The organism is Nocardiopsis sp. EMB25 (assembly GCF_026797795.1).
In the GTDB taxonomy this organism is placed as follows: domain Bacteria; phylum Actinomycetota; class Actinomycetes; order Streptosporangiales; family Streptosporangiaceae; genus Nocardiopsis; species Nocardiopsis lucentensis.
The window spans coordinates 3,624,867-3,682,537 of sequence record NZ_JAMTDN010000001.1; the positions used below are offsets into that span (position 1 = coordinate 3,624,867).

Below are 57,671 nucleotides of genomic sequence, written 5' to 3' on the forward strand. Positions count from 1 at the left end.
GGGGTGGACCGTGCCATCGGCAGGGCCCCTGGGACCGGTGATGAACGAACAGCGCGCGGGAACCCGGCACCGGACGGCCGCCGTCCGGACGGGAACCGCGCTGCGGGCGAAGGACACGGGGCGGGTCACCGCGGCCGGACCTTCGAGGTCGCGCCGGACTCGGCTGAGGACTTCGGCCGCGTCCTCGACGACCTCGGAAAACGCTCCGGCGCCCTGACCGGGATCGTCCACCTGTGGAACCTGGACGCCCCGCCGTTCGACCGGGCCGACGACACCGAGGCCGACGCCTTCCACTCCACCGGCTCCTACTCCCTGGTCGCACTCGCCCAGGCGCTGCGCGGACACGGGGTCGGCGGCGCCCTGCACGTCGTGACCCGCCGGGCGCAGGGGGTGCTCCCCGGTGAGGAGGTCGAGCCCCTGGGCGCGCCCGCCTGGGGCGTGGGCCGCGTCCTGTGGCAGCAGGAACTCACCGACCGCCGGGGCACCCTGCTCGACCTCGGCTCCGCCCCGCACGGCGACCGCTCCTGCGACCGCCTTCGCGCCGAGGCGGCGGGCCTGCTCGCGGAGCTGACCCGCCAAACCGGTGACGACGAGGTCGCCCTGCGCGGCGCCGACCGGTACGTCAGCCGCCTCCTACCGGTCACCGACCTGCCCCGCCCGCTGCCACTGCGACTGCGGGCCGACGGCGCCTACCTGGTCACGGGCGCCTTCGGGGCGCTCGGCCGCCTGGTGTGCCGCACCCTGGTCCGCCGGGGGGCGCGCCGCCTGATCCTGGTCGGCCGCACCCCGCTGCCCGAACGCTCCCGGTGGCGCGCGACCGACCCCGCCACCCGCGCGGGCCGCGACGTCGGGTTGGTCCGCGAACTGGAGGGCCTGGGCGCCCACGTCGAACCGGTCAGCCTGGACCTGACCGACGCCGACGCCCTCGCCGCGTGGCTCGACGCCCGCCGGACACAGGACCCGCCGCCGCTGCGCGGGCTCTTCCACCTGGCCGGTCACGTCGACGACACCCTCCTGCCGGCCATGGACCGGTCCGCGTTCGACGCGGTGTACGCGCCCAAGGCGGCGGGGGCCCGCCTGCTGCACCGCCTCCTGGCCGACGAACCGCTGGAGCACTTCGTCCTGTTCTCCTCCGTCGCCGGTCTGCTGACGACGGCGGGACAGACCAACTACGCGGCGGGCAACGCCTTCCTGGACGCCCTGGCCCACCACCGCCGGGCGCGCGGTCTGCCCGCGATCAGCCTGGACTGGGGCCCGTGGGCGACCGGGATGATCGAGGAACTCGGGCTCGTCGAGCATTACCGCACCGCGCGCGGGATGGGTTCGCTCTCCCCCGAGGCGGGGATGGCCGTGCTCGAACGCGTCATCGAGCAGGACCGCGCGCAGCTGCTGGTCTGCCCGGTCGTCGACTGGCCGGCCTTCCTGGCCTGGTACTCCCCTCCGCCGCCCCTGGTGTCCCGGCTGGCCGAGGCGGGCACGGCCCGGACCGGCGACGGCCCGGACCGCGCGGCCGGCTTTCCCGAGACCTTCGCCGCGGCCCCCGCCGAGGATCGCCCCGGCCTGCTCACACACCGGCTCACGGAGGTCGTCGCCCGGATCCTGCGCGTGGCCGGCGACCGGGTGGACCCGTCGGCGAGCCTGTACTCGCTGGGGATGGACTCACTGCTGGCGATGGAGCTGCGGGCGGCGGTCCTGGCCGAGGTGGGCGTGGCCGTTCCCGTGGTCACCCTGCTCGGCGGCGGGTCGATCGGGGATCTGGTGGGGGAGCTGCACGAACGGCTGTCGGAGCTGGTGGCCGACGGCGCGGTCGGCGGGGCGGGCTCGGGCTCGGCCGAGGTGTTCACCGACCCCGGGGAGTACCCGCTGACCCAGAACCAGAAGGCCCTGTGGTTCCTCGAACAGCTCAACCCGGACGGGTTCGCCTACAACATCGGCGGCGCCGTCCAGATCCGGGCCGAACTCGATCCCGACACCATGTTCGCGGCCTTCCGCGCCGTGGTGGACCGGCACCCGTGTCTGCGCACCAACGTCCTCACGCGCGACGGCCGGGCGGTGCAGCGCGTCCACCCCGCCGGGGAGGCCACGACCGACCACGCCCTCGTCGACGTCGGGGGGCGGCCGTGGGAGGAGATCCACGCGCTCATCGTGGACGCCTACCGCGCGCCCTACGACCTGGAACGCGACCCGTTGGTGCGGTTCCGGCTCTACCGCCGGGCGGACGACCACTGGGTGATCGTGAAGGCGGTGCACCACATCGTCTCGGACGCGATCTCCACGTTCACCTTCATCGAGGAGCTGTTCGCGGTCTACGAGGGGCTGCGCGCCGGACGGCCGGTCGCGCCGCCCGCCCCCGAGGCCACCTACCTGGACTTCCTCAACCACCAGAACCGGTTCCTCGCCGGTCCGGACGCGGCGCGGATGCGGGAGTACTGGATCGGCCGCCTGCCGGACGAGGTGCCCGCCCTCGACCTGCCGACGGACCGCCCGCGTCCGCTGGTGCAGACCAACAACGGGGCCTCGGAGTTCTTCACGCTCGACGCCGACCTCAGCGAACGCGTGCGCGCGCTGGCCGAGGAGCGCGGCGTCACGGTGTTCGTGGTGCTGCTGAGCGCCTACTACCTGTTCCTCCAGCGTTACTCCGGCCAGGACGATCTCGTCGTCGGCAGTCCGGTGACCGGCCGCACCAGCCCCGAGTTCGGGTCGGTGTACGGGTACTTCGTGAATCCGCTGCCGCTGCACACCGACCTGTCGGGCGACCCGTCGGTGGCCGAGTTGCTCGACCGGGTGCGCGCGACCGTACTGGGCGGCCTCGACCACCAGGAGTACCCGTTCGTCCTGCTGGTGGAGGAGCTCGGGCCGCAACACGACCCCAGCCGCTCCGCCGTCTTCCAGGCGATGTTCATCCTGCTCACGCACAACGTGTCCACGGAGCGCCACGGGTACCGGTTGGAGTACGTCGAGCTGCCCGAGGAGGAGGGCCAGTTCGATCTGACGCTCTCCGCCTACGAGGAGCGGGCCGACGGGCTCTTCCACTGCGTGTTCAAGTACAACACCGACCTGTTCGACCCGGACACGGTACGGCGGATGCTGTCGCACTACGTCAACCTGCTCCAGGGGATGACGCGGGGACCGTCCGACCGGCCGGTGTCGCGGATCACGATGCTCGGGGCCGCCGAGCGGAGGCTGATCCTCGACGACTGGAGCGGACGCCGGGCGGCCGCGCCGCCGACGGAGCCCGTGCACGTGCTGTTCGGCCGCGCGGCGAAGGCCGCTCCGGACGCGGTCGCGGTGTCGGCGCCGACCGAGTCGGGTGACACGCGCCGGGTCACGTACGGGGAGCTCGACGAACGGTCGGCACGGCTCGCCGCCGCGCTGCGCGTGCGAGCTGTGGGCCGGGGGGCGGTCGTGGCGCTGTGCCTGACGACGTCACCGGACCTGGTGGCCCTGGTGATGGCGGTGCTGCGCGCGGGTGCGGCCTACCTTCCGTTGGACCCCGCCCATCCGGTGGACCGACTGGCGGCCCTGACGGAGGCGGCGGGGGCGCGGCTGGTCGTGACCGACGACCGGGGCGCCGAACGGCTGTCCGGGGCTTCGGTGGAGGTCGTGTCGGTGGCGGAGCTGAACCGGGAGGCCGCACGGGTGCCGACCGGCGCTCTCCGGACCGCTGGAACCGACGACGCCGTGGACGCGGAGGCGACCGCCTACCTGGTGTCCACGTCCGGGTCGACGGGGCGGCCGAAGCTGGTCCGGGTCGGCCACGGCAACCTGGCCGCGGCCTACGCGGGCTGGCGTGACGCCTATCGGCTGGAGGAGGACGCGCGCGTCCACCTCCAGATGGCGAACCCGGCCTTCGACGTGTTCACCGGCGACCTGGTTCGGGCGCTGTGCTCGGGCGGAACCCTGGTGTTGGCCGCCCGGGAACTGCTGCTCAACTCGGCGCTGCTGTACGACACGATGGTCCGCGAACGCGTGGACTGCGGGGAGTTCGTCCCCTCGGTGGTGCGCGGCCTCATGGCGCACTGCGAGCGCGACGGCCGCTCCCTGGGGTTCCTGCGGCTGCTGGTGGTCGGCTCCGACGTGTGGAGGAACGAGGAGTACCTGCGGCTGCGGGCGCTGTGCGGACGCGACACGCGGGTGGTCAACTCCTACGGTCTGAGCGAGGCCACCATCGACACCACCTGGTTCGAGGGGTCGGTGGACGCCGCCGACCCGGGTCGGACGGTGCCGATCGGCCGGCCCTTCCCCGGCGGCACCGTCCACGTCCTGGACGCGGGCGGCGAACCCGTGCCGCCCGGGGTGATCGGGGAGCTGTGGGTCGGCGGAACCGGGGTCGCCCAGGGGTACGTGGGCGACCCCGAACAGACCGCCGCGTGCTTCGTCACCCGGACGGTGGACCACGGGGACACGGAGCGCACCGTGCGCCTGTACCGGACCGGCGACCTCGTCCACTGGGACGCGACGGGCGTCCTGCACCTGGTCGGCCGCGCCGACAGCCGGGTGAAGGTGCGCGGGCACCGGGTCGAGATCGGGGAGATCGAATCCCGGCTGGCGGCCTGGCCCACCCTGGAGCAGGCGGTGGTGACCGTGCGTCCCGACGCGTCCGGGAACGCCGACCTGTGCGCGTACTGCGTCCCGACGCCGGGGACCGTCCTCGACGTCCGGGGGCTGCGCCGCCACCTGGCCGAGGCCCTGCCCACCTTCATGATCCCGTCGGCGTTCGTCGAGATGGCGCAGCTGCCGGTCACCACCAACGGCAAGGTGGACACGGCGGCGCTGCCCGTGCCGCGACCGGAGAGCCGGGACCGCGTGCACGAACCACCCGTCACGCTCTACGAGGCGCGGATGGCGGAGCACTGGCGGGATCTGCTGCGCACCGGTGAGGTCGGGCTGCGGGACGACTTCTTCGAGCTCGGCGGCGGGTCGGTCCTGCTGATCGAGCTGGTCCACCGGCTCCAGCACGAGTTCAACGCGACGATCCTGGTCAGCCACCTGTTCCGGGCCACGACCCTGCACGGAATGGCGGCCACCCTGGAGGGGGTGGTGACGGGCCGGATCAGCGGGGCGGGCCCCTACCTGGAGTTCAACCGCGGCGGCGCGCGGCCGCACGTGTTCTGCTTCCCGCCCGCCGGGGGCCACGGGCTGGCCTACCGGAAACTGGCCGGGTACCTGTGCGACCACCACCTGGTGGCCTTCAACCACCTGGCGGGCGACGATAAGGTTGCCCGCTACGCCGACCTGGTCGAGTCCGTCCGGGTGGAGGGCCCCTACCGGCTGTTCGGGTACTCGCTCGGCGGCAACCTGGCCTTCGAGGTGGCCAAGGAGCTGGAGGGGCGCGGTCACCGGGTGCGGGACGTGGTCGCCATGGACGCCTACCGGGTCCGCGAGGAGTTCGAGTTCGGCCCCGAGCACCTGGCGGTGTTCGAGCGCGAACTGTCCGAGCACATGCGCGGGCACACCGGGTCGGAGACGGTGGCGGCCGAGACGCTGGAGCAGGCACGCGAGTACATCGGGTTCTGCGCCCGCAGGCCCAACACCGGCACGGTGGCCGCGCGGATCACGGTCGTGGCCGACGAGAAGAAGGCGGACCTGTTCGCGGAGGGCGAGGAGGGGTCCTGGTACGGCTCCTCGTCCACGGCCACGGTGGTGCTGGCCGGATCAGGCGAGCACGCCGACATGCTCGACGACGAGAACGCCGGGTTCAACGCCGCGCTGGTGCGCGAGGCCCTGGGCGGGGAGGCCGACCATGGGGACCGCTGAGACCACGTCCGGATCCGTGACCGCCGGCTGGGCCCGCCGTGAACGGGAACCGGGCACGCCGCCCCGGGTCCTCATCGTCGGCGGCGGCATGAGCGGCCTGTCCACCGGCTGCTACTCCCGGATGAGCGGGGCTCGGACCCTGGTCCTGGAGAAGCACGTCCTGCCCGGCGGCTGCTGCACGGCCTGGTCCCGTGAGGGCTACGTCTTCGACTACACGATCGAGTGGCTGACCGGCAGCGGGCGGAACAACGACGCGGCACGGGTATGGCGTGAGCTCGGGGCCCTGGACGGCAAGACCGTCACGGACTTCGAGTTCTTCAACCGGATCGTGGACGAGAACGGCCGGGAAGTGGTCTTCTACAACGACCCGGACCGGTTGGAGGCGCACCTGCTGGAGGTGTCCCCGCAGGACGCGCGCCCGATCCGCGGGTTCTGCCGCGACCTGCGCGGGTTCGTCCGGCTCAATCACTACCCGTTCCTCACGCCACCGGTCCTGCGCACGCCCCAGGAGCGGCTGAGGGCGGCCCGGGAGATCCTGCCGGGGTTCCGGCTGATGTGGCGGACCGCCACCACGTCGATGGAGGACTTCGCGGCGCGCTTCCAGGACCCGTTGCTGCGCAGGGCGCTGCCCAACGTGTTCTTCCAGGACCACGAGGTGTTCCCGGTGCTGCCGTACCTGTTCAACCTGGCCAGCGCCCACCACCGCAACGCCGGGTTCCCGCAGGGCGGATCGCTGGGTCTGGCCCGGTCGGTGGCCGGGCGGTACACCTCGCTGGGTGGAGAGATCGCCTACCGCGCCCGGGTCACGCGGGTGCTGGTGGAGGGCGGACGCGCGGTGGGCGTCGAACTGAGGGACGGCCGGCGCCTCTTCGGTGAGCACGTCGTGTGCGCGTGCGACGGGGTGACGGTCCTGAAGACGCTGCTCGGCGGCGAGCACACCAGCCCGACGCTGGACGCCCTGTTCGAGCGGCTGCTGCACCGGCCCGAGGTGGTCTACCCGGGGGTGGTGTCGGCGTTCGTCGGCTTCGAGGGCGACCTGCCGCCCGGCACCCCGCACAGCACCACCTACCTGCTGCCGGGCCACGAGGCCGCGCGGCTGCCGTCCTGCTCACAGAACAGCCTGGTGGTGCAGCTGCGCTCCCGGTACGCGGACGGGTTCGCCCCTCCGGGGAGGTCGGTCATCCACTGCACCTACTTCAGCGACTACGGGTACTGGAAGGAGCTGCGCACGACCGACCGGCGCGCGTACCGGGCGCGCAAGGCCGCGGTCGCCGACTTCGTGCGGGCCCTCCTGGACGACCGGTACCCGGGTCTGGGCGCGCGGATCGAGCTGGTGGACGTGGCCACCCCGGTCACGACCGAGCGCTACACCGGCAACCGGCACGGCAGCATCCTGGGCTGGAAGTCCTTCACCGAGGCCGACGACCTGCTGTCGAGGCTGGTCAACAAGGACCGGATGGGCATCCCGGGGTTGGCCGGGCTGACCCTGGCCGGGCAGTGGTTCGGCGGCGGCGGCCTCATCCTCGCCGCCTCCTCCGGCCGGTTCGCGACGCAGTTCCTCTGCCGTGACCTGGGGCTGCGTTTCCGGGCGTGGGAGAGCGAGGGCGGCGAGCCCTGGCATCCGGGCAAGTGGGGGGACCTGCCCCGGTTGGACGCGTGGGACGAGCGATGGGCGGAGACACGATGAGCGGACGAGGTGGCCGTACCGACGGCGGACCGGCCGCGCGGCCCCGGAAGTCGATGATCATCGTCGGCGGCGGGCTCGGCGGGCTGTCCACCGGCTGCTACGCGCGGATGAACGGGTACCGGACGCGGATCTTCGAGATGCACGAGATCCCCGGGGGGTGCTGCACCGCCTGGGACAAGGGCGACTTCACCTTCGACTGGTGTGTGAGCTGGTTGCTCGGCAACGGACCGGGCAGCGAGATGCACCGGATCTGGCTGGAGCTGGGGGCGATCCAGGGCAAGGAGATGCGCCACTTCGACGTGTTCAACGTCGTGCGGGGGCGGGACGGGCGGAAGGTGTACTTCTACTCCGACCCGGACCGGTTGGAGGCGCACCTGCTCGACCTGTCCCCCACCGACGCCCGGGTGATCGGCGACTTCTGCGGGGGCCTGCGGAAGTTCATCCGATGCCTGCGCGTGTACCCGTTCCTCAAACCGGTGGGGCTGATGGGGCCGGTGGAGCGGATGCGGATGATGTCGCGGTTCATCCCGTACTTCAACGTCATCCGCCGGTCGATCACGGTGCTGATGCGCGACTACTCCGAACGCTTCCGCGAGCCGCTGCTGCGGGAGGCGTTCAACCACATCCTGTACGAGAAGCATCCCAACTTCCCGGTGCTGCCGTTCTACTTCCAGCTCGCCGCGCACGCCGACGGCGCGGCGGGGGTCCCGGAGGGCGGCTCGCTGGGGTTGGCGCGCTCGATCGAGGAGCGGTACCGGCGGCTGGGCGGGAAGATCCGCTACAACGCCCGGGTCGAGGAGATCCTCGTCGAGGACGACCGGGCGGTCGGAGTTCGGCTCAGCGACGGGAGCGAGCACCTCGCGGACATCGTGGTGGCGGCGTGCGACGGCTACACGACCATGCACGACCTGCTGAAGGGCCGTTACCTCAACGCGGAGTACCACCGGCTCTACACGAAGACCGTCCACGAGCCGGAGATGGTGTTCCCGGGGTACCTCTCGCTCTTCCTCGGCCTGCGCGAGGATTTCCCCGACGCCGACCCGTGCACGACGTACCTGCTCACCGAGGAGGAGGCGGACGCGCTCCTCGGGATCCGGCACCCGAGCGTCAACGTCCAGTTCCGCAGCACCCACTATCCGGAGTTGTCGCCTCCGGGGACGGCCGTGGTGTACGCGACGTACTTCTGCGACATCGCCCCGTGGCGCGAGCTGAGCACCGGCCCCGAGCGGTCGAGCCGGATGTACCGGGGCGGGGAGGTGCACACGCTGCCGGTACGGCGCGGGCGGGAGTACGTCCGCGCCAAGCGCCGGGTGGCCGACGCCCTGATCGGGATCATCGACCGCCGCCACCCCGGCGTGCGGGAGGCGGTCAAGGTACGCGACGTCGCCACGCCGCTCACCCAGGTGCGCTACACCGGCAACCTGGACGGGACCGTGCTCGGCTGGCAGCCGTTCGTGGAGGGCGGCGAGACGCTGGAGGAGCTGGTCAAGAAGTACGGGCCCGGGCTGCCAGGGCTGGAGGACTTCTACATGTCCGGGGTGTGGGCGACCACGGGCGGACTGATCCGCGCCGCGGCGGCGGGTCGGCACGTCGTGCAGTTCGTGTGCCGTGACGACGGGAGGGAGTTCCGGTCCGAGGTGGACGAGAGCGCGCCCGCGCCCACCCACCGGCTCATCCCGGTCGGCCCGCCGCCGGCCTCCGGTGCGCGGACCGGCGTCGCGTCCGGCCCGCACGCGTAGGGCGTCCCCGTGCGGCACGGATCCCGGCCGTGCCGCGCTCTCCGTGCCGTCGTCCCCCAGCCGGGTCAACGGCGCGGAGGACGGCCACGCGGTGTGTCGGCGTGGGAACCGCGCCGCCTCACCACGGCGCCGGAGGTGGCACCCCGCTCACCTGATCGGCACACCGCCGGGGTCGTCCCTCACCAGGTGACGGGCAGTGCGGCCACGCCTCCGGACAGGGTGCCGTTCATGACGTCCGGTGCGGCTTCCAGTTCACCGGGGTCCACGGCCAACCTGAGGCCGGGGAAGCGTTCCAGCAGGCGGGTGAGCAGGACGCGCAGCTCCATCCGGGCGAGCGGGGCCCCGACGCAGTAGCGGGCGCCGTGGCCGAAGGCGAGGTGCTGACCGGCGGGGTGGGCGACGTCGAAGCCGTCGGGCGCGTCGAACACGCGGGGGTCGTGGTTGGCGGCGCCGACGTCGAGCAGGACGAGGTCTCCGGCCCCGATCACGTGCCCGGCCACCTCGATGTCGGACCGCGCGTAGCGGACCAGCCCGCCTCCGCCCCGGCCCATCGTGCGCACGATCTCCTCCACCGCGTCCGGGATCCGCCCGGGGTCCGCGCGCAGCCGCTCCCACTGGTCGCGGTGGGCCATCAGCTGGGCGACGCCGGTGGTCATCGCTACCTTGGTGGTCTCCTCCCCGGCGAAGAAGAGCACCATGGCCAGACGGACGACCGCCTCGTCGGTGTTGCTCCCCTCGCCCCGCAGGGCGGAGACCACGTCCTCCCCCGGCTCCGGCCCGCTCCGCGCCACCAGGCGGTGGATGTGGCCGAGGAGTTCGGCCATGCCCTCCGCCGCCCGGGCGGGGTCCACCGCGGCCCCGGCGAGCGCGACGAACTCCGCGTGCTCCTCGGCCGGGACACCGAGGAGCTCGGCGATGGCACGGGTGGGGACGACGGCGGCCACGTGGCGCCTGAGGTCGGCGGGTGGTCCGGCCTTCTCCAGGTCGTCCAGGCAGGAGACGGTGATGGCGTCGATCCAGCCCTCCAGGGCGCGCATCCGCCGGGGTGAGAAGCAGGGGCGCAGGGTGTCGCGCATCCACCGGTGTTCGTCGGGTTCGGTGACGTGGTCGCCCTGGGGGCCGCCGAAGAGGACGTGGTCGGCGGTGCGTGCGGCCCGCTCCGGCTCGGGGTGGGAGCGGCCCAGGCGCTGGTCGGCCAGGAGCGTGCGGACGGTGGCGTGATCGACCACCAGCCAGGCGGGGTCACCGGTGCCGGTGCGCACACGGTGGAGGGGGCCCTCCTCCTGGAGCCGACGCAGGTCGGGGGTGAGTCGGAGGAGGTCGGGCTGGGCGAACGGGAGTCGGGGCGCGTCCGTGTGGACGGGCGTGCTGCTCACGGGGGCGTGTCCCACCTTCGTGATCGGTCAGCCTCCCCGGCGTCCGCACTCCGGGCGGCCGGGGGTACTCGAACCCCTTTATCGTAGCCGAGCGACCACCGAGGGTGATTGTTTTTCACGGGCCCGTCCCGGTGCGCCCGCGCCAGCCCGTCGGACCGGCTGACCGCGCGGGCGACCGACCGGCTCCGCCGTCAGTGCCGCCGCGGGCCGAACCGGTCGGCGCGGAAGGGCTCCAGGACGGCGGGGCGGACCCCCTCGACCAGGAAGGAGGCCAGCGCCTCGGCCGCCGGTGCGGACAGGGTCAGCCCGAGCATGGAGTACCCGGTGGCCACGTAGGCGTTGGCGTATCCGGGGAGGCGGTCGACGACGGGCAGGCCGTCGGGGGTGAGGGGCCGCTCCCCCGCCCAGGCGTGCCGCCGGTCCGTCCAGTCCGCGCCGACGATCATCGGCGCCGCTCCGCGCGTGATGGCGTCGATCCGGACGGGATCGGGCCGGGTGGGGCCGTGGCCGAAATCCATGCCGCCCGACACGCGCAGCCGCCCGACCATGGGCGCGCACGCCACGTGCGCGTCGAGCAGGAGGGTGGACGCCCGGGGGAGCCGCTCGACGGACACGTCGAAGCTGTACCCCCGGCCGCCGACGACCGGGACGCGCCGCCCCAGCCGGGTGGTGAGCGCGGCGGCCTTGGCGCCGGTCGCGATCACGAGCGCGCCGACCCCGCGTTCCCCCGCCGTCGTGCGCACCGCGTCGACCACCCCGCCGCGCGTCCTGACGTCGGTCACGGCCACCCCCTCCTCGACCGGGACGCCGCCCGCGCGCAGATGCGCGGTCAGCCCGGCGACGAGACTGGCCGGCTCGGTCTGGACGTGGTGGCGCAGGAGCGCCCCCGCGCGCACGCGGTCGGACAGGGCCGGTTCGACGTCGCGCAGCTCGTCCCCGTCCAGGGCCGTGGTGGGCAGGTCGAAGCCCGCCTCGCGCAGGGGTTCGAGGGAGCCGAGGTAGGCCTGGACCGCGTCCGGGTCCTGGGCGACCGCGAGGAAGTCGGTCCGGGTGCGGGTGAACTCGACCCCGTCCTCGGCGAGCTGATCCAGGAGGGGGAAGGTACGGCCGCCCAGCGCGGCGAGCGCGCGGGCGCCGCGGGCGTGACGAGCGGGGGTGCAGTTGCGCAGGAACCGCAGGAACCAGGGGGAGAGGAGGGGTAGGGCGTCGGGTGCGATCCGCAGCGGGGCGTCGGGGTCGCGGAAGGCGCGGAGCGCGTCCCCGAGCAGGACGGGGTCGGGGACGGGCCCGGCCTGGGCCGGGTTGACCCAGCCCGCGTTGCCGTGGGAGGCGCCCGCGCCGGGGTGGCGGGACTCCACGACCGCGACGTCGACCCCCCGTCGGCGCAGCTGGTGGGCGACGTTGAGCCCGGCGACGCCCGCGCCGACGACGAGCACACTCGCACCTGCGGTCATGGTTCGGCTCCTCTCGGTCACGAAGGTCCGTGGTGTTGCACTGCCCGCGTGGGCGGTCGGGAAACGGGCCTCCGGGGTGCCGCGGACCACCTACTGAACGGTAGGAATGGAGGCTGTCCGCACCCGACCGCTCCTCGAGGAGACTCCCCATGGCCACCACCCCCTCCAGAACCGCGCTCGTGACGGGCGCGTCGTCCGGGATCGGCGCGGCCGTCGCCGCCGCCCTGGCCCGGCGCGGATACCGCGTGTACGGCACCAGCCGCACACCCGAAGCGGTCACCGCCCCGGTCCCCGGTGTCGAGTACCTGGCGCTGGACCTGACCGACGACGCGTCGATCGAGGCGTGTGCGGCCGCCGCGGGTCCGGTGGACGTGCTGGTCAACAATGCCGGAGAGAGTCAGAGCGGCCCGCTGGAGGAGTTGCCGATGGAGGCCCTGGAGCGGGTGTTTCGGACCAATGTGTTCGGGGCGGTGCGCCTGACCCAGCTCGTGCTGCCCGGGATGCGGGAGCGGCGGAACGGGCGTGTGGTGATGGTGGGGTCGATGTTGGCGAGCTTCCCACTGGCCTTCCGGTCGTCGTACGTGGCGACCAAGGCGGCGCTCAAGGGGTTCGCCGACGCGCTGCGCCGCGAGGTGTCGCCGTACGGGATCGGTGTGACGACGGTGGAGCCGGGGTCGATCAACACGGGCATCAGCGAGCGGCGGACGCAGTACGTGGGTGCGGCCTCGCCGTTCGCCGACGAGTACCGGACGATGCTGAGCGCCCTCAACGCCAACGAGGCGCGGGGGATCTCGGCGGACACGGTCGCCCGGACCGTCGTGCGCGCGATCGAGGCGGACCGTCCGCGCCCGCTGTACGCGGTGGGCAGCAACGCCCCGGTGGTGTTCGCCCTGCGCAGGTTGTTCCCACGTTCGGTGGTGCTGCGGATGGTCTCACGCAAGCACGGACTGTGACACGGCCGCGGAGTGCGCGGCGGTGGCGGCGGCCTCCGGCAGGATGTGGTGGGCGGCCCGCACCGACCCAGGGAGTCCACCGTGAAGCAGCAGGTCCACTTCATCACTCTCGCCACCGCCGACCTCGACGCCGCCCGGTCCTTCTACTGCGAGGGGCTCGGCTGGCAGCGGCTCCTGGACGTGCCCGGCGAGATCATCTTCTTCCAGATCGCACCGGGCGTGGTCCTGGGGCTGTTCGACGCCGAGAAGTTCGACCGCGACCTCGGCGGAGCGGCGGGCGTCACCGGAACGGCCGGCGCGTCGGGGGTGACGCTGGCGCACAACGTCGACAGCCCCGAGGAGGTCGAGGAGACCGTCGCGCTGATGATGGCGGCGGGCGGGTCGGTGCTCAAGCGCCCGCAGCCGGGTGAGTTCGGCGGGATCTTCCACGCCCACGTGCAGGATCCGAACGGCGTGGTGTGGGAGATCGCGCACAATCCGGGGTGGCGGATCGACGAGAACGGCGACGTCGTCTTCGGCTGATCCGCCTGGGGTGCGAGAGCGCCCGCCGGGGAACTGGCCTAGGTTTGGGGCCGTACCGAACAACGTGGAGGATGCGCATGAGCGTCGTCAAGTTCAACGTCCTGACCGTCCCCGAGGGCGCGGGGGCCACCCTGGAGGAGCGTTTCGCCAAGCGGGCGGGGCTGGTGGAGAACCAGCCGGGGTTCGAGGAGTTCCAGCTGCTCCGCCCCGTCGAGGGCACCGACCGGTACCTGGTCTACACCCGGTGGCGCTCCGAGGAGGACTTCCAGAGCTGGGTGAACAGCCAGGACTTCAAGCACGGGCACGCCCAGGCCGCCCGGGAGTCCGGGCGGACCGGCCACGGTCACGGTCACGGCGGTGAGGGAGCGGCCAAGCCGGCCGCGACCGGAAGTGAGCTGTGGGGCTTCGAGGTGGTCCAGCGGGTCTCCGGCGAGGCTTAGCCCGGCGCTCCGTCACGTGAGGGGGCCGAACCCGGTCGGGTCCGGCCCCGGTCGGGCACAGCGCTCAGCCCTTGATCTCCCGCTTCCGGCTCCCTCCGCCGGTGATGCTGATCCGGCGCGGCTTGGCCCTCTCGGCCACGGGGATGGTCACCGTGAGTACGCCGTCGGCGTACTCGGCGGACAGGTGGTCGGTGTCCAACTCCTCGCCGAGGTAGAGCTGCCGGGAGAACTTCCCCGAGGGCCGCTCGGCCACGACCGCGTCGCTCCCCTCGGGAACCGTCAACCGACGCTCCGCCTTGCAGGTGAGAACGTTCCGCTCGATCTCCAGGTCGATGGAGTCGGCCCGGACCCCGGGCAGGTCGAAGTGCACGACGAACTCGTCGCCTTCGCGGTAGGCGTCGATCGGCATGACGACCGGGTGGATCGCGTCGCCGAGGAGCCGCTGGGTGATCCGATCGAACTCCTGGAACGGGTCTGTACGCATGAGCATCATGGCGACCTCCAGGTTCATGAATTGAACCGAGATACCCTCATATTCGCTTCATTCCAGAGACGCCCCGCGGATAAACCGCGTCGCCGCCTCCGGGAGGGGAGTCGGAGGCGTTCGGGTGTCAGGCGGTGGCGATGATCCGGCCGACCTCGGCCACCGCCGCCGCCAGGTCCTGGGGGTCGGCGGTCATCCCCGCGACGACGAGGTCGACCTCCTCCAGCCCGGCCCGGGACAGGAGGGTCTTGTCGTTGGTGACCCACTCGCCCCGGGCGGCGAGGACGGCGTGCGCGGCCTGCGACGCCGCTTGGGCGACCAGGCCGGCGCACTGGGCCACCCGGCCGTACGGAGCGTGGTCGCGCTCGGCGTGGGCGAGCGTCGCGGCTGCCAGGCCCCGCCACACCGGGGGCGCGCTCGCCCGCAGCGCCTCAGGGTAGTCGGGGCGGGGCAGGTCGCCGACCAGGACCCGGCCGAGGGCGAGTTCGGCGACGACCAGGTACGTCGGTATCCCGGCGAGGTGGAACACGAGGGGCTCGATCCCGAACCGCCCCCGCCGCGCCTCGGCCAACCGGTACTCCACGTCGGCCAGGTCCCGGTAGTGCACGTCCACACGGCGCCCGTCGATCCGCAGTCGGGCACCGCCGTTGAACACGCCGCCGCCCCAGCCGCCGATCTCGGACACCTCTCCCTCCCAGCCGACGTCGCGCAGGGTCTGGGGATCGAAGGCGCCCCGGTAGTAGACCGCCAGGTCCCAGTCGCTGTCGGGCCGGTGGGAGCCCTGGGCCCGGGAGCCGCCGAGGCTCACCGCGCTGACGGCGGGGAGGACGGCGAGCCGGTCGGCGACCGAGGACGGGAAGCGTTCGTCGGTGGTCATGGGGCCATCATGGCGCACCCCTGCCCTCGGAACCCCCTCGTCGCCGGACCGACAGCGGGCGCACCCGGGCCGGTCCGGCCACCGTCTCCCGCCTCAGGGAGCGCAGGAGGGCCGCCATCATGATGAAGGCGATGACGAAGAACGGCAGGCCGAACACGATGATCGTCTGTTGGAGGGCGTCCAGCCCGCCGACGCCGGAGGCGGTGAGCACCGTGGCGGCGACCGCTCCCTCGGCCACACCCCAGAAGACCCGCTGCCGCGTGGGGTTCCTCGCCTCACCCGAACACAGCATGTCCACCACCAGGGACGCCGAGTCCGAGGAGGTGGTGAAGAAGATGACGACGATGAGGATCGAGATCACCGACATGAGGGTGGTCAGCGGGTAGTGGTCCAGGAACGCGAACAGCGCTCCGGGCAGGTCCTCCTCCACCACGACCGCCTGGACGAGCCCTCCCCCGCCGTACATCTGGATGTCGAAGGACGACAGTCCGAACACGCTGAACCACACGATGCTGAACGCGGTCGGGATGAACAGGACCCCGATCACGAACTCGCGGATGGTGCGGCCCTTGGAGACGCGGGCGATGAAGATGCCCACGAACGGTGACCAGGTGATCGTCCAGGCCCAGTAGAAGACGGTCCACGAGCCCTGCCAGCCGGTGTTGTCGAAGGTGTCGTTCCAGAACGACAGCGGGATGAGCGACTCCAGGTACGTGCCCGTGGACTCGATGATCCCGCGGGCGAGGAAGACCGGCGACCCCAGCACGAACACGTAGACGAGCAGCCCCACGGCCATGACGATGTTGATGGTCGACAGCCACTTGATGCCGACGTCCAGCCCGGAGGCGACCGAGGCCACCGCGATGCACGTGACGATGGCGATGAGCGCGAGCTGGGTCACCCGGTTCTCGGAGACTCCGAACAGCTCGTTGAGGCCGCTGTTGATCTGCATCGTGCCGAGGCCGATGGTGACCGCCACCCCGAACAGGGTGCCCAGAACGGCGATGATGTCGACGGTCCGCCCGATGGGCCCGCTGATCCGGTCACCGATGAACGGGTGGAGGACGGAGCTGACCCGGAAGGGCAGCCCCCTGCGGTACACGAAGTAGGCGAAGGCGAGAGCGGGCAGGCAGAAGATCGTCCAGGTGTGCAGGCCGAAGTGGTAGAGCGTGAACCCCATGGCCTGCCGGGCCGCCTCCACCGACTCCGGTTCCACGTCCGCCCGGGGCGGGTCGGCGTAGTGGCTGATCGGCTCGGCCACCCCCCAGAACATGAGGATGCTCCCGATCCCGGCGGCGAACAGCATGCAGAACCAGATGAAGTCGTTGTACTCCGGTTTGCTGTCCTGCGGCCCGAGCCGGACGTGGCCGTAGCGGCTCAGGGCGATTCCGATGAGGAAGACGAGGAACGTGGTGACGCCGAGGATGTAGAGCCACCCGAGGTTGGTGAGAATCCATCCGGACACGGCTCCGAAGGCGGTGTCGACGGCCTCGGTGAAGACGATGGCGCTCACCACGAAGACGATGGCCAGCGCGGCGGAAACGGAGAAGATGACCGGATCCGTCCGAAGTCCCAGCCGTTGTGTGATTCTGTCGAGCATCCCGTGTGCTTTCTGGTGTCCGTGGCCCGCTCCACCGCGCCGGAGCGGCTCCTGGCGGCGACTCCGGCCTCGCACGATACAGCGGACGGGGGAAGGGGGAACGGCACCGCCCCGAAGCTTTCGCGAGCGTCGCGTGTGTTCTCCCCGAAAACCTCGCGAGGCACACGGAAGAATCCTCGAAGATTTTCCCAGGAGGGATCGGTTCAGAATGATCCACCCTTTTTATAGGTGGAATATCATGACATTTCAGATCATAGGTGGCGCGATCGTCGTCCTATCGTCACCCGGTTCTCCACGGGTCCGTCCCTGAGGCCGTCGACGAACGGCCCGCGGCGGACGACGGGCTCCAGGAGCATGTCGGACCCCCTCCGCGAAGAGGGCGCGCCGCGGGCGTGCGCGCCCTCCGGGCCTGCGGGGTCGTCAGGCGTGGTTGAACGTCGACGGATCCGGTCCGATCCGGCCGTCGCGGTCGAGCGCGGAGATCGCCGCCATGTCACCGCCGTCGAGCTCGAAGTCGAAGACGTCGATGTTCTCGCGGATCCGCGCCGGGGTCACGGACTTGGGGATGACGATGGTGCCGAGCTGGAGGTGCCAGCGCAGCACGACCTGTGCGGGGCTCTTGCCGTGCTTGGCGGCCAGCTCGGTCAGCCCCGGGTCCTCCAGCAGGCCCTTGCCCTGGCCGAGCGGGCTCCACGCCTCGGTGCGGACGCCGTGCGCGTCGTCGGCGGCGCGCATGGCCTCCTGGGACAGGTACGGGTGCAGCTCGATCTGGTTGACCGCCGGGACGGTCCCGGTCTCGGCGACCAGCCGGTCCAGGTGCTCGGCGGTGAAGTTGGAGACGCCGATCGAGCGGGCGCGGCCCTCGTCGCGGATCCGCTCCAGGGCTCGCCAGGTCTCGACGTACAGGTCCCGCGCCGGGGTCGGCCAGTGAATCAGGTACAGGTCGACGTAGTCCGTGCCGAGGCGGTCGAGGCTGGCGTCGAAGGCCTTCAGCGTGCGGTCGAAGCCCTGGTCGTCGTTCCACAGCTTCGTGGTGAGGAACAGGTCCTCCCTGGGCAGGGCTGACTGCGCGACGGCCCTGCCCACACCCGCCTCGTTGGCGTACAGCTTGGCGGTGTCGATGGACCGGTAGCCGGCTTCCAGGGCGGTGGTGACGGCCCTCTGGGCCTCGTCGTCGGAGACCTGCCAGACGCCGAAGCCCAGTTGCGGCATGGTGCGGCCGTCGTTCAACGTGACGTGCAGCATGGGTGCCTCTCCGGTAGGGGTGGGGGCTGATGCTCGGTGGCGCCGGGGCCCGCGCCGCGAAGTCCGCGGCGCGGGCCCCGGCCGGGCTCTCAGGATCCCAGACGCACCAGCATCTTGCCGGTGTTGGCTCCGCGCATCATGTCGAGGAAGGCGTCGACCGCGTGGTCGATCCCGCCGACGACGGTCTGCTCCGCCCTCAGGGAACCCTCGGCCAGCCAGGTCGCGGCGCGCTGGGCGTACTCCCCGAACAGGTCGAAGTGGTCGCCGACGATGAACCCGCGCAGGGTGAGCCGCTTGCCCACCGCGAGGAAGAGGTTGTCCGGTCCGGGCACCGGCTCGGTCGCGTTGTACATGGAGATGGCCCCGCACAGCGCGATCCGCCCGTGGGTGCGCATCGCGCCGATCGCCGCGCGCAGGTGGTCCCCGCCGACGTTGTCGAAGTAGACGTCGATCCCGTCCGGGGCCGCCTCGGCGAGCTGGCCCTCCAGGTCGCCCTCGCGGTAGTCGATCGCCGCGTCGTAGCCGAACTCCTCCAGCAGGCGGCGCCCCTTCTCCGGGCCGCCCGCCGAGCCGATGACCCTGGAGGCGCCGAGCTGGCGCGCGATCTGACCGGCGAGGCTGCCGACCGCGCCCGCCGCGCCCGAGACGAACACGACGTCGCCCTCCTTGACCGGGGCGATCCGGGTCAGGCCCGCGTAGGCGGTGAGGCCGACCATGCCCAGAACGCCCAGGTAGGCCTCCGCGGGCGCCTGGTCGGCGTCGACCACGCGCACCGCGTCCGCGTCCAGCAGCGCGTACTCGCGCCAGCCGCCCATGTGCAGGACGGTGGCGCCGACCGGGACGGCGTCGCTGCCCGAGGCCGCCACGGTACCGACGGCCCCGCCCTCCATCACCTCGCCGAGCCGGAAGGGCGACACGTAGGACTCGGTGTCGTTCATCCGGCCGCGCATGTACGGGTCGACGGACATCCAGTCGTTGCGGACCAGGACCTGACCGGGGCCGGGGTCGGCGACGGAGCTCTCGACCAGGGCGAAGTCCCCGGGCTTCGGCTCTCCGACGGGACGCGCGACGAGGTGGACTTCCCTGCTGGTGACGGACATGGTGCTTCCTCTTACCTGTGGCCGGGTGGTGCGTGGCACGCGATCAGCGCGCGCACCCGCACACAGTAGACCTGGCGATCATCGCGCTACCAATAGAAATGCCCAAGGTGGGCATAGATTTTCCTATGGGAGCGCCGGCCGGCGGGCGGAACCGACGCTCAGGGCGGGGGTCCGGTCGCGGCGTGCCGCGGACCACGTGACCGGAGACACCGCACGCGGCCCGCGGCGGTGCGGACGCGAACCATCGACCGCGTCCCGTGGTCCCATGGGCGAGAACGTTTCCCGGGGGCGCGGAGGGGGTCGGGCCGATGATCGGCTGGAGGGCGCGGAGTGCGGAGCCGGACCGCGCGCGCGAGCATACGGGCCGACGACGGAACCCGGCCGTGACCGTGGTCGTCTGGGCGGCGGTGACCGCCTTCGCCCTGTTCGCGCTCGTCAGGGCATTCGGCTGGGAGCGGGGCTACCCGCTGGTGCCCCTGATGGCCTTCACCCCGTACGTGCTGGTGGTCGGGGCCGCGGCCGAGCTCGTCGTCGGACTGCTCCGCCGGTGGGTCCCGCTGGCGGTGCTGGCCACGGCCGTGCTCGTACTGGCGGTGTCGGTGCTGCCGCGCGCGGTCGACTTCGGGGTCAGCTCGTCGGGCGACACGACGGTACGACTCCTGACGCTGAACGTCCTGGGCGGTGGCGTGGCCGCGGCCGACGTGGTGGAACTCGTCCGCGACCGCGAGGTGGACGTCCTGGCCCTCCAGGAGGTCACCCCGGAGATGGTGGACGGTCTGGAGGCGGCGGGTCTGGACACGGCGCTGCCGTACGCGGTCGACCACTCCGCCCCCGGCCCGTACGGCAGCAGCGTCCACTCGGCCTTTCCGCTGACCGACCGGGGTGACCCGGGCCGGGAGGTCGGCGGGTTCCACATGGCGCACGTGAGCTTCGAGGTGCCCGAGTACGTGGAGAAGGAAGCGAGGTATGGCTCGAGGCCGCCCCCGGTGGAGGTGGTGTCGGTGCACCCGGTGCCACCGCACTCGGCGGAGAGCCTCCCCCTCTGGCGGGCGGGCCTGGCCTCGCTCCCGGACAACGACGCCGAGGCGCTCAGGATCCTGGCTGGGGACTTCAACGCCACCCTCGACCACGCTCCGATGCGCGCGGTCCTGGACTCGGGCTACGCCGACGCCGCGCGGGTCCACGGAGAGGGCCTGACCGGAACCTGGCCCGCCGACGGGCCACTGCCGCGGGTCGCCATCGACCACGTGCTGGTGGACACGATGATCGGAGTCCGTGCGTTCGAGGTGCTCGATGTGGACGGCAGCGATCATCGGGGCGTCCTCACCGAGCTGACGCTGCCCTCCTGGCGGTAGCGTGCGGCGGGAACACACCGACCGATCGGGGGCACAGTGAGCGACTACGCCGAGGCGACCGTCCTGTTCGACCTGGACGGGGTCCTGGCCGACTCCGGGAAGAGCATCGTCCGGGGCCTCACCGCCTGGGCCGGGGAGCGTGGTCTGGACGTGGACGAAGTCCTGCGGTACCACGCGGGCCGCACCGACCTCGATCTCGTCCGCCTCGTCGCCCCGCATCTGGACCCGGAGTCGGAGGCGCACCGAATCCAGGCCCACGAGGTGGCGCGGGCGGAGGACGTCAGCGCGATGCCGCACGCCCGCGAGCTGATCGCCGCGCTCGACGAACGGCGCCGCCCCTGGGCGATCGTGACCTCCGGCGGCGACCTGATCGCGCACGCCCGCCTGGAGGCGGCCGGGCTGCCGTTCCCCGAGGTCATGGTGACCGCCGACCACGTGACGGAGGGCAAGCCGCACCCGGCCCCGTACCTGCTGGGGGCCGAGCGGACGGGGACCGCGCCCGAGCGCTGCGTGGTGGTGGAGGACTCCCCGTCGGGTGTGCGGGCGGGCCGGAGCGCGGGGATGCCGGTCATCGCCGTGGCCTCCGGCCACACTCCCGAGGAGCTGGCGGAGGCGACGGTGGTGGCGGCCGACCTGCGTGAGGTGGCCGACCTGCTGCTGTGACCGGATCCGCCGACGTCCGAGGGAGCGCCCCGGCGTGCGGTGACGGCACCACCCCCAAACCGCGTGTCATCGGGTGATTGGCTACGTTTGCCGCATCCGAGTCGAGGAGATCCCGTGGCCGAACCCGTCACCTTCACCCCCGCCCGCGCCGAGGACGTCCCGGCGATCGTCGCTCTGATCGCCGACGACCGACTGGGGGCGATCCGCGAGAACGCGGCCGACCTGACCCCCTACCTCGCCGCGTTCGAGGCCATCGACGACGACCCGGGCGAACTGCTCGTGGTCGGCCGCCGCGGCGACCGGGTGGTCGCCACCTTCCAGCTCTCCTTCATCCCCGGCCTGTCCCGGGGCGGGGCGAGCCGCGCCCAGATCGAGGCGGTGCGGGTGCACGCCGACGAACGCGGCGACGGGGTCGGGGCCGACCTCATGACCTGGGCCGAGGCGGAGGCCCGCCGACGCGGATGCGCGCTGGTCCAGCTGACCTCGGACGCCACGCGCGAGGACGCGCACCGCTTCTACGAGCGGCTGGGCTACGTCCCCTCGCACGTCGGCTTCAAGAAGCGCCTGGACTGACCCCCGGGGCGGGGTCCCCCGCGTCATCGTCGGGCGCCGCGAAGTACCCCTGCACTGCGGCGCCGACGCGGTCGGTGTCACCGGTGGCGAGCAGGTCGAGCAGGGCTCCGCGCAGCACGGCGAGCGCCCGCGTGCGACGGGCCTCGCCGAGCGGTGTGGCGCGCTCGTCCTCCGGTTGAGCGCTGGCCAGCAGGGTCAGCCAATCCCGGACGGTGGCCTCGGCGAACTCCGCCCACGGCCCGGTGGGGTCGACGAGGGAGCGCGCGTACCCCTCGGCCCACAGGGTGAGCAGCGCGCGGTGCTCCTCCGTCGCCAGCCACTCCCACACACCCAGCGCCGCCCCGGACAGGTCGGCGGCGCGCACGCGCTCCAGCATGTCCAGTTCGTCGGCCCGCGCGCGCTCCAGCAGCGCGCGGATCAGGCCGTCCTTGCTCCCGAAGAGGTAGAGGAGCACCCGGGGACTGGAACCGACGGCGGCGGCGAGCGGGCGCAGCGACAGGTCGGCCAGCCCGTGTTCCAGCGCGTACCGGTAGGCGGCCTCCAGCAGCTCCGTCTGACGCGGCGAGGAGGTTGAGGATGTGCTGTTCACGGACCTAGACTAAAGCCACTGAAACACTCGTGTCAGTTATCTGGAGTACCCATGGACAGCGAGATCCGCCCCCTCGGCCGCCCCGGAGACCTCGGCTGGGTCGTCATGGCGCACGGAGAGGCCTACGCCGAGCAGTACGGCTGGGGCCACGACTTCGAGGCCCTGGTCGCGCGCATCGCCGCCGACTACGACCCGAAGACGGGCGCCGCCTGGATCGCCGAGGTCGGCGGCGAGCGCGCGGGCTGCGTGTTCTGCGTCCCCGGCGACGACGAGGGCACCGCCAAGCTGCGCGTCCTGCTGGTCCTGCCGAGCGCGCGCGGACACGGGGTCGGGGCCCGCCTGGTGGACCGGTGCGTGGAGTGGGCGCGCGCGTCGGGCTACGAGCGCGTGTCCCTGTGGACCAACAGCGTCCTGGGTTCGGCGCGGCGCATCTACGAGGCCGCCGGGTTCACCCTGGTCGACGAGGAGCCGCACACCATGTTCGGAGAGGGGCTCGTCGGCCAGAACTGGCTCCGCGAACTGTGACCGGATCGGTCCGTCCCCCGGCGCGATCGTGTCTGCCGCGGACCGGTGCGGCCCTGCCACGATCGACGCATGGCACACGCACTCCTCGTCATCGACGCCCAGAAGTCCTTCCTCCAGCGCGAGAGCTGGACGGCCGCCTCCGACCCGGACGTCGCCGACCGGATCGCCGTCCTGGTCGACCACGCCCGCCAGCGGGGCGACCAGGTGGTCTGGGTCCTGCACTCCGAGCCCGGCACCGGCACCGTCTTCGACCCCGAGCGCGGCTTCGTCGAGCTCATGGACGGGCTCGTGCCCCGGGACGGCGAACCGGTGCGCACGAAGACCGTGCACAACGCGATGACCGGAGCCGACCTGCACGGATACCTGACCGAGCGCGGCGTGGACGAGGTCACGGTCTGCGGCGTGCGCACCGAGCAGTGCTGCGAGACCACCGCCCGGGTCGCCTCCGACCTCGGCTACCGGGTGACCTTCGCGGTGGACGCCACCGCCACCGAGCCGATCGAGGCCCCCGGCTCGCCGACCGGCCGCTCGCTGGAGGAGGTCCTCGCCGACCCCGCCACACTGCTCCCCGAGGCGATCGTCCAGCGGACGGTGTACGCGCTCTCGGGCCGCTTCGCCGAGGTGCGCACGGTCGCCGAGATCACCGAGGGAGCGACTACACTGACCGGATCGTGACCACTGTCGTCTTCCTCCTCACGCCGGGCCTGCACCTGCTCGATCTCGCGGGCCCGGCGCAGGTGTTCTCCACCGCCGTGTCCCTGCTGGGGCTGGAGTACCGGACCCGGTACGTGGCCGAGCACACGGACGTCCCCACCGCCCAGGGCGTGGCCCTGCGCGCCGAGACCTCCTGGCCCGAGCTGGAACCGCGCGACCTGGTCCTGGTCCCGGGCTGGTACACCGGCGACGCCGCCGTGCGCCGCGTGTTGACCGACGACCAGGCGCGTGCCCTGGCCGCCCACCACGCGGCGGGCGGCACCGTGGCGAGCGTGTGCTCGGGGGCCTTCGCCCTGGCCGAGGCCGGTCTGCTCGACGGTCGGCGCTGCACCACCCACCACGAACTCCAGGCGCTGCTGGCCCGGAGCCATCCCCGGGCACGGGTGGTGCCCGACGTGCTGTACGTGGCCGACGGCGGTGTGGTCACCTCCGCGGGGATCGCCAGCGGTATCGATCTCGCCCTGCACCTGGTCACCGTGCGGCACGGGCCCTCGGCCGCGGCCTCGGTGGCGCGGCAGATGGTGGTCTACGCGCGCCGCAACGGTGACGAGCCGCAGGCCAGCGCCATGCTGCGGCACCGGGGGCACGTGGTGGACGTCGTACACCGGGTCCAGGACGCCATCGACGCGCGGTACCGGTCGCCGCTGCGGCTGGCGGAGCTGGCCGCGGCGGCGGGGGTGAGCGAGCGTACGCTGACCCGCGCGTTCACGTCGGCGACCGGGCTGACACCGCTGCGGTACCAGCAGGCGCTGCGGCTGGAGCGCGCGGAGCACCTGATCGGCGCCGGGGAGACCGTGGAGGCGGCGGCGCGGGCGGTCGGCTTCCAGGATGCCCGGATGCTGCGGCGGCTGCGGTCACGAACGGCCGTCGAAGCGGCGCGAACGACCACCGGACCGTCCTGACGGGCGGCCCGACGGCCCGGGCCCACATGGTCAGGACGGCACCGGTTCGGCTCTCGACCGCGACCGGTACCGGGACGGGCTGACCCCGGTGTACCTGCGAAAGGCCGTGCTGAACGCGAACGCGCTGCCGTAGCCGACCCGCGCCGCGACCGCCTCCAGGCTCAGGTCCGGTTCGGCGGTGAGCAGGTCGGAGGCGGTGGTCAGCCGCCAGGTGCGCAGGTAGGTCATGGGCGGTGCGCCCACGGCCCGCTGGAAGCGCGCGGCCAGGGTGGCGCGGGAGACGGAGCAGGCCCGGGCCAGCGCCTCCAGGGTCCACGGGTCGGCGGCGCGTTCGTGGATCAGCTCCAGGGCGCGCGCGACCACCGGGTCGCTCTGCCCGCACAGCCAGTTGGGGACGCGGTCGCAGTCCTCCTCCAGCCACGCGCGCACGGCCATGACGAGGAGGGAGTCCAGGAGCCGGTCGGTGAGACTGGCCTGGGCCACCCGGCCGGAGGTGATCTCGCGGCTCAGCAGGTCCACGAGCGCCGGGTCGACCCGCCCACCCGGCAGGACGGTCATGGGCGGCAGCGCGGTCAGGGCGAGTCGGCCGACCTCGCTGTCGTCCTCGTAGGCGCCCATGACCGCCGTGTCCTCACCATCGGGGTCGTTGCCCCAGGTCCCGACACCGTGGTTCATGGTCAGGTGGACCTCCTCCCCCTCGGCGGACACGCAGCGCTGGCCGGGAAGAATGGTGATGGTGGGCGCTGGTGCGCTCGCGGCGGAGTCCGAGACGACGTACGGGTCGGGGCCGCGCATCAGGAGCAGGTCGCCGGGGGCCAGTACGGCCTGCCCGTGGACGCTGGTCACGCGGATCCGCCCCGAGGTCACCACGACGAGGGCCAGCGCGGCGCCGTCGCGGACCTCGACCGCCCAGGGCGGACTCATCACCGTGCGCAGCGTGCAGGCGCCCCGGGCTCGGGGGCCGTCCAGGAGGTGGGTGAGGGGATCCATGAGCCCACCCTACGCCGGATCAGACGATCTCTTATGTGATCCAGTATCTGAACCATGTTTCATCTGAATCGGCGCTGCTGTACTGAACGCATGACGACACACGAACGCATTCTTGTCACCGGCGGCACCGGCATGACCGGGCGCCGTGTCACCGACCTCCTCGAGCAGCGCGGCGTCGACACGCGCGTCGGGTCCCGGTCGGGCACACCGCCCTTCGAGTGGCACGACACCGGCACCTGGGACCCGGTGCTGGAGGGGGTCACGGGCGTCTACCTCTGCTACCACCCCGACCTCGCCTTTCCCGGGGCGGCCGAGACCGTCGCCGCCTTCGCCGCCCGGGCCGCCGAGCGCGGAGTGCGCAGGGCGGTGCTCCTGTCCGGGCGCGGGGAGGACGGCGCCCTCGCCGCCGAACACGCGGTCCGCGAGGCGTTCCCGGCCACGACCCTGGCGCGGTCCTCGTACTTCGCGCAGAACTTCTCCGAGTCCTTCCTCACCGAGCAGGTCCGCGCGGGGACCACGCTCCTGCCGGTTCCGGACGTCGCCGAACCCTTCATCGACCTGGACGACCTCGCCGAGGTCGCCGTGACGGCGCTGACCGGGGACGGACACGCCGGACGGACCTACGACCTGACCGGGCCCCGGTCGCTGACCTTCACGGAGGCCGCGGCGGTCCTGTCCGAGGCGTCCGGACGGACCGTGGAACACCGGTCGATCACACCGCAGGAGTACGTCGGGGGAGCGGTGGCGGAGGGCCTCCCCGCCGAGCTCGCCCAGGGTCTGGTGGAGATCTTCCAGGGGACCCTGGACGGACGCAACACCGAGCCGACCGAGGACGTGGGGCGGGTTCTGGGCCGTCCGGCGGGGGACTTCGCCGACTACGCCCGCCGTGCCGCGCGCACCGGGGTCTGGGCCTGACGGAACGGCCATCGTGACGTGGCCTAACGTGGGGTCACTCACCCGCTTCCGTCGCTGAGAGGTCCCGTGTCCACGTCCGAGAGGTTCCAGAGCGTGTTCGTGGCCGCCGCGGCGCTCGCCGGGCTGGTGACCGGGTTCCTGTGGCCCGTCGGCGCCGCCGCGGGCCACGTGGTCCTGCCCGCGCTGGTCCTCCTCCTGGTGGCGGTGTTCACCCAGGTCGACGCGGGGCAGGTCCGTGCCGTCCGGGAGACCGGGCGGGTGGTCGCGGCGAGCCTGGTGCTCAACTTCGTGTTCACGCCGCTCCTGGCGTGGGCGCTGGGGGCGGGGCTGCTCGGCGGCAGCCCCGACCTGCGGATCGGGCTGCTGTTGCTGCTGGTCACGCCCTGCACGGACTGGTACCTGGTCTTCACCGGCCTGGCCCGGGGGCACATGGGTGCGGCCACCGCGCTGCTACCGGTCAACCTCGTCCTCCAGCTCGTCCTGCTGCCGGTGTACGTGGTGCTCCTGGGCGGCGAGGCGGCGATGGTGGGCACCCGCACCCTGGTCGAGGCGGTGCTCCTGGTCCTGCTGCTTCCCCTGGCGGCGGCGGTGCTTCTGCGCCGGACGGCGCGATGGTGGAAGGGCCCGCTCTGGCGGGACCAGGTGCTCATGGGCTGGGCGAACCGGGCGGTCCTGCCACTGCTGTACACCGCCGTGCTGGCGATGTTCGCGTGGCAGGCGCGCACGGTCGCCGAGCACGCGGGGGAGCTGGTCGCCCTGCTGCCCCCGTTGGCGGTGTTCTTCGTGGTCGCGCCCCTGGCCGCGCTGCTGGCCTCCCGCGGCCTCCGACTGCCCGCCGACCAGCGGGTCACGCTCACCATGACGACGGTCGCCCGGAACTCACCCGTCGCCCTGGCGGTGGCCGTCGCCGCCTTTCCCGACCGACCGCTCATCGCGGTCGCCCTGATCGCGGGCCCCCTGTTGGAGTTGCCGGTGCTGGCGGCGCTGAGCCAACTGGTGCGGGTACGCCCCGCGGCCCCGGACGGCTGACCGTCCCGCGCGCGACCGGGCGTCAGGCCACATGCGAGGCCAGGGCGCCGCGGTGGCTCTGGAGGCGCTCGATCCGGGCGTCCAGGTCGGCCAGTTCGCGACGGATGGTGGCCAGCAGGTCCGGGCACATCTCCAGGTCCAACGGCTCGTCCGCCTCGCCCCGCGCGCACGGCAGGACGGAGGCGATGACCCCGGTGCTCAGCCCCATGTCCAGGAGCGCCCGAATGTGGTGGACGACGCGCACGGAGTCGGGGTCGTAGACCCGGTACCCGTTCGGTGAGCGCGCGGAGTCGAGCAGTCCCTGCTCCTCGTAGTACCGCAGCAGGCGGCGGCTCACCCCGGTCCGCTCCGACAACTCCCCGATCAACACGTCGTGACCCGCCTCACGCTTGACCTTCACACCGATTTGACTTCCTCCCGGCCCCGAAAGGACCGGGATTCCGACCGCCCCTCACGGGAGGGTGGCGCGACGCGCCTCACGGCGCGAGCTGGTTCCTGCTTCACCGACTTCTTCGAGAGGTCTCCGCAGGCTGACACGGCACTGGGCTCAGGGCCCTGTTGTCCTGCCGCGATCAAGAACGTTCGTGGCCGCGTGCACGTCGGCGTGCTCGGTGTGTCCGCAGGAGGTACACGCGAAGACCGCTTGACTCTCGCGGGACTTCGCGTCCACCTCCCCGCACCGGTTGCACCCCTGCGACGTGAACGCGGGGTTGACACGGACCAGGGATGATCCGTTCACTTTGGCCTTGTACTCACACCGTCGAGCGAGGTCCCCCCACCCCTTGGCCAGGATCGCCCGGTTCAACCCACGTTTTTGGGCGACGTTCGTGCCCGGTCGTTCAACGGTGCCCCTGGCCGAGCGGGTCATGTCGACGACCCTCAACTCCTCCAGCACCACCATCCCGTGACGGCGGGTCAGGTGGTGGGCGAGTTTGGCGTTGAAGTCCGCCCGCCGGTTCGCGCGCCGGGCATGGATGCGGGCGATCGCGGCCTTGGCGCGCCGCCAGTTCGCCGACCCCTTCACCCGCCGGGCCCTAGCCCGTTGAAGCCGTACCAGGCGCTCTTCCTCCTTGAGGGTGGTGAACGCCCGGTCGTGCAACCGCCCGTCGGAGGTGGCGGCCGCCACGACCACGCCCCGGTCCACGCCGACGTCGGGTCTGCCGTTGGGTTGGGCTTCACCACGGCCGTCCTCGACACAGAAGGTGACGTGCCAGGCCCCCGACCGGTAGGACACGGTGACGTTCCTGACCTGACCGCCCAGACCACGAGGGCGGCGGAACCGGACCCACCCGAGTTTGGGGAGCTTGACCCGCCCCCACCGGCGGTTGACCTTCTCCACGGTGATCTGTTTCGGGTCGGGGAACCGGAACGAAGGGTGCCACCGACCCTTGGACCGCCACCGGACCGCGTTGGTGCCGTGCGTGCGGCAGGCCGTGTCCAGGTCTTTGAGTGTCTGCTGGAGGACGTGCGAGGGTGCGGCCGCCAGCCAGTCGGCCTCAGCGCGCACCCCGGACAGTTGGCGGGCCTGGGCCGTGAACCCGGGGTAGGGGTGGGTCCAGGCTTTACCAAGCCGCTTCCACCACCGGTTCGCCTCCCGGCGCTGTTCCAGGGCGGCGTTCCACACCCACCGGCACGCGTCACCGAACCCCTGGGCCTGAACCTCCTGCTCCGGAGTCAGGTACGCGACATACCTGCGGCCGACCAGCATCGAACACCTCCTCTCGAACCAGCACAGACCCTAGCGGACGGGTACGACAGGCGGGGTGGTTTCTGGCATACGCGGGTGGTTGGCCGGACTGACCCGGTCCTGACGGTCAAGGGTTCCGGTCCCGGTCTCGTCCTCGCGCACGGCGGCGGGGGCGGGATCGAGGCCAACTTCGGACCCCTCCTCGACGACCTCACCCGCACGCACACCGTGGTCGCCCCCGACCTGCCCGGAACCGGCGGCACCCCGCGTTCGGCGACTCCCCTGGACCTGGACACCATGGCCGACACCCTGGTGGAGACCGCCGCCGCGGCCGGGGTCGAGCGGTTCACCGTCCTCGGTTACTCGATGGGCACCGCCATCGGCGTCCGCGCCGCGACCCGGCACCCCGAGCGGGTGACCGGGCTGGTCCTCACCGCCGGATTCGCCCGGCCGGACCACCGGATGCGGCTGGCCGTCCAGGTGTGGCGGGAGCTGCTCAAGGGCGACCGGAGGACGCTCGCCCGGTTCCTCACCCTCGTGGCCATGGGTGAACCGGCCCTGGCGGCGCTGAGCACGGAGGAGCTGGAGAAGGCGGTGTCCGAGCTGGCCGGGTTCGTCCCCGAGGGCGCCCCCGAACACGTCGACCTGGTCGAGCGGGCCGACACCACGGCCGACCTCCCGGGGATCTCGGTGCCGACCCTGGTCGTGGCCGCCGCCCTGGACCGGCTCGCCCCTCCCGCGTTGTCACGTGAACTGGCCGCGGGGATCCCCGGAGCCGAGTTCGCGGAGGTCGAGTCCGGCCACCTCGTCGCCGCGGAGGCCCCCGACGCGTGGCGGGCAGTGGTGCGCGCCTTCCTCGACCGGCACCCCTGACCGGGGCGGGTGGTCCTCAGACGGCGGCGGGCGCGACCGTCCGGGCGAAGGCCCAGGCGTCGGCGACGATGTCATGCAGGCCGGGGCGCTCCGGGCGCCAGTCGAGCACACGCGCGGCGCGCTCGGCGGAGGCCACCAGGACGGCGGGGTCGCCGGGCCGACGGGCGGCGGGCACGGCCGGGATCGGGTGTCCGGTGACCTCGCGGCAGACGTCGAGCACACGCTGGACGGAGAAGCCCGCGCCGTTGCCCAGGTTGAGGACCTCGTGCGTGCCGGGACGAGCGTGCTCCAGGGCCAGCAGATGCGCCCGGGCCAGGTCGGCGACGTGGATGTAGTCGCGCACGCACGTGCCGTCGGGGGTCGGATAGTCGTCACCGAAGACCGACACCGACTCCCGCCCGCCCGAGGCCACGGACAGCACGGTCGGGATCAGGTGCGTCTCGACCGTGTGCCGCTCGCCCCGTCCCCGGTCGGCCCCGGCGACGTTGAAGTACCGCAGACTGACCGCCGCGGTCCCGTGCAGGCGGGCGTGCTCGGTCAGGGCGGCGTCGACGGCGGCCTTGGTGGCGCCGTACGGGTTGGTGGGACGGACCGGCGCGTCCTCGGTGATCGGGGTCGTCTCCGGTTCCCCGTAGACGGCGGCGGTCGAGGAGAACACCAGCCGCCCGGTGCCGGTCGCGCGGATCGCCTCCAACAGCGCGAGCGAGGTACCCACGTTGCCGCTCCAGTAGCGGTCGGGGCGGGCGACCGACTCGGAGACGATCGAGCGGGCCGCGAAGTGCAGGACCGCGTCCTGGCCCTCGGCGAGGACCTCGGCCGCGCGGTCGCGCACGGTGCCGCGCACGAGGTGCGCCCCGGGGTGGACGGCGTCGGCGTGCCCGGTCGACAGGTCGTCGAGCACGGTGACCCGGTGGCCCGCGTCGACGAGCCGAGCGGTGACGACGCTGCCGATGTATCCGGCGCCTCCCGTGACCAGGACCCTCATCGTCATTTCCCCCGTGTTCGGCGCTTGGGAACCGCGATGTCCCGCGGCGATCGAATCCACCCTAGGGCAATGTCACAGGAAAAGGCGTCGGAAGAATTGCCACCATTTCCAATATCACCGACAATTCGACCGACCGCTCCCGGAATCGTTGACCGGGCCGGACGGAGACTCAGGCGTTGTTCAGCCAGATGTTCAGGTTGAGCGCCGAAGCGAACGCCACCCAGAGGAGGTAGGGAACGAGCAGCAGGGCGCAAACCCGGCGCAGGCACCAGAAGGCGACGACCGTGATGACCAGGGCGACGAGCAGCAGACAGATATCGAGGAAAGCCAGACCGTACTGCCGCAGGCCGAAGAACAGCGGAGTCCACGCCGCGTTCAGCCCGAGTTGCACCCACCACCACACCAACGCGGTGCGCGCGTCCCGTCCCGTCCGCCGCCAGGCCAGCCAGGCCGCCACGCCGATCATCCCGTAGAGAACCGTCCACACCGGGGCGAACAGCCATGACGGCGGCGCCCACCCCGGCCGTTCCAACGACGCGTACACGGCACCGGCGTCCGACGCGGCGAGGGACCCCAGGACCGCCACCGCGTAGGCGGCGCCGACGAAGACCGCCAGGGAGACCAGACCGGGACCCCGGCCACCGCCGGGTGATTGCGTAGTCGACACACCACGCACCGTATCCTCCATCGCCGGTGCGGGCACGGACCCGCGGCTCACTCCACCCGGATCAGTCCGCGCTGGATCGCGGTGGTGATCGCGGCGGTCCGGTTGTCCACGCCGAGCTTGTCGAACACGTGCACCAGGTGGGTCTTGACCGTCGCCTCGCTGATGAACAGCTCCCGCGAGATCGCCCGGTTGGACAGCCCCCGCGCGAGCAGTCCCAGGATCTCCAGTTCGCGCGCGCTCAGCGCCGGACTCGGCGAACGCAGCCGGGCCATGAGCCGGTTGGCGACGCCGGGCGCCAACGCCGTCTGTCCGCGCGCGGCCGCGTGCACGGCCTCGCACAGCTGGTCGGGCGGGGCGTCCTTGAGCATGTAGCCGGTCGCCCCGGCCTCGACCGCGGCCAGGATGTCGGCGTCGGTGTCGTAGGTGGTCAGCACGAGCACGGGCGGCGGGGCGTCGAGCGCGGTGATCCGGCGGATCGCGGTGACCCCGTCCATGCCCGCCCCCATCCGCAGGTCCATGAGGACCACGTCCACGCCCGTCCCGGCGGCCAACACGTCCAGTGCCGCCCGCCCGTCGGCCGCCTCGGCCACCACCTCCATGTCGGGCCGGTCGGCGAACATCGCCGTGAGCCCGTGGCGCACGACCGGGTGGTCGTCCACGAGCAGGATGCGCAGCGGGGCCTCGGTCACGGGGACTCCTCCCGGGTCAGCGGCAGACGGACGGCGACCGCGGTCCCCTGGCCGGGCGCGGACTCCACGTCGAGCCGCCCGCCGAGCAGCGCGATCCGCTCCCGGAGCCCCACGAGGCCGAACCCGGTGCCGTCGCCCCGGCTCGACGTGGAGTCCGGGGCGAAGCCGACTCCGTCGTCGAACACGTCCAGGGTGACCTCCCCCTCCAGGTAGCCGAGCGTGACCACGGCCGTCCGGGCCCGGGCGTGCGCGGCGACGTTGGCCAGGCTGGCCTGCGCCGCGCGCAGCAGCGCCACCTCGTATCCGGGCGGCAGGGCGGTCGGCGTCCCGTCCAGGCGCAGGCGGCAGTCGATCCCCTCGGCCCGGCCGACCCGTGCGCACAGGCGGCGCAGGGCCTCGGGCAGGTCGCCGCCGGCGAGGGAGGGCGGTGCCAGGTCGCGGACGAACCGCCGTGCCTCGGCGAGGTTGGCCGACGCGCTCTCCCGGGCCTCCACGACCCTCGCCGCCGCCAGGTCGGGCGCGTCGGGCAGGGCGTTCTCGGCGGCGCGCAGCAGCAGGACGATACTGGACAGGCCCTGCGCGAGGGTGTCGTGGATTTCGCGGGCCAGGCGCTCGCGTTCGTCGAGCACCCCGGCGCGCCGCTGGGTCTCGGCGAGCGCGTCGCGGGTCCGGGTCAGCGTGTCGATCAGCTCGCGCCGCCGTTCGCTCTCGCGGTACAGGGACGCGTAGCCCACGGCGATCGCCACGGCGAACGCCGCGCCGAGGATCGGCCCCAGGACCGTCCCGGCGGTGACGTCCCCGGCGTGCAGGGCCTGGCCGCCGATCGCGGCGGCGGTGATGACGGCCACGGCCACCACCCCGTGCGTTCCGCGCAGCAGGTGCAGGTGGAGGAAGAACAGGGGGAAGGCCAGCCACACGAAACCCGGGGCGGCCAGGGACAGCAGCGCCCACAGCGCCGTCACCGCGGCCAGCCAGCCCAGGGAGCGGCCGCGCCGCACGTCGTGCCGGGCGGCCCGGGCGCCCAGGCAGTAGACGGCGGCGAGCAGCAGCGCGCCGGCCACGACCGCCCACCGGGTCCACAGCGGGTGGCCGGGCACCACGGCGTCCGGGCCCGGCAGGAGGTAGCGGACCAGGCCCAACCCGAGCAGCAGCAAAAAGCACGCGTGCAGCAGCAGCCGCAGGGCGCGCAGCACCGTCGTGACCTCGGGCAGCCCGGTGGCCCGTCCTTCGCCGTACCGCATCATCGCAGCGTACGGCGTATCCGGTCCGCTCCGCATCAACCGAACGATGGAGCTGCGGCTCCACCCCGGCCCCGACGAGGGCGCTCCCTTCGGGCGATGTGGCCGGGCCCCGGCCCGGAGGAGTCTTGGGGGCATGCACCAACCACGTGTTCCCAGGAAGGAGGGCCGCCGTGTTCGTCGCCCTTCGTGACATCCGCTTCGCACGGGGACGGTTCGCCCTCATGGGCGCGGTCGTCGCGCTCATCACCCTGCTGGTCGTCCTGCTGTCCGGGCTCACGGCGGGACTGGCCGACCAGTCCACCTCGGCCGTTCGCGGCCTGTCCGCCAGCCACGTCGCCTTCGGGACCTCCGGAGACGACGCACCCGAGGAGTCCTACGCCGACAGCACCGTCACCGAGGCCCAGCTCGACGCCTGGCGCGGCACCGGCGGCGTGGAGTGGGCCGAACCCCTGGCCCTGGCCACCACCCGCGCCGAATTCAGCGGTGGCGCGTCCTCGGCGGTGGCGCTGCTGGCCGCCCCGGCGGGCGGGCACCTCGCACCGGAGGGCGTCGCCGACGGCGTGGTCGTCGGGCGGGACCTCGCCGACGAGTACGGGCTCGAAGCCGGTGCCACCCTCACCGTCGCCGGGACCGACCTGACCGTGGCCGACGTCGCCGACACCGGCCACCACAGCCACCTGCCCGTGGTGTGGGCCGACATCGACACCTGGCGGGACCTGGATCCGCGCACCGACCGGGGCGAGGCCCCCGACGCGCCGGTCGCGAACGTGATCGCCGCCGGGGTCGACTCCCCGGACGCCGCGGCCACGGCCGACGACCGCGCGGGAACGGTGTCGGTCACCCGCGACGACAGCCTGACCGCGATCGGCTCGTTCTCCTCCGAGAACGGATCCCTCGTGGCCATGCAGGGCTTCCTGTACGCGATCTCCGCGCTCGTGGTCGGGGCGTTCCTGACCGTGTGGACGATCCAGCGCGCCGGAGACGTCGCGATCCTCAAGGCGCTCGGCGGCTCCACCCGCTACCTGCTGCGCGACGCACTCGCCCAGGCGATCGTCGTCCTCGTCTCGGGTGCCGCCCTCGGCGGCGCCGCGGGCGCGGCGCTGGGCGCGGCGGCCGCGTCGGCGGTGCCCTTCGAGCTGAACCCGGCCACCACCCTCCTGCCCGTGGGCGCGATGGTCGCGCTGGGCATGATCGGCGCGGTCCTGGCCGTCCGCCGCGTCACCTCCGTCGACCCGTTGACCGCCCTGGGAGGCGTCCGATGAGCCTGGAACTGCACGACGTGACCCTGACCTTCCCCGACGGCGACGGGGTGGTGACCGCCCTGGACCGGGTGTCGGTCCGGGTGGCCCCCGGCGAGCTGGCCGCCGTGGTGGGCCCCTCCGGGTCGGGCAAGTCGAGCCTGCTGGCGGTGGCCGCCACCCTGGTCCGCCCCGACTCGGGCGCGGTGTCCGTGGGCGGCGCCGACACGCTCGGGCTGCGGCCCCGCGAGCTGGCGGCGCTGCGGCTGCGGGAGGTGGGGATCGTGTTCCAGCAGCCGAACCTGCTGGGGTCGCTCACCGCCGTCGAACAGCTCCAGGTAACCGACCACATGCGTGGACGGCCGCCCCGCCGGTCGCGCGCCGCCGCACTGGAGACCCTGGCCGCCGTCGGGCTGTCGGGCAAGGAGCACCGGCGCCCGCACCAGCTGTCGGGGGGAGAGCGCCAGCGGGTGAACATCGCGCGGGCGCTCGTCGGGCGGCCGAGCGTCCTGCTGGTGGACGAGCCGACGGCGGCGCTGGACCACGAACGGGGCGCGCGGATCATGGACCTGCTCGCCGAGGCCACTCGGACGTTCGACGTGGCCACCCTTCTGGTCACCCATGACACCGAGCACCTCGGCGCGGCCACCCGGGTGCTGGAGATGCGGGACGGATCACTGCGCGCGCTGGAGCGGTCCCGCTGATCCGGATCCGGGGGACGGGCTCGGGCCCCGACGGCGGACGTGGCCGGAGGGCGGGGTCCGCACGGCAGGCGCGGGCCCGCACGGCGGGTGGGGTGCGCGGGACAGGTGCGCGGCCCGCGCACCAGCTGGTCGTCCGGGTGCGCGTGGCCCGCCTGCACCCCCGCTGCGCGCCCACTGCACCGAGGTTTCAGGGTCGATACAGCCAGTTACCGGACCCTGACGGACATGGTGCGCAAAACACGACCTCCGGCGCGTCTCGAGGGCGACACGATCGACGTCGTCCACCACGCGCGAAGCGATGAGGCCCATGGCTCCGCCGTCTGGGTGAGGGCGACCGACCGCCTCCGGGCCGCTGGTTCCTCCCTGCCCACCGACACCGACGACGTTTCCGGAGCGGCTCCGCGCTCGGCCGTCGGCCGGGGCGGCGGGGCGGCCCCCGGGCCCCGTGCGCGCGGTGTGGGGCACGGCCGTATCGGCGGCCCACCCGGGTCGACCTCGGGTACCCCGGAGGAGCGCGTCCGGCGGGTCATCGCCACGGCGCGGGCCCAGACCGGCCGGGGCTTCAGCTACTCCTGGGGCGCCGGAGGCTATGGAGGTGCCTCCCACGGCATCAGCTCCCCCAGCCCCGACGGCCACTACGACCACGACGTCCTCGGCTTCGACAGTGCGGGACTGACGCTGTACGCCTTCTGGAAGGGCGCGGGCATCGACATCGGCGCCCACCCGGAGGCGCAGTACGGTCACAGCTGCGCGCGGCGGGTCCCCTACGGCCAGCGCAAGCCCGGTGACCTGCTCTTCTGGGGAGGCGGTCCCTCCCCGACCACACACGTGGCGATCTACGTCGGCGACAACGAGATGATCGAGGCGTCGTGGCCGCGTGACGCCGACAGCATCCGCGTGTCGCGGGTGGGCGGGCCCCACGGACCGCCCATGTCCACCGTGGTCCGGTTCATCGAGTAGACGGCGCGGACGCGCTGGTCAGCCCTGGCCCCCTCGGTCCTCGCTGCACGGCGACTGCACCCCGGCTGCACCAGCGGTTCAGGGTCGGTACAGGGCGTTCGCGAATCCTGTCGGGCATGTTCAGAAAAGCGAGACTCCCCGACCGCGCGGGGGACATCACTGACGGACTCCGACGACACCTCCTCCGGGTGCTGTCGGTGCTGGCCGCGTTCACGGCCGCCTTCGCGCTGACCACCACGCTACCGGCCCCCGCCGAGGCCGCCACTGGCTTCACCGCCAAGACCGACCTGGCCGGACGGGACGCCAAGAGCACCTCGGCCACCGAGGTCAAGACCTACCCAGCCGGGTCGACGGTCCAGATCGTCTGCCAGGACCGCGGCGAGCTCGCCTACGGCTCCGACGTCTGGAACAGGACCACCGACGACCTGTGGGTGGTCGACCACTACCTCTACACCGGCTACGACGGCTTCCACCCCGACATGCCCCGGTGCTCGGACACCGGTCAGGACGGCCACAACTTCACCGCGCTGGCGGACCTGAACGGCCGCAGCACGCCCTACCTCGACGGACGCACCGTCGAGGAGAACATGTACCGCCAGGGGGAGACCGTCACCGTGGTCTGCCAGACCACCGGAGGTGAGGCGTACGGCTCCACGGTCTGGGACAAGACCACCGAGAACGTCTATGTCGCGGACCACTACGTCGACACCGGGTACAGTGGCTTCCACCCCGACGTCCCCCGGTGCGAGGACGGGATCCCCGACTCGTTCGGCTTCACCGCCAAGACCGACCTGGCGGGCCGCAACGGCCGGAGCCTGTCGGGCACCGAGATCAGGACCTACCCGGCGGGGTCGACGGTCCAGATCGTCTGCCAGACCACCGGCGAGAACGCCTACGGCTCCAACATCTGGAACAAGACCACCGACGACCTGTGGGTCACCGACTACTACCTCTACACGGGGTACTACACCTTCCACCCCGAGGTGCCGCGCTGCGACGACGGCTCGTTCGGCTCACGGGGCTTCACCGCCAAGACCGACCTGGCCGGACGGGACGCCAGGACCACCTCGGCCACCGAGGTCAAGACCTACGCGGGTGGCTCGACCGTCCAGATCGTCTGCCAGACCACCGGCGAGAACGCCTACGGCTCCAACATCTGGAACAAGACCACCGACGACCTGTGGGTGGTCGACCACTACCTCTACACCGGCTACGACGGCTTCCACCCCGACGTGCCGCGCTGCGACGAGGAGACCAACGGCGCCCACAGCTTCCGCGCCAAGACCGACCTGGCCGGACGGGACGCCAAGACCACCTCGGCCACCGAGGTCATCACCTACCCCAGCGGAATGATGATCGACATCGTCTGCCAGGCCCGGGGTGAGGAGGCCTACGGCTCCGACATCTGGAACAAGACCACCGACAGCCTGTGGGTGGTCGACCACTACCTCTACACCGGCTACGACGGCTTCCACCCCGACATGCCGCGCTGCGACTCCGACGACGGCGACAGCAGCCCGAGTGGGGGCGGCTACACGGCCAAGGTGGACCTGGCCGGACGGGACGCCAAGATGACGTCGGCCACAGAGGTCAAGACCTACCCCGAGGGCAGCACGATCGACATCGTCTGCCAGGCCTACGGTGAGAGCGCCTACGGGTCCTACATCTGGGACAAGACCTCCGACGACCTGTGGGTCACCGACCGCTACGTCTACACCGGCACCGACGGCTTCATCTCCGGGATGCCCCGCTGCGACGACGACGTGCCCACCGACCCGGACGGCGGCACGGCCCCCGAGCCCGGCGACTGCAGCATGGGGCACGGCCGCAACACCAGCGGGCCGCGCGGGTCGACGTCGGGCACCCCGGAGGAGCGGATCCAGCGGGTGATCGACGTGGCGCGGGCGCAGATCGGCCAGGGCTACAGCTACTCCTGGGGCGCCGGCGGTTACGGCGGTGCGTCCTGCGGCATCAGCTCGCCCAGCCCCAGCGGCTGGAACGACTACAACCGGCTCGGGTTCGACTGCTCCGGGCTGACGCTGTACGCCTTCTACGCGGGCGCGGGCCTCGACATCGGCTGGCACACGGGAGCGCAGTACAACCACAGCTCCGCACGGCGCGTCCCCTACGGCCAGCGCAAGCCCGGCGACCTGCTCTTCTGGGGAGGCGGGCCCTCCTCGACCACACACGTGGCGATCTACATCGGCGACAACGAGATGATCGAGGCGTCGTGGCCGCGTGACGCCAACAGCATCCGCGTGTCTCAGGTCGACGGGCCCCACGGGCCGCCCATGTCCACCGTGGTCCGGTTCATCGAGTAGACACAGAAGGCGCTGACACCGTCCACGCCGAGGACCTTTCACCCTCTTATGGGAGGATCCTCGGCGTGGACTTCCTCGTACTCGGCCCCCTCCGGATCACCAACGGCGACGCGTCGGTCGCCCCACGTGCCGCCAAGGACCGTCTCTTCCTGGGCGAACTGCTGGCCCACGCGGGCGGGCAGGTCTCCACGGCACACCTGGCCGACGCGCTCTGGCCGCGGCAACCGCCCGCCAACCCCGTCAACGCCGTGCAGGTGCGCGCCTCCCGACTGCGCGCGACGCTGCGCGACCTCGGCGGTTCCGAGGAGACCGTGGAGACCGTGCGGACGGACTCGGGCGGGTACCTCCTCGCGTCCGCTCCGGCGGACCTGACCCGACTGCGGGAGGCGGTCCGCCTGGCCCCGGACGCACCGGACGGCCGGAATCTGCTGGCCGACGCGCTGGCGCTGTGGCGGGACGAGCCGTTCGCCGACGTCCCGGACACACCCTGTATCGTCGCCGAGCGGGAGCGGGCGCGCGAACTGCGCCTCACCGCCCTGGAGCTGTACGCCGACCTGTCCTTACGGGACGGCCGTCCCGAGCCCACCCTCATCGCGGAGCTGGCCGAGCAGACCGGGCTCCACCCCCTGCGGGAGTCGCTGCACGGCGGGCTCATCCGTCTGCTGCACGCCTCCGGACGGTCCGCGGAGGCGCTGGACGCCTACGAGCGGCTGCGCCGACGGCTCGCCGAGGAACTGGGGTGCGACCCCCAACCGGAGGTCCAGGAGCTGCACCGGCGGATCCTGAGCGAACAGCACGAGACGGCCGCACAGCCCGCCGGTCCCCCCGCGGCACCGGCCGAACACCCCACTCCCCCGGCCGAGCGCTCCTCCGCGGCCGGGACCGGACCGGCCGAGGAGAGGCCGTCGGCCCCGGCCCCGGTCCCTCCGCGGAGACGGCGGCCCCGCCTTCCCGGGTGGGCCCACACGACGGTCGGCGCCGTCGCCGGATCCGCCCTCACCCTGGCGGTCACGCAGTTCACCGGCTTCGGGGACACCGAACCCTCCGACACGCGGCTCTCTCCCTCCCCGACGGAACCCGCCGAACCGGCGGCGGTGGAGACCATCCGCCCGATCCCCGGGGACGCCTCGCGCTTCGACGTGGACATCACCATCCCCGACGGCACCCCGGTGAGCCCGGGTGAGGAGTTCATCAAGACCTGGCAGCTGACCAACACGGGGCTGATCCCGTGGCGGGACCGGTACATGTCCCGGCAGAGCGGTGGCGAGGGGAGCTGCACCTCCGACGAGCGGGTCCCCGTTCCCGACACCGAGCCCAGGGAACCGGCCGTGATCAGCGTCGCCGTCACCGCCGGCACCGAACCCGGCCGATGCCGCGTCGTGTGGAAGATGACGGACGCCGACGGCATGCTCTACTACCCCAACATGACGGGGATCTTCTACGAGGTGGTGGTCGTCGACGACGACGCCCCGCGCTGACCGGTTCTCCCGGGGCCGGTTCCGGGCTCCTCGTGGCCCGATCCGGCCACCGCCCGGCGAACGCAAGGCGAAGGCGCGGCGGACGAGGCCCACGCGGCAACCGGAGGACAAGCGGAAGGAAAGCGGCCGGGGGCACGCTGGCCGTCGACAGCCTCCGCCGTATCGAACAAGGGTTCCCATGAAGCACCTCCTCCGGAGATCACTGCGCCTGGGCGCGCTCCTCACCGTCCTGACCACGGCCGTACTCGCCACCGTGACCGCACCGGCCTCCGCGCACACCAGCCTGACCTCGATCGCGTTCGCCGAGTCGGGGTGCGCCTGGACGAAGGGATCGGCGACCATCCTGGACAGCGCCCGGATCCTGGGCGCGGGCCACACGCAGATCGGCACGGTCAACCTGTTGTGGAACTCGGCCGAGGGGGAGAACTGCGTGGTGACCCTCAAGTCCGGCCGCACCCACGGGTACGCCTCCTACACCGTGGCGGAACTCGCCATCGAGGGAGACCACTACCACCCCGTGGAGATCGGGAACTACCAACACTACGCCGCGGTGGCCGCCCCCGCCGCGGGAAAATGCGTCCAGTTCACGGGCATCATCGAGGACACCGACGGGCAGCGCTACGCCGGTGGCCTCGGCAGCTGGGCGTTCTGCGGCTGAGGACGAGGGGCGGCCCCGCACTCCCGTGCGGACGGCCGCCCCGCCCCTACCGGATAGGCTTTCGCGCGATGTAAATTACTCATTTATTGATAAATGGGGGTACACGTGCGGGCTGACCGGAGCAGCATGCGGTTTCGGCTGCTCGGACCGGTCGAGGTGGTCCAGAACGGCGAACCCCTCCATGTCGGCGGCCCGAAGCGCGCCACCGTTCTGGCGGCGCTCCTCCTCCAGCCCAACTCCGTGGTCGGCGACGACCGGCTCATCGACCTGCTCTGGGACTGCGATCCGCCGCGCAGCGCCCGCGGCCAGCTCCAGGTCCACGTGCACAAACTGCGCGCTCTCCTCGGCCCGGAGACCATCGTCCGGCGCCCCTCCGGCTACGAGATCGCGGTCGACCCCGCGTCGACCGACCTCGGTGAGTTCGAGCGGCTGCTGGCCCGGGCCCGCTCCGACCGCGCCGCCGAGCGCCACGACGCCGCGCTCGCCGCGCTGCGAACGGCCGTGTCCCTGTGGTCGGATCCGCCCCTGGGCGGTGTCACGGCACCACTGGCCGACTCGGCCCGCCCATGGCTGGAGGAACGGCGACTGTCGGCCCTGGAGGAGATCCACGACCTCCAGATCGCCACCGGCCACCACTTCGAAGCCATCGCCGGGCTGCGCCGGACACTCTCCCTCCACCCCGCCCGGGAGGCGGTCGCCGAACAGCTCATGTCCGCCCTCCAGAGCTGCGGCAGGATTCCGGAGGCCCTGGAGGTCTACACCGAACTGCGCGAACGACTCGTGGAGGAGCTGGGGATCGAACCGGGTCCGCGGCTGCGGCGCCTCCACCAACGGCTGCTGCGCGGTGAGACGGCCTCCGAGCGGGACACGGCACCGACCACGCCGTCCACGGCACCGACCGCCGCGGCGCCCCCGGTCCGTCCCGCCGAACTCCCCCACGACATCCCCGACTTCGTGGGCCGGACGGCCGAACTGGAGGAACTGGACGCGGTCCTGGAGGGCTCCCGCGACGCGAACGCGATCGTGTTCGTCACCGGGATCGCGGGAGTGGGCAAGAGCGCCCTGGCAGTGCGCTGGAGCCACACCGTCCGGGACCGCTTCCCCGGCGGCCAACTCCACGTTGACCTGCGCGGGTCGGGAGGACAGGCCGTCCACCCCCGCGACGCGCTCCGCCACCTGCTGCACAGCCTGGGCGCCGACCACCGGTTCCTGCCCGTCGACGTCGAGGGTCTGACCAGGCTCTACCGGTCGATGACCGCCGACCGGCGGCTCCTCCTGCTGCTCGACGACACCGCGACCACCGAACAGGTCACGCCGTTGCTGCCCGGCGGCCGGGGCAGCGTGGTCCTGGTGACCGGCCGCCGCGACCTGACCGGACTCGTGGCGCGGCACGGGGCGCGGCGTGTCCACCTCGACGTGCTGAGCCAGGAGTCCTCGATCCAACTGCTGCGGGCCGTCATCGGTACCGACGCGCTGGCCGCGCGGCCGGAGGCCGAGGCGGAGTTCGGCGACCGCTGCGGGCACCTTCCACTGGCGCTGCGACTCGCCGCCGCCAATATCAGCACCGGGGCCTGGGAGGTCGCCGAGGCGCTGAACGCCCTCCAGGGCGCCGACCGGTTCTCCTTCCTCAGTGGGGACGACGGTTCGGGCAGCGTGGCCGCGACGTTCTCCGGCACCTACCGATCGCTGCACGCGGAGGGGGCCCGACTCCTCCGGCTCCTGGGAACGGTCCCCCTGCGATCGGTCACGCGCCGCACCGCGGCCGCCGTCGCCGGCCTGTCCCCGGACCGGGCCGCGCAGCTGCTCCGGGAACTGAGCGCCCACCACCTCGTCGAACGCGACCCCGGCGACCGGTACCACCTCCACGGCCTGGTGCGCGCCCACGCCGCCGAGCTCGCCTCGGACCGGGAGAGGGAGTCCGTCGCGCACCGGCTGCTGACCCACTACCAGGACGCGGTCGACCGGTCCGACCCCCACCTGTGGGACGAGGGCGGGAACATCACCGCGACCGTCGCCCACGCCCGTGAGCACGGCCGACCGGAGGAGGTGGTGCGGCTCGTCCGCTCCCTGGCCGCGTTCGTCTGGGATGGCGGTGCGCACGGCGAGTGGCTGGCGACGGCGCGGGCCGGGCTCGACTGCGCGCGAAGGTGCGGGGACCCGGACGCGGAGGCCGCCATGCGGGTGCTCCTGGGCGAGGCCCACCTGCGGTTCGGACCGACCAGTCAGGCGGTGGAGTCCTTCACCGCGGCGCTCGATTCGCCCCGTCGGACCGGGGCGGACCAGACCCGTACCCGCGCCCTGCTCGGGCTGGCCAGGGCCGGTGTCCACCAGGGCGATCTCACCGGGGCGGCTCCGCTGCTCGAACACGCGTGGCGGACTGCGGAGGAGATCGGATGGCGGACCGGGTCGGCGTCCGGATTGGGGCACCTGGGGGCGGTCCTCGGCTGGATGGGACGGCTGGAGGAGGGGCACCAGAAGCTCGCCCGGGCGATCGAGCTGTGCCGCGAGACCGGGGCGGAGACGCTGCTCCACCGGTTCCTGTGCGAGATGAGCTGGAACCGCCGCTGCATGGGTGACCCGAACACGGCCTGGCGGGACGCCCGGGAGGCGCTGTCGGTCGCCGAGCGGACCGGTAACCCCGTGTCGAGGGCGATCGCCCTCGCCGGGCTGGCCCAGGTTCTGTGCGACGTCGACGACCCGGACGCGGCCCGCGCCCACGCCGGGCGGGCGATGCGGGCGGCCGAGGTGTCCGGGACGCCGTGGGCGGTGACGGCCGCGCTCAACGCCCGGGGGCGCGCCGAGCTGTCGGCCGGTCGGTACGCCGACGCCGACGCGCTGTTCACCGACTCGCTCCAGCACCAGGTGCGGGACGGACTGCACTGGCACTCGATCGATGCGCTGATCGGCCGGGCCGCGGCCTGCGCCCGCCTGGGGCGGGACGAGCGCGCCACCTGGTTCGCCGAACAGGCCGCGGCGGTGGCCGACAGGCACGGTTACGCGCTCCTGAGGGCCCGGGCCGTCGAACAGCTGGCCGAGCTGCGCGACCGCGCCGGTCGCGGTGCCGAGGCCGCCGACCTGAGAGGCACGGCGCGGCGGATCCGCACGACCAGCGGGCAGCCCCCGGCGGCGGGGAGCCAGGCCGCGGTCACGCCCTGACGGTGTTCCCCCCGGGGGCCGGAGGCCGCAGGCAAGCGGAATCGAAGCGGTTGCGAAGTCCGCCCGGGCAGGGTTTCGGGTGTCGTACGTCGGCGACGAACCCGACCACCGAAAGGGCTCCCATGTCCCTCAACATCCGAACCCTCACCCGAACCTTCCTCGTCGCGCTCGGGACGCTGGCTTTGACCGTCTCGATCGCCCCGTCCGCCAGCGCCCACAGCCTCGGCAGCGCGGTCAGCTCCTCAGCGGGTTGTAACTGGGGCTCCTCCTCCTACCAGATCCTGGACACCCTCGCCCTGAACGGGAACGAGACCGGAACCCGGTACGGGACGGCGTATCTGCTCTGGAACAACGGCAACGGCGAGAACTGCGTCGTCACGCGCCGGACCGGGTCCGCGCACGGCGACCCCGGCTTCACGGCGGCCGGTCTCTACATCCAGAACAAGGCCCCCATCGAGGACGGGGACTCGAACTGGGCACACTACGCGGCCGTACACGCGCCGGCCCGTGGCCAGTGCGTCCGTTTCGGCGGCCGGGTCGACCACAACGGTGAGATCGCGATCAGGATCTCGGACAACTACGAGTTCTGCTCCTGACGTCCCCGGCGGTGCGGCCCGTTCCGACGGGCCGCACCGCCCCGCCCCACGAACACCGCCGTCACGATCCCCCGCCCGAGAAGGAACCCGTCTTGACCACTCTGGCCACCGCCCTCCGACGTACCGTCCTCCCCCTGGCCCTCGCTCTCGGAGCGACCGCGGCCCTCTCCAGCCCTGCCTCGGCCCATACCGTCACCTCCGCCGCCTTCTCCGAGTACGGCTGCAAGTGGACGAAGGGGTACGCGGTCGAACTGGAGTCGCTCCCCATCCACGACGAATGGACCGGCACGCGTCTGGGCACCGTCCACCTGCTGTGGAACTCCAGCCACGGCCAGAACTGCGTGGTCACCCGCCGGACCGACAGCCTGCACGGAGGACCCCCTGGCGTCATCTCCGCCAGCCTGACCGTCGAGGGGGAACGGCTCCGGCAGGAGTACGGCGATTACTCCCACTACGCCGCCGTCGTCGCGGACGCCGCGGGTAAGTGCGTCAGGTACAGCGGCTACATCACCGGGCCAGGCGACTGGGAAGGAGCCGCCACACAGATCAGATTCGGCTTCTGCGGCTAGGGCACCTGGTAGTCGGCGTCCCGGACGTCGGTGACCGCCATGTGCCCCGGCGCGTGCCCGATCGCGAACTCCGGCGCCGACGCCGTCACCGCCGCCTGCGGCGTCACCCCGCACGCCCAGAACACCGGCACCTCCCCCGGCCGCACCTCCACCGGATCGCCGAAGTCGGTCCGGGCCAGGTCCGCGATCCCCAACACCTCCGGCTCCCCCACGTGCACCGGCGCCCCGTGCACCGCCGGGTACCGCGAGGTGATCCGCACCGCGTCGGCGACCCGGTCGGCGGGAACGGGCCGCATCGACACCACGAGCGGCCCCCGGAACCGTCCGGCCGGGCGGCACCGGCGGCCGGTCACGTACATCGGCACGTTGGTCCCCGCCTCGACATGACGGACGGGTACCCCGGCGGCCAGCAGCGGGGCCTCGAAGGTGAAGCTGCACCCGATGAGGAACGCCACCAGGTCCGGCCGCCACAGGTCGGTGACGTCCGTGCGCTCCTCCACCAGCTCCCCGTGCCGGTACACCCGGTAGGCGGGCAGGTCGGTGCGCAGGTCGCCCCCGAACACCGGGGCCGAGGTCTCCCCGGGCTCGACCACGTCCAGCACCGGGCACGCCCTCGGGTTGCGCTGGGCGAACAGCAGGAAGTCGAACGCCAGGTCCCGGGGCAGGGCGATGAGGTTGGCCTGTGCGAACCCCGCGCTGTACCCGGCCGTGGGAACCCGAAGCCCACGGCGGAACAGGGCGCGGGCCTCGTCGGGGGACAGCGCGGCACGGGCGGCGGGCTGGGACATCGGGAGACCTCCGGGTCAGAGTGTGAACCGCATCCGGGTCCCGGGCGCGGCCTGGGCCGCCCGGGGCAGGTGCGCGGAGTGCACGACGGCGATGACCGGGTAGCCGCCGGTCACCGGGTGGTCGGCCAGGAACAGCACCGGCTCCCCGTTGGGCGGCACCTGGAGGGAACCGGCGACCATGCCCTCACTGGGCAGCTCACCGCCTCGCGACCGCTCCAGCACCGGCCCGGTCAGGCGGGCGCCGACCCGGTCGCTGCGCGAGGTCACCTCGTACTCCCGGGACAGCAGCGTGGCCACCGCCTCCGGGGTGAACCAGTCGTCCCGAGCCCCGAGCACCACCCGCAGGTCGATCGACGGTCCGCCCACGGGCGCGGTCGCGACGTGGTCGACCCGGGGGAACCCGGCGGGCGCCGGGCCCACCGGCAGCAGGTCGCCGGGCGTGGGCACGGCCGGGCCGAGTCCCGCCAGGACGTCGGTGCTGCGCGATCCCAGCACGGGTGGCACGTCCACGCCCCCGCGCACGGCCAGGTAGCTGCGCAGCCCGCGTGCGGGCACGCCCATGGACAGCTCCGCGCCGTCGGGCAGGTGGAGCACGGCGTCCGTCGCCACGCCGCGCCCGTCCACCCGCAGCGGCACGGGCGCCCCGGTGACGGCGACGGTCACCGCGCCGCGCGCCCGCACGCGCAGCCCGCCCATGGTGACCTCCAGGGCGGCGGCGCCGACCGGGTTGGCCACGAGCCGGTTGGCCAGGGCGTAGGACGCGGTGTCGGCCGCACCGGAGCGACCCACCCCGAGGTCGGCGTGGCCGAACCGCCCGGCGTCCTGCACGGTGGTCATCGGGCCGGTGGCCAGGATCTCCAGCTCGGTCACGCCGCCTCCGTGAATCGCACCCGCACGCCGGGCCGCAGCAGCCCCGGCGGATCGCGGTCCAGGTCCCACACCCGCGCGTCGGTGCGGCCGATCAGCCGCCACCCGCCCGGGGAGCTGCGCGGGTACACGCCAGCGAACTCCCCCGCCAGGGCCACGGATCCGGCGGGAACCCGGGTGCGCGCCTCGGAGCGTCGGGGCACGTGCAGGCGCGGGTCGTCGCCGACCATGTACCCGAACCCGGGCGCGAACCCGCAGAACGCGACCGTCCACGTCGCGGAGGTGTGCGCCCTGACCACCCCCGCCGGGGTGAGCCCGGTCAGCGCGGCCACGTCGGCCAGGTCCTCGCCGTCGTAGGTGACCGGGATGGTGACCGTGCCGCCGTCGCCCGCCCGCTCCGCCCCGTCCAGGGACAGGGCGGTGACGGCCGCGGCGACCGCGTCGGTGTTCGTGCCGGGCGCCACCCGCAGCAGCACGGTGCGGGCGGCGGGCACGACGTCGGTGACCCCGGGCACGGGACGCGCCGCGAGCGCGGCGCGCAGGGCGATCACCTCCGACAGGTCGGCGACCTCCACCAGCACCCCGGTGTCGGCGCACGTCAGGACGCGCACGTTCGGTTCCTCCCAGTGTCAGGTGGTGAAGGGCGCCAGGGTGACGCCCTCGGCCCGCAGTTTGTCGGCCACGGTCCGGGCGATCTCCACCGCCCCCGGACTGTCGCCGTGCACGCAGAGCGAGTCGGCCTCGACACGGATCCGGCTGCCGTCGATCGCGGTGATCGGCTCGCCCCGGGCGATGCGCAGGCACCGCTCGGCGATCTCGGCCGGGTCGTGCAGGACGGCGCCGGGTTCGCGGCGGGAGACCAGCGTCCCCTCGGGGGTGTAGGCGCGGTCGGCGAACGCCTCCCGGTGGGTGGGCAGCCCGAACTCCTCCGCCAGGCGCAGGAACTCGGAGCCGGGCAGGCCGAGGACGGGCAGGTCGGAGTCGAAGGAGGCGACCGCGGCGGCCACGGCTCCGGCCTGGTCGGTGTGGTGCACGATCGCGTTGTACAGGGCGCCGTGCGGCTTGACGTAGCGGATGCGTTCCCCGGCCATCCCGGTGAACGCGGACAGGGCGCCGAGCTGGTAGACGACCTCGTCGGCCAGCTCGGCGGGCGGCATGTCGATGAAGCGCCGCCCGAACCCGGTCAGGTCGCGGTACCCGACGTGCGCGCCGACGGCCACACCGCGTTCGGCGGCGGCGCGGGTGGTGTGCCGCAGCACGGTCGGGTCCCCGGCGTGGAACCCGCAGGCGACGTTGGCGCTGGTGACGATGGACAGCAGCGCCTGGTCGTCACCCAGCTCCCAGCGGCCGTGGCCCTCGCCGAGGTCGGAGTTGAGGTCGATGCGCAAGGTGTGTCCTCCTCAGGGGTCGGGGACGGTGCCCGGGGTCGCGTCCTACTGCCAGAGCGCGGCGATGCCGCCGAGCGCGTTCCAGGCCATGTACAGGGTCAGCGCCCAGGCGGCCCAGCCGACGGCGAGCAGCCAGCGCGGGTAACGGTAGCCGCCGAGCAGGTCGCGGGAGCGGCGGGTGGCCACCCACAGCATGATCCCGAGGCCGACCGGCAGGATGGCGCCGTTGAGCGCCCCGGCCAGGACGAGCAGGGTCGCGGGGGCCTGACCGGCGAGGAGGAAGATCACCAGTGAGACACCGACGAAGCCGGTGACCAGCGCGCCCCGACGCTGGGTGAGCACGGGGTGGAAGGTGGAGACGAAGGAGACCGAGGTGTAGGACGCGCCGATCACCGAGCTGACGGCGGCGGCCCAGAAGATCACGCCGAACATCCGCAGCCCGACCTCACCCGCGGCCTGGCGGAAGGCCTCCGCCGCCGGGTTGGCGGCCTCCATGACGGCGGCGCCGCCGGCGACCACGCCCAGGATGGCCAGGAAGAGCACGATGCGCATGACGCCGGTGACGATGATGCCGGTGACGGACGTGCGCGTGACGGCGGAGACGTTCTCCCGCCCGCCCTTGCCGAGCTCGACCAGGCGGTGCGCGCCCGCGTAGGTGATGTAGCCGCCGACGGTGCCGCCGATGATGGTGACGGTGGCGAGGAAGACGTCGGAGCCGAGCTGGTCCGGCAGCACCGCCTGGCGCAGCGCCTCCCCGACCGGGGGCTTGGACACGAACGCGACGTACAGGGTCAGGGCGATCATCGCCACGCCCAGCACGACGAGGATGCGGTCCAGGGCCACGCCGAGCCGCTTGACGCCGAGGATGACCACGGCCAGGACCGCCGACAGGACGGTGCCCCAGCGCGGGTCGAGCCCGGTCATCGCCTGGAGTCCGAGCCCGGTACCGGCGAGGTTGCCGACGTTGAACACCAGTCCGCCGAAGACGACGAGGGCCGCCAGCACGTAGCCCGCCCCGGGCAGCACCCGGTTGGCCAGGTCCTGGGCGCGCATGTTCGCGACGCCGATGACGCGCCAGATGTTGAGCTGGACCGCGATGTCGACCAGGACCGACACCAGGATGGCGAAGGCGAAGGTGGCGCCGAGCTGGGCGGTGAACGTCGTGGTCTGGGTGATGAAGCCGGGCCCCACCGCGCTGGTGGCCATGAGGAACAGGGCGCCGAGCAGTCCGCTGTTGAGCGCGACGCGGCCGGGACGGGGGCGCGGCCGGGCGGCCGCGGAGGTGTCTTTCACGGGGGTCTCCTGGTGTGGAGGGGGATGGCTGTGACCCACACCATCGTGGGATTGTTGAACAATACTTCAATCCAACAAAGCTGGTAAAGACCCGGTCAGTAAAATCCAACCCGCCGGTCCGTACCATGGAGGGACGCGATCCCGCCCCTCGAAGGAGCCCACGTGACGGCCACGGACGACCTCATCGACCGGCTCCCCGAGCCACCGGAGGCCCTGGCCCGCGCCACCAGCCAGGCCGAGCGGGTCGCCGACATGCTGCGCGCCTTCGTCATCGACGGCGCGCTCTCCCCCGGGACCCGCCTGTCCGAGGAGCGGCTCAGCCGCAAGTACGGGGTCTCCCGCAACACCCTGCGCGAGGCGTTCCGCCTCCTGTCACGGGAGCGCCTCCTGGTGCACCAGATGCACCGGGGCGTCTTCGTCAACCGCCCCACCAGCGACGACGTCCGCGACCTGTTCAGCGCGCGCCGCTCCCTGGAACTTCCCGCGGTCCGCGGCGCCCGAGGGGCGCCCGAGGACGCGGTCGCCGCCGTCGGCGCCGCCGTGGCCGAGGGCGAGGCCGCCCGGGAGGTGGGCGACTGGTGGCGCATGGGCACGGCCAACATGCACTTCCACCAGGCGCTGGCCGGTCTCGCGGGCAGCCCGCGGATCGACGAGTTCATGAGCCAGGTGCTGGCCGAGACCCGCCTGGTCTTCCACGTCATGAACGCGCCCGAACAGTTCCACGCGCCCTACCTGGACTGGAACCGGCGGATCCACCTCAGGATCGCCGAGCGCGACCCCGACACCGCCGCGGTCGAACTGTCCCGCTACCTCGACACCTCCGAGGAACAGCTCGTCACCGCGTTCACCGCGATGGAACGCGCGACGGGCGACGCCTGACCTCAGCGCCGCCCGTCACCCGCCCCGGCTGGTCACCAGGGCGAACCGCGTGCTCAGGGGACGTCCGCGCCCACCGCGCGCTCGGCGCGTTCCGCCACCGTGGAGCGGTCCCGCCCCTCGGGGACGGCCCGGCCCGCGCGCCCCGGCCACCAGGTCCGCGCCCCCAGCTCCAGCGAGAGGGCGGGCACGAGCAGCGACCGCACCAGCAGCGTGTCCACCAGGACGCCGAAGGCGACCAGGAACGCGAGCTGGAACAGGAACAGCAGGGGGATCACCGCCAGCGCCGCGAAGGTGGCCGCCAGGACCACGCCCGCCGACGTGATGACACCTCCCGTCACGGTGAGGGCCCGCAGGACACCGGGGCGGTGGCCGTGTACGAGCGTCTCCTCCCGCGCCCTGGACATGAGGAAGATGCTGTAGTCGATCCCCAGCGCCACCAGGAACACGAACGCGAACAGCGGCACCACCGGGTCGGCCGCGGGCAGGTCCAGCACGTGCTCGAAGACCAGGGTGCCGACGCCGAGGACGGCGGCGAAGGACAGCACGTTCGCCGCCATCAGCAGCAGGGGCGCCACCAGTGAGCGCAGCAGCGGGATGAGGACGAGGAAGACGACCACGAGGACGAGCGGGACCACCACCGTGAAGTCGCGCTGGGCCGTCTCCCGGGTGTCCAGGGTGGTCGCGGCGACCCCGCCGACCAGCGCGTCGGCCCCCTGGACCTCCGCCAGTGAGTCGCGCAGCTCCCGTACCGTGTCCACGGCCTGGGCCGACTCCGGGGAGGCCGCGAGCACGGCCTCGACCAGGACGCGGCCGTCCTCGACGATCGGGGCGCCCTCCTGTCCCGGTGGGCCCGGTTCGCGAACCACGTCGGCGCCGGTGACCCCGGGGACGTCCTCGGCGGCGGCGACCACGGCGTCCGCGTGGTCGGCGTCCGTGACGACCAGGGCCGGGGCGGCCGTGGAGTCGGCGCCGAAGCCCCGGGTCAGGGTCTGCTGTCCGTCGACCGCCTCCACCTCGGTCCGGAAGATCTCGGCCTGGGAGCTGCCCTCGGCGTCGAACCGCGGCGCGAAGGCGGCGGCCGCCAGGAGCAGGACCGCGGTGCCCACCCAGTAGGCACGGGGGCGGCGTCCGACCGACGCGGCGACCGCGCCCCACACACGGTGCCCGCCGAGGACCGCGTCGGTCCCTCGCCCGGCGGTCTCCCCCCGACGGTTCGGGGCGAGCGGCCAGAACGCCGCCCGGCCGAGCAGGAGCAGCACGGCGGGCAGGAAGGTCAGCGCGGACAGGACGGCCGCGCCGATCCCGATGGCGACGACGGGCCCCAGTCCCCGCGTCGAGGCGAGGTCGGCGGCGAGGAGGCAGAGCACCCCGAGGACCACGGTTCCCGCGGAGGCCAGGATCGGACCGATCACGCCGCGCAGGGCCGCGCCGACGGCCTTCGCCGCGGTGTCCCGCTCCGACAGTTCCTCGCGGTAGCGCGCGACCAGGAGCAGGGCGTAGTCGGTGCAGGCGCCGACCACGAGGATGAAGAGGATGCCCTGGCTCTGGCCGTTGAGGGTGATCAGGTCCGCGTCGGCGGAGGCGTACACGAGCGCGCCCGCCAGGGCCAGGGCCAGGAGCGCGGACACGATGACCACGATCGGCAGCAGGGGCGACCGGTAGACGGCGACGAGGATGACGAGCACGGCGACGAGCGCGACCAGGAGCAGGGTCGTGTCGATACCGCCGAAGGCCGCGGCCAGGTCGGCGGCGAACCCGGCCGGCCCGGTGACCTGGGACTGCAGCCCGGCCACGGGGTCGTCCTCGAGCGCCTCCCTGAGCTCGCCGACGGCCTCTCCGGTGTCCGTACCGGCGTCGATCGGCACGATGAGCTGGGCCACGGAGGCGTCCTCCGTCCCGGGGAGGGGGCCGACGACGGGTCCGTCCACCCACGGCCGGTCGGCGAGGCCCTCGGCGACCGCCGACAGGGCGGCCAGGTCGGCGCCGTCCAGGTCGCGTTCGCCGGAGTAGACGACGATCGCGGGGACACTGTCGCCGCGGTCGAACTCCTTCGCGAGCTCCCCCGCGCGCGTGGACTCCGCCCCGATCGGCAGGAAGGCGCTCTGGTCGTTGGTCTGGACGTCGCCCAAAGAGCCGAGGAGCGAGCCGAGCGGGCCCGCCCCGAGGATCCACGCCACCACCGCCACGACCGCCACCAGCCCGGGCAGCCGCCTCCGGCGCCCGGTTCCCGGTGTCCCTCTCCGGGTTCTCACCGTGTCCACCTCCAGCATCGACGACTAATAGCTCTGAAACAGATTATCTCGTTTTTCGAGCTAAATTCGGCACGACGGTAACACGACCCCCAGACGCCCCACACGCCGCCCCTGGCGATCACCGCCGCGCCGTCACCGCTCCCGGGCCGCCTGACGAGCGATGTTGCGGGCCATCGAACCGAAGATCAGACCGTGGAAGGGGGTGACCGCCTTCCAGTAGAGGTGTCCGGACAGCCCCCGGGGACGGAACAGGGCACGCTGGCGGTACACGGTGCGCCCGCCCTCGCGCCCCACTTCCAACTCCAGCCACGCCAGCCCGGGCAGACGCATCTCCGCACGCAGCCGCAGCAGCTCGCCGGGCACGACCTCCTCCACCCGCCAGAAGTCGAGCGAGTCACCTACCCGCAGCCGGGCTGGGTCCCTGCGACCGCGACGCAGGCCGACACCCCCGACGGCCAGGTCGATCCATCCCCGCGCGGCCCAGGCCAGCGGCCACGAGTACCAGCCCCGGTCGCCTCCGATCCCCTCGATCACCGACCACAGCCGCTCGGGCGGCGCCTCCACGACCCGCGACCGCTCGTCGGTGTACAGGCTTCCGCCCGCCCAGTCCGGGTCGGTGGGCAGCGGGTCCGAGGGGGCGCTCGGCCAGGTGGCGGACGACCACCGGGTGTCCACGCGCGCCTCGGCCTCCTGGCGCAGGGCCAGCGCCACCGCCTCGTCGAACCGGAGCCGCTCATGGTCGTCGAGCAGATCGGACAGGTCGTCCTCGCGCATCACCGAGTCGTGGCGCAGCGACTCCACGAGCGGGCGCGCGATGGAGGGCGGCACCGGCGTCACCAGACCCACCCAGAGACTGGACAGGCCAGGTGACAGGACGGGCACCGGAATGATCCACCGCCGCCGGATCCCGGCCACCGCGGCGAACCGCTGGATCATCTCCGCGTAGGTGAGCACTTCCGGACCGCCGACGTCGAACGTGCGGTTGGTCCCCGCGGGCAGCTCCGCCGCCCCCACCAGCAGCCTGAGCACGTCCCGCACGGCGATGGGCTGGACCCGGCTGCGGACCCACCGCGGTGTGGTCATGGCGGGCAGGCGCTCGGTGAGGTGGCGCAGCATCTCGAAGGAGGCCGACCCCGAGCCGATGATCACCGCCGCTCTCAGGACGGCGGTGGGCACGGCGGAGGCGAGCAGGATGTCGCCGACCTCCGTCCGGGAGGCCATGTGCGCGGAGAGCGGACCCGCCTGGGGGGCGAGGCCGCCGAGGTAGACCACGCGTCCCGTGCCCGCCTCCTCGGCGGCGCGGGCGAAGACGCGGGCGCCCTCGGCGTCCTGCCCGGCGAAACCGCGCCCGCCCGCCATCGCGTGCACGAGGTAGTAGGCGGTGTCCACGTTCGTGAGCGCCTCGGCCAGTCCGGACCCGTCGACCACGTCCCCCCGCACCACCTCGACCCGGTCGCGCCAGGGGTGGTCACGGAGCTTCTCCGGGGTGCGCGCCAGGCACCGCACGTCGTGCCCGGCCTCCAGGAGCAGCGGGACCAGCCGCCCTCCGACGTAGCCGCTGGCCCCGGTCACGAGCACCCGCACGGCGCTCAGCCCGCCGCGCCGACGGCCGCGTCCCGGCGCCGGTTCCTGCGCTCGCGGCGCCGCTCCCGGGCGATCCGGTAGGGGTTGTCCTCCGGCAGGCCGCCGCTCACCCTGCCGTACATGCCGAAGGTCATCACCATGAGACCGACCACGAAGCTGAAGACCACGTTGGGCATCGAGAAGGCGAGGATGTTGGGGCCGGCACCCATCAGGTAGAGGTTGGCCAGACCGCTCGCCACGAACAGCAGGCCCACCGCCGTGCACACGGTGGAGGCGAAGGCGCCGCCGAGCACGGCCGCCCCGACCAGGAGCGAACCGAACGCCACCGAGACGAAGCTGAGCGCGCCGTTGGTGGACAGACCCGCGATCACCTCGCCCTGGGTGTCGAACAGCGGAAGCCGGATCATCAGACCCGCCACGCCGAAGCCGATGAGCACGAGTCCGGTCAGCGCCGCCCCCGCCCGGTGGACGGCGGCCAGGCGTCGTTCGGCCGAACGCTTCGCATCGTGTTCCATCGCTGCACCCCTTTCGGTGTCGTCCCAGCTAGAGTCGGTCGCACGCGACCAAGGCCACAAGTCGCACCGCTTTCGCAACGTTTCGGGAGGTGTGCCGTGCCCGACGCGCTCACCCCCGGGGCGGCGGCCCGTCTGCTCGGCGTCGCGCCCTCGACCCTGCGCAGCTGGGACCGGCGCTACGGCGTCGGGCCCCGTGGCCGCAGTCCGGGCGGGCACCGCCGCTACACGCCCGATGACGTATCCCGGCTGCGCGAGCTGTGCCGTCTGGTCGGCGAGGGGATGGCCCCCGCCGACGCCGCGGAGCGGACGCGCGACGGCGGCGTCACGACGCCGCGCCCTCCCGCGCCTCCGCTCCCCCGGGCCGCCGGGGGGCCGACCGGGCGGACGACCCCGACCCTCCAGGGCGTGGCGCACGCGGCGATGCGCCTGGACGCCGCCCTGGTGGAGGAGATCCTGGAGGACGCCCTCCGGTCCAGGGGCGTGGTGGCCGCCTGGGAGGAGCTGGCGATGCCCCTGCTGTACGGGATGGGCCGCAGGTGGGAGGCCACGCTGCGGTACGTCGAGGTCGAACACCTGTTGTCGTGGTGCGTGTCGTCCGCGCTGCGCCGGGTCCGCGGACCCGCCCGCGCGCCGGCGGCCGAGCCGTACGGGGACCGTCCCGTGCTCCTGGCCTGCGGCCCGCACGAGATGCACAGCCTCCCCCTGGAAGCCCTCGCCGCCGCGCTGCGGGAGGCCGGGGTGTCCCACCGGGTGCTCGGCGCCTGCACCCCGTTGGAGGCGACGGTGGCCGCGGTGCGCCGCCTCGCCCCCCGTGCGGTGGTCGTGTGGTGCCACGGGGCCGACCGCGCGGGTGAGACGGCCGTACTGGCGACGGCGCGCGCGATCTCCGGTTCCCGGCCGAGGACCCGCCTGTTCACCGCGGGGCCCGGTTGGCGCCCGGTGGCCGGGGCCGAGCGGGCGCGCGACGGCCACCTCACGTCACTGGGCGACGCCGTCCGCGTCCTGGCGCCCCGCGCGGAGTCCTCGGCGGCGGTCGCGCCGGACCGCTGAGGGGTCAGCCGCCGAGGGTCTCCACACCCTCGGAGGGTGCGGCGGCCGCCGCACCGAGCAGACGCAGCGCCTCGGCGGCGCGGGGGCCGAGGACGAGACCGTCCAGGCGCGCGGCGCCCCTGGCGGCGAGGTCCCGTCTGCGCCTCTCGACCTCGTCGCGCGCGCCCACGCGGTCGAGGGCGGCGACGACCGCCCCCACCGTCGCGTCGTCGGGATCGGCGCCGGGGTCGGCGATGAGGCGCGCGGCCTCGGCGTCGCCCCGTTCCTCGGCCAGCCGCAGCCCGGCCGACATCAGCAGGGTGCACTTACCGTCACGGATGTCCTCCCCCGGATCCTTGCCGGTGCGCGCGGGATCCGCGTACACGCTGTCCACGTCGTCGCGGAGCTGGTAGGCGGTACCGATGTCGACGCCGTAGTCCCGCAGGGCCCGGACGACCCCGTGGTCGGCCCCGGCCATCACCGCGCCCAGGTGCAGGGGGCGCTCCACGCTGTAGGCGGCGGTCTTGAGGCGGTCGATCCGCAGTGCCGTCGCCTCGGAGCGCTCGCGCCGCGCCGGCGCCCGCACGTCCAGGAACTGCCCAGCGATGAGTTCGGTGCGCATCCTCCGCCAGACCGCCCGTGCCTCCTCCCGGGTGGCCAGCCCGGCCAGGGCCTCGTCGAGCATGTCGTCGGCCCAGACCAGGGCGAGGTCCCCGGCGAGGATCGCCATGCCCTCCGCGTACCGCCGCTCCTCCCCCGCGTACCCGTGGGAGCGGTGGGCCGCCGCGTGCGCCGCGTGCACCGAGGGCGCGCCCCTACGCAGGTCGGAGCCGTCCATGACGTCGTCGTGAATGAGTGCCCAGGTCTGCACGAGCTCCAGCGCGGCACAGGCGCGAAGCGCGCGGCGGGCGTCCGCGCCGTCGTCGGCCCCGCCCCCCGCGAGCCACCCCCACCAGGCGACCACCGAACGCAGCCGCTTGCCGCCCAGAGCGAAGCCCGCGACGGAGGCGGCCAGGTCGCGGCCGAACTCGCCATCGGCCTCCCCCGCTTCCCGGACACGGCCCCCCAGGTAGTCGCGCAGGTCCTCCTCAACGGCGGACCTGACGGGGGCGACGAGCTCTGCCATGGCTGCGGATCGGGTGATGGTGGCCTCCTCGGGAAGAACCGGCCCAGGCTACCGCTCCCCCGACCGGACGCCGCCGCCGGAGCACGACACGTCCTAGAATCCTGGGTAGGACCGGACCAGCCGGTCACCGACCCGCCAGGAGCTCCATGGAAACGGCGCCGGCCTCGCCCCCCGGCGGACCCGATGCCGGATCGCGGACCGAACTCTACGACGCCCTCCAGGACGGCGGTCAGCGGCTCGCGGTCGGTCTGGTGCGCCTCCTGCACCGGATGGCGGCCCTCAGCGGCATGAACCCGACGGACTTCCAGTGCTACACGCTGCTGCGCGTGTCCGGCACCCTCACGCCGGGGGAGATCGCCGACAGCCTGTGCCTGTCCACGGGGTCGGTCACCGGGGTCCTCGACCGGTTGGAGGAACGGGGCCTCGTGGAGCGGACCCGGCACCCCGGGGACCGGCGCAAGATCGCGGTACGGCTCACCGAGGGAGCCGACCGGCTCGCCTCCGCCTCCTCCCCCGGCATGCGCGCGGCCATGACGGAACTGCACGACCACTACTCCGACGGTGAACTGGCCGTCATCGCCGACTGGCTGGACCGCGTCGGCGCGACGCTCGACGGTGTGGTCCGCGCTCCGCGCCCCC

51 protein-coding genes (2 of these 51 cut by a window edge) are annotated in these 57,671 nt (G+C 73.0%); 27 read left to right on the top strand and 24 right to left on the bottom strand.

Translation table 11 applies throughout. The features are described 5' to 3' along the window. The 3 genes in view from KIK06_RS15640 to KIK06_RS15650 are tightly spaced (each overlapping or abutting the next) and all read left to right on the top strand, a layout consistent with a single transcriptional unit that may run on beyond the window. Positions 1 to 5,757, top strand: partial view of a non-ribosomal peptide synthetase/type I polyketide synthase gene (locus tag KIK06_RS15640; RefSeq protein WP_268643751.1) — the 3' portion only. It extends 3,885 nt beyond the left edge of the window; the window shows 5,757 of its 9,642 coding nt (coding positions 3,886-9,642); the start codon falls outside the window, past its left edge; its stop codon occupies positions 5,755 to 5,757. Further along, positions 5,744 to 7,444, top strand: coding sequence for a phytoene desaturase family protein (locus KIK06_RS15645; RefSeq protein WP_268643752.1), 1,701 nt, complete (start codon positions 5,744 to 5,746; stop codon positions 7,442 to 7,444). The genes KIK06_RS15640 and KIK06_RS15645 overlap by 14 nt, the downstream gene beginning before the upstream one ends. Next, a complete protein-coding gene (locus tag KIK06_RS15650; protein ID WP_268643754.1) occupies positions 7,441 to 9,183 on the top strand; it encodes a phytoene desaturase family protein in 1,743 nt (580 codons plus the stop codon). Before KIK06_RS15645 ends, KIK06_RS15650 begins: the two co-directional genes overlap by 4 nt. Positions 9,184 to 9,362: 179 nt before the next feature. On the opposite strand, the gene KIK06_RS15655 is transcribed toward KIK06_RS15650, so the two are convergent. Together KIK06_RS15655 and KIK06_RS15660 are read right to left on the bottom strand one after the other, a co-directional pair. Beyond that, entirely contained in the window at positions 9,363 to 10,559 is a 1,197-nt protein-coding gene (locus KIK06_RS15655; RefSeq protein ID WP_268643756.1) for a cytochrome P450, read from the bottom strand. A gap of 191 nt (positions 10,560 to 10,750) precedes the next feature. Further along, positions 10,751 to 12,013, bottom strand: a complete 1,263-nt coding sequence (locus KIK06_RS15660; RefSeq protein WP_268643758.1) for an NAD(P)/FAD-dependent oxidoreductase — start codon at positions 12,011 to 12,013, stop codon at positions 10,751 to 10,753. Between the two features lie 149 nt (positions 12,014 to 12,162). Between KIK06_RS15660 and KIK06_RS15665 the strand changes: the two genes are divergently transcribed. The 3 genes from KIK06_RS15665 to KIK06_RS15675 all read left to right on the top strand — a co-directional run bounded on the left by KIK06_RS15665 (position 12,163) and on the right by KIK06_RS15675 (position 13,928). Next, positions 12,163 to 12,966, top strand: a complete 804-nt coding sequence (locus tag KIK06_RS15665; RefSeq protein WP_268643759.1) for an SDR family oxidoreductase — start codon at positions 12,163 to 12,165, stop codon at positions 12,964 to 12,966. A gap of 81 nt (positions 12,967 to 13,047) precedes the next feature. Next, complete coding sequence (locus KIK06_RS15670) at positions 13,048 to 13,488, top strand: VOC family protein (protein WP_268643761.1); 441 nt, start codon at positions 13,048 to 13,050, stop codon at positions 13,486 to 13,488. Between the two features lie 77 nt (positions 13,489 to 13,565). Further along, entirely contained in the window at positions 13,566 to 13,928 is a 363-nt protein-coding gene (locus KIK06_RS15675) for an antibiotic biosynthesis monooxygenase family protein (protein WP_268643762.1), read from the top strand. 64 nt (positions 13,929 to 13,992) lie between these two features. Here KIK06_RS15675 and KIK06_RS15680 read toward each other — a convergent pair whose 3' ends face one another. From KIK06_RS15680 to KIK06_RS15700, 5 genes are all read right to left on the bottom strand, one after another. After that, entirely contained in the window at positions 13,993 to 14,439 is a 447-nt protein-coding gene (locus KIK06_RS15680) for an Hsp20/alpha crystallin family protein (RefSeq protein WP_017599387.1), read from the bottom strand. A 100-nt stretch (positions 14,440 to 14,539) separates the two neighbouring features. Next, positions 14,540 to 15,289 (bottom strand): nucleotidyltransferase domain-containing protein, encoded by a 750-nt coding sequence (locus KIK06_RS15685; protein WP_268643763.1) that lies wholly within the window; start codon positions 15,287 to 15,289, stop codon positions 14,540 to 14,542. Between the two features lie 7 nt (positions 15,290 to 15,296). Next, positions 15,297 to 16,889 carry a BCCT family transporter gene (locus tag KIK06_RS15690; protein ID WP_017599389.1) on the bottom strand — a complete coding sequence of 531 codons (1,593 nt, stop codon included), beginning with the start codon at positions 16,887 to 16,889 and terminating at the stop codon, positions 15,297 to 15,299. Positions 16,890 to 17,309: 420 nt separating this feature from the next. Continuing rightward, positions 17,310 to 18,134 (bottom strand): aldo/keto reductase, encoded by an 825-nt coding sequence (locus KIK06_RS15695; protein ID WP_017599392.1) that lies wholly within the window; start codon positions 18,132 to 18,134, stop codon positions 17,310 to 17,312. 89 nt (positions 18,135 to 18,223) lie between these two features. Further along, positions 18,224 to 19,234, bottom strand: a complete 1,011-nt coding sequence (locus tag KIK06_RS15700) for an NADP-dependent oxidoreductase (RefSeq protein ID WP_268643765.1) — start codon at positions 19,232 to 19,234, stop codon at positions 18,224 to 18,226. Between the two features lie 383 nt (positions 19,235 to 19,617). Between KIK06_RS15700 and KIK06_RS15705 the strand changes: the two genes are divergently transcribed. The 3 genes from KIK06_RS15705 (at position 19,618) to KIK06_RS15715 (ending at position 21,825) form a co-directional block, all read left to right on the top strand. Continuing rightward, positions 19,618 to 20,589, top strand: coding sequence for an endonuclease/exonuclease/phosphatase family protein (locus tag KIK06_RS15705; RefSeq protein ID WP_268643766.1), 972 nt, complete (start codon positions 19,618 to 19,620; stop codon positions 20,587 to 20,589). 36 nt (positions 20,590 to 20,625) lie between these two features. Then, a complete protein-coding gene (locus KIK06_RS15710) occupies positions 20,626 to 21,252 on the top strand; it encodes an HAD family hydrolase (protein ID WP_268643767.1) in 627 nt (208 codons plus the stop codon). 114 nt (positions 21,253 to 21,366) lie between these two features. Continuing rightward, positions 21,367 to 21,825: a GNAT family N-acetyltransferase gene (locus KIK06_RS15715; RefSeq protein WP_268643768.1), complete on the top strand. Its 459-nt coding sequence runs from the start codon at positions 21,367 to 21,369 to the stop codon at positions 21,823 to 21,825. Here the strand turns inward: KIK06_RS15715 and KIK06_RS15720 are convergent. Next, a complete protein-coding gene (locus tag KIK06_RS15720; protein ID WP_268643769.1) occupies positions 21,806 to 22,414 on the bottom strand; it encodes a TetR/AcrR family transcriptional regulator in 609 nt (202 codons plus the stop codon). The two genes, KIK06_RS15715 and KIK06_RS15720, sit on opposite strands and share 20 nt — an antisense overlap. 51 nt (positions 22,415 to 22,465) lie before the next feature. Here KIK06_RS15720 and KIK06_RS15725 point away from each other — a divergent pair, with 51 nt between their 5' ends. From KIK06_RS15725 to KIK06_RS15735, 3 genes are all read left to right on the top strand, one after another. Next, complete coding sequence (locus tag KIK06_RS15725; RefSeq protein WP_268643770.1) at positions 22,466 to 22,939, top strand: GNAT family N-acetyltransferase; 474 nt, start codon at positions 22,466 to 22,468, stop codon at positions 22,937 to 22,939. A 69-nt stretch (positions 22,940 to 23,008) separates the two neighbouring features. Beyond that, complete coding sequence (locus KIK06_RS15730; RefSeq protein ID WP_268643771.1) at positions 23,009 to 23,614, top strand: isochorismatase family protein; 606 nt, start codon at positions 23,009 to 23,011, stop codon at positions 23,612 to 23,614. Then, entirely contained in the window at positions 23,611 to 24,555 is a 945-nt protein-coding gene (locus tag KIK06_RS15735) for a GlxA family transcriptional regulator (protein WP_268643772.1), read from the top strand. The genes KIK06_RS15730 and KIK06_RS15735 overlap by 4 nt, the downstream gene beginning before the upstream one ends. Before the next feature lie 30 nt (positions 24,556 to 24,585). On the opposite strand, the gene KIK06_RS15740 is transcribed toward KIK06_RS15735, so the two are convergent. Beyond that, complete coding sequence (locus KIK06_RS15740) at positions 24,586 to 25,545, bottom strand: AraC family transcriptional regulator (protein WP_017599402.1); 960 nt, start codon at positions 25,543 to 25,545, stop codon at positions 24,586 to 24,588. Positions 25,546 to 25,635: 90 nt separating this feature from the next. Here KIK06_RS15740 and KIK06_RS15745 point away from each other — a divergent pair, with 90 nt between their 5' ends. Together KIK06_RS15745 and KIK06_RS15750 are read left to right on the top strand one after the other, a co-directional pair. Continuing rightward, positions 25,636 to 26,460, top strand: a complete 825-nt coding sequence (locus KIK06_RS15745) for an NmrA family transcriptional regulator (RefSeq protein WP_268643773.1) — start codon at positions 25,636 to 25,638, stop codon at positions 26,458 to 26,460. 66 nt (positions 26,461 to 26,526) lie between these two features. After that, complete coding sequence (locus KIK06_RS15750) at positions 26,527 to 27,489, top strand: arsenic resistance protein (RefSeq protein WP_268643774.1); 963 nt, start codon at positions 26,527 to 26,529, stop codon at positions 27,487 to 27,489. A 22-nt stretch (positions 27,490 to 27,511) separates the two neighbouring features. Here KIK06_RS15750 and KIK06_RS15755 read toward each other — a convergent pair whose 3' ends face one another. Beyond that, entirely contained in the window at positions 27,512 to 27,859 is a 348-nt protein-coding gene (locus tag KIK06_RS15755) for a MerR family transcriptional regulator (protein WP_268646009.1), read from the bottom strand. A 177-nt stretch (positions 27,860 to 28,036) separates the two neighbouring features. Further along, positions 28,037 to 29,197, bottom strand: a complete 1,161-nt coding sequence (locus tag KIK06_RS15760) for an RNA-guided endonuclease InsQ/TnpB family protein (RefSeq protein WP_268642364.1) — start codon at positions 29,195 to 29,197, stop codon at positions 28,037 to 28,039. A 75-nt stretch (positions 29,198 to 29,272) separates the two neighbouring features. On the opposite strand from KIK06_RS15760, the gene KIK06_RS15765 reads away from it, so the two are divergent. After that, complete coding sequence (locus KIK06_RS15765) at positions 29,273 to 30,049, top strand: alpha/beta fold hydrolase (protein WP_268643775.1); 777 nt, start codon at positions 29,273 to 29,275, stop codon at positions 30,047 to 30,049. Positions 30,050 to 30,065: 16 nt separating this feature from the next. Here the strand turns inward: KIK06_RS15765 and galE are convergent, their stop codons facing one another. From galE to KIK06_RS15785, 4 genes are all read right to left on the bottom strand, one after another. Further along, entirely contained in the window at positions 30,066 to 31,034 is a 969-nt protein-coding gene (galE, locus tag KIK06_RS15770; protein WP_268646011.1) for a UDP-glucose 4-epimerase GalE, read from the bottom strand. A 169-nt stretch (positions 31,035 to 31,203) separates the two neighbouring features. Beyond that, the gene (locus tag KIK06_RS15775; protein ID WP_268643776.1) at positions 31,204 to 31,710 is read right to left on the bottom strand and encodes a TspO/MBR family protein; all 507 of its coding nucleotides are present in this window, start codon (positions 31,708 to 31,710) and stop codon (positions 31,204 to 31,206) included. Between the two features lie 38 nt (positions 31,711 to 31,748). After that, positions 31,749 to 32,390, bottom strand: coding sequence for a response regulator (locus KIK06_RS15780; RefSeq protein ID WP_268643777.1), 642 nt, complete (start codon positions 32,388 to 32,390; stop codon positions 31,749 to 31,751). Then, positions 32,387 to 33,631 (bottom strand): sensor histidine kinase, encoded by a 1,245-nt coding sequence (locus KIK06_RS15785; RefSeq protein WP_268643778.1) that lies wholly within the window; start codon positions 33,629 to 33,631, stop codon positions 32,387 to 32,389. The genes KIK06_RS15780 and KIK06_RS15785 overlap by 4 nt, the downstream gene beginning before the upstream one ends. A 170-nt stretch (positions 33,632 to 33,801) precedes the next feature. Here KIK06_RS15785 and KIK06_RS15790 point away from each other — a divergent pair, with 170 nt between their 5' ends. From KIK06_RS15790 to KIK06_RS15830, 9 genes are all read left to right on the top strand, one after another. Beyond that, the gene (locus KIK06_RS15790; protein WP_268643779.1) at positions 33,802 to 34,893 is read left to right on the top strand and encodes an ABC transporter permease; all 1,092 of its coding nucleotides are present in this window, start codon (positions 33,802 to 33,804) and stop codon (positions 34,891 to 34,893) included. Next, the gene (locus KIK06_RS15795; protein WP_268643780.1) at positions 34,890 to 35,573 is read left to right on the top strand and encodes an ABC transporter ATP-binding protein; all 684 of its coding nucleotides are present in this window, start codon (positions 34,890 to 34,892) and stop codon (positions 35,571 to 35,573) included. The genes KIK06_RS15790 and KIK06_RS15795 overlap by 4 nt, the downstream gene beginning before the upstream one ends. 225 nt (positions 35,574 to 35,798) lie before the next feature. Next, on the top strand, positions 35,799 to 36,533 hold the full coding sequence (locus KIK06_RS15800) for a C40 family peptidase (protein WP_268643781.1): 735 nt from the start codon (positions 35,799 to 35,801) through the stop codon (positions 36,531 to 36,533). Positions 36,534 to 36,649: 116 nt separating this feature from the next. Beyond that, a complete protein-coding gene (locus KIK06_RS15805) occupies positions 36,650 to 38,854 on the top strand; it encodes a C40 family peptidase (protein WP_268643782.1) in 2,205 nt (734 codons plus the stop codon). Between the two features lie 65 nt (positions 38,855 to 38,919). Further along, positions 38,920 to 40,332 (top strand): BTAD domain-containing putative transcriptional regulator, encoded by a 1,413-nt coding sequence (locus KIK06_RS15810; RefSeq protein ID WP_268643783.1) that lies wholly within the window; start codon positions 38,920 to 38,922, stop codon positions 40,330 to 40,332. 178 nt (positions 40,333 to 40,510) lie between these two features. After that, positions 40,511 to 40,990, top strand: a complete 480-nt coding sequence (locus KIK06_RS15815) for a hypothetical protein (protein WP_268643785.1) — start codon at positions 40,511 to 40,513, stop codon at positions 40,988 to 40,990. A gap of 126 nt (positions 40,991 to 41,116) precedes the next feature. Continuing rightward, on the top strand, positions 41,117 to 44,146 hold the full coding sequence (locus tag KIK06_RS15820; RefSeq protein ID WP_268643786.1) for an AfsR/SARP family transcriptional regulator: 3,030 nt from the start codon (positions 41,117 to 41,119) through the stop codon (positions 44,144 to 44,146). 122 nt (positions 44,147 to 44,268) lie between these two features. Further along, positions 44,269 to 44,742: a hypothetical protein gene (locus tag KIK06_RS15825; protein WP_268643787.1), complete on the top strand. Its 474-nt coding sequence runs from the start codon at positions 44,269 to 44,271 to the stop codon at positions 44,740 to 44,742. Between the two features lie 92 nt (positions 44,743 to 44,834). Then, positions 44,835 to 45,311, top strand: coding sequence for a hypothetical protein (locus KIK06_RS15830; protein WP_268643788.1), 477 nt, complete (start codon positions 44,835 to 44,837; stop codon positions 45,309 to 45,311). Here KIK06_RS15830 and KIK06_RS15835 read toward each other — a convergent pair. Genes KIK06_RS15835 through KIK06_RS15855 form a run of 5 tightly spaced genes read right to left on the bottom strand, consistent with a single transcriptional unit; the run spans position 45,308 to position 49,647 of the window. Next, a complete protein-coding gene (locus KIK06_RS15835) occupies positions 45,308 to 46,099 on the bottom strand; it encodes a putative hydro-lyase (RefSeq protein ID WP_268643789.1) in 792 nt (263 codons plus the stop codon). The two genes, KIK06_RS15830 and KIK06_RS15835, sit on opposite strands and share 4 nt — an antisense overlap. A 15-nt stretch (positions 46,100 to 46,114) precedes the next feature. Continuing rightward, positions 46,115 to 46,969, bottom strand: coding sequence for a biotin-dependent carboxyltransferase family protein (locus KIK06_RS15840; RefSeq protein WP_268643790.1), 855 nt, complete (start codon positions 46,967 to 46,969; stop codon positions 46,115 to 46,117). After that, on the bottom strand, positions 46,966 to 47,577 hold the full coding sequence (locus tag KIK06_RS15845) for a 5-oxoprolinase subunit B family protein (protein WP_268643791.1): 612 nt from the start codon (positions 47,575 to 47,577) through the stop codon (positions 46,966 to 46,968). Before KIK06_RS15845 ends, KIK06_RS15840 begins: the two co-directional genes overlap by 4 nt. A gap of 18 nt (positions 47,578 to 47,595) precedes the next feature. Further along, positions 47,596 to 48,354: a LamB/YcsF family protein gene (locus tag KIK06_RS15850; RefSeq protein ID WP_017599425.1), complete on the bottom strand. Its 759-nt coding sequence runs from the start codon at positions 48,352 to 48,354 to the stop codon at positions 47,596 to 47,598. Positions 48,355 to 48,399: 45 nt separating this feature from the next. Then, positions 48,400 to 49,647: an NRAMP family divalent metal transporter gene (locus KIK06_RS15855; RefSeq protein ID WP_268643792.1), complete on the bottom strand. Its 1,248-nt coding sequence runs from the start codon at positions 49,645 to 49,647 to the stop codon at positions 48,400 to 48,402. Positions 49,648 to 49,809: 162 nt separating this feature from the next. Between KIK06_RS15855 and KIK06_RS15860 the strand changes: the two genes are divergently transcribed. Further along, positions 49,810 to 50,526, top strand: a complete 717-nt coding sequence (locus tag KIK06_RS15860) for a GntR family transcriptional regulator (RefSeq protein ID WP_268643793.1) — start codon at positions 49,810 to 49,812, stop codon at positions 50,524 to 50,526. A 53-nt stretch (positions 50,527 to 50,579) separates the two neighbouring features. Here the strand turns inward: KIK06_RS15860 and KIK06_RS15865 are convergent, their stop codons facing one another. The 3 genes from KIK06_RS15865 to KIK06_RS15875 all read right to left on the bottom strand — a co-directional run bounded on the left by KIK06_RS15865 (position 50,580) and on the right by KIK06_RS15875 (position 54,877). Continuing rightward, entirely contained in the window at positions 50,580 to 52,796 is a 2,217-nt protein-coding gene (locus tag KIK06_RS15865) for an MMPL family transporter (protein WP_268643794.1), read from the bottom strand. A gap of 114 nt (positions 52,797 to 52,910) precedes the next feature. Further along, positions 52,911 to 54,362 carry an SDR family oxidoreductase gene (locus KIK06_RS15870; protein WP_268643795.1) on the bottom strand — a complete coding sequence of 484 codons (1,452 nt, stop codon included), beginning with the start codon at positions 54,360 to 54,362 and terminating at the stop codon, positions 52,911 to 52,913. 5 nt (positions 54,363 to 54,367) lie between these two features. Then, a complete protein-coding gene (locus tag KIK06_RS15875) occupies positions 54,368 to 54,877 on the bottom strand; it encodes a DUF4383 domain-containing protein (RefSeq protein WP_268643796.1) in 510 nt (169 codons plus the stop codon). Between the two features lie 96 nt (positions 54,878 to 54,973). Between KIK06_RS15875 and KIK06_RS15880 the strand changes: the two genes are divergently transcribed. Continuing rightward, positions 54,974 to 55,927: a MerR family transcriptional regulator gene (locus tag KIK06_RS15880; RefSeq protein ID WP_268643797.1), complete on the top strand. Its 954-nt coding sequence runs from the start codon at positions 54,974 to 54,976 to the stop codon at positions 55,925 to 55,927. 4 nt (positions 55,928 to 55,931) lie between these two features. Here the strand turns inward: KIK06_RS15880 and KIK06_RS15885 are convergent, their stop codons facing one another. Further along, a complete protein-coding gene (locus KIK06_RS15885) occupies positions 55,932 to 57,032 on the bottom strand; it encodes a polyprenyl synthetase family protein (RefSeq protein ID WP_268643798.1) in 1,101 nt (366 codons plus the stop codon). A 146-nt stretch (positions 57,033 to 57,178) separates the two neighbouring features. On the opposite strand from KIK06_RS15885, the gene KIK06_RS15890 reads away from it, so the two are divergent. After that, a protein-coding gene (locus tag KIK06_RS15890; protein ID WP_017599433.1) for a MarR family winged helix-turn-helix transcriptional regulator crosses the window boundary here: on the top strand, positions 57,179 to 57,671 show its 5' portion. The gene runs 8 nt beyond the window's last position; the window shows 493 of its 501 coding nt (coding positions 1-493); its start codon is at positions 57,179 to 57,181; its stop codon lies off the right edge, out of view.

What these genes read in the sequence shown, in the direction of transcription:
- KIK06_RS15645 (WP_268643752.1), top strand. Translation starts at nt 5,744, where the DNA reads ATGGGGACCGCTGAGACCACGTCCGGATCCGTGACCGCCGGCTGGGCC.
- KIK06_RS15885 (WP_268643798.1), bottom strand. Translation starts at nt 57,032, where the DNA reads ATGGCAGAGCTCGTCGCCCCCGTCAGGTCCGCCGTTGAGGAGGACCTG.
- KIK06_RS15730 (WP_268643771.1), top strand. Translation starts at nt 23,009, where the DNA reads ATGGCACACGCACTCCTCGTCATCGACGCCCAGAAGTCCTTCCTCCAG.
- KIK06_RS15695 (WP_017599392.1), bottom strand. Translation starts at nt 18,134, where the DNA reads ATGCTGCACGTCACGTTGAACGACGGCCGCACCATGCCGCAACTGGGC.
- KIK06_RS15745 (WP_268643773.1), top strand. Translation starts at nt 25,636, where the DNA reads ATGACGACACACGAACGCATTCTTGTCACCGGCGGCACCGGCATGACC.
- KIK06_RS15785 (WP_268643778.1), bottom strand. Translation starts at nt 33,631, where the DNA reads ATGCGGTACGGCGAAGGACGGGCCACCGGGCTGCCCGAGGTCACGACG.
- KIK06_RS15665 (WP_268643759.1), top strand. Translation starts at nt 12,163, where the DNA reads ATGGCCACCACCCCCTCCAGAACCGCGCTCGTGACGGGCGCGTCGTCC.
- KIK06_RS15690 (WP_017599389.1), bottom strand. Translation starts at nt 16,889, where the DNA reads ATGCTCGACAGAATCACACAACGGCTGGGACTTCGGACGGATCCGGTC.
- KIK06_RS15685 (WP_268643763.1), bottom strand. Translation starts at nt 15,289, where the DNA reads ATGACCACCGACGAACGCTTCCCGTCCTCGGTCGCCGACCGGCTCGCC.
- KIK06_RS15740 (WP_017599402.1), bottom strand. Translation starts at nt 25,545, where the DNA reads ATGGATCCCCTCACCCACCTCCTGGACGGCCCCCGAGCCCGGGGCGCC.
- KIK06_RS15700 (WP_268643765.1), bottom strand. Translation starts at nt 19,234, where the DNA reads ATGTCCGTCACCAGCAGGGAAGTCCACCTCGTCGCGCGTCCCGTCGGA.
- KIK06_RS15680 (WP_017599387.1), bottom strand. Translation starts at nt 14,439, where the DNA reads ATGAACCTGGAGGTCGCCATGATGCTCATGCGTACAGACCCGTTCCAG.
- galE (WP_268646011.1), bottom strand. Translation starts at nt 31,034, where the DNA reads ATGAGGGTCCTGGTCACGGGAGGCGCCGGATACATCGGCAGCGTCGTC.
- KIK06_RS15800 (WP_268643781.1), top strand. Translation starts at nt 35,799, where the DNA reads ATGGTGCGCAAAACACGACCTCCGGCGCGTCTCGAGGGCGACACGATC.
- KIK06_RS15760 (WP_268642364.1), bottom strand. Translation starts at nt 29,197, where the DNA reads ATGCTGGTCGGCCGCAGGTATGTCGCGTACCTGACTCCGGAGCAGGAG.
- KIK06_RS15650 (WP_268643754.1), top strand. Translation starts at nt 7,441, where the DNA reads ATGAGCGGACGAGGTGGCCGTACCGACGGCGGACCGGCCGCGCGGCCC.
- KIK06_RS15835 (WP_268643789.1), bottom strand. Translation starts at nt 46,099, where the DNA reads ATGTCCCAGCCCGCCGCCCGTGCCGCGCTGTCCCCCGACGAGGCCCGC.
- KIK06_RS15815 (WP_268643785.1), top strand. Translation starts at nt 40,511, where the DNA reads ATGAAGCACCTCCTCCGGAGATCACTGCGCCTGGGCGCGCTCCTCACC.
- KIK06_RS15660 (WP_268643758.1), bottom strand. Translation starts at nt 12,013, where the DNA reads ATGACCGCAGGTGCGAGTGTGCTCGTCGTCGGCGCGGGCGTCGCCGGG.
- KIK06_RS15805 (WP_268643782.1), top strand. Translation starts at nt 36,650, where the DNA reads ATGTTCAGAAAAGCGAGACTCCCCGACCGCGCGGGGGACATCACTGAC.
- KIK06_RS15825 (WP_268643787.1), top strand. Translation starts at nt 44,269, where the DNA reads ATGTCCCTCAACATCCGAACCCTCACCCGAACCTTCCTCGTCGCGCTC.
- KIK06_RS15875 (WP_268643796.1), bottom strand. Translation starts at nt 54,877, where the DNA reads ATGGAACACGATGCGAAGCGTTCGGCCGAACGACGCCTGGCCGCCGTC.
- KIK06_RS15675 (WP_268643762.1), top strand. Translation starts at nt 13,566, where the DNA reads ATGAGCGTCGTCAAGTTCAACGTCCTGACCGTCCCCGAGGGCGCGGGG.
- KIK06_RS15865 (WP_268643794.1), bottom strand. Translation starts at nt 52,796, where the DNA reads ATGCTGGAGGTGGACACGGTGAGAACCCGGAGAGGGACACCGGGAACC.
- KIK06_RS15820 (WP_268643786.1), top strand. Translation starts at nt 41,117, where the DNA reads ATGCGGTTTCGGCTGCTCGGACCGGTCGAGGTGGTCCAGAACGGCGAA.
- KIK06_RS15725 (WP_268643770.1), top strand. Translation starts at nt 22,466, where the DNA reads ATGGACAGCGAGATCCGCCCCCTCGGCCGCCCCGGAGACCTCGGCTGG.
- KIK06_RS15795 (WP_268643780.1), top strand. Translation starts at nt 34,890, where the DNA reads ATGAGCCTGGAACTGCACGACGTGACCCTGACCTTCCCCGACGGCGAC.